General features: G+C 69.3%; 53 protein-coding genes, 1 tRNA gene and 1 pseudogene (2 of these 55 cut by a window edge). 12 read left to right on the top strand and 43 right to left on the bottom strand.

The window, feature by feature from the left end; translation table 11 throughout:
- The 3 genes in view from DWB77_RS24880 to DWB77_RS24870 are tightly spaced (at most 1 nt apart) and all read left to right on the top strand, a layout consistent with a single transcriptional unit that may run on beyond the window.
- Window positions 1-167, top strand: the 3' end of a protein-coding gene (locus tag DWB77_RS24880; RefSeq protein WP_120723350.1) for an ABC transporter permease. Its footprint begins 3,067 nt before the window's first position; 167 of the gene's 3,234 nt are visible here — the last part of the coding sequence; its start codon lies beyond the left edge, outside the window; it ends in the stop codon at window positions 165-167.
- Window position 168: 1 nt separating this feature from the next.
- Window positions 169-2,886, top strand: coding sequence for an FtsX-like permease family protein (locus DWB77_RS24875; protein WP_120723349.1), 2,718 nt, complete (start codon window positions 169-171; stop codon window positions 2,884-2,886).
- Window positions 2,883-3,842: an ABC transporter ATP-binding protein gene (locus DWB77_RS24870; protein WP_120723348.1), complete on the top strand. Its 960-nt coding sequence runs from the start codon at window positions 2,883-2,885 to the stop codon at window positions 3,840-3,842. Before DWB77_RS24875 ends, DWB77_RS24870 begins: the two co-directional genes overlap by 4 nt.
- A gap of 270 nt (window positions 3,843-4,112) precedes the next feature.
- Here the strand turns inward: DWB77_RS24870 and DWB77_RS24865 are convergent, their stop codons facing one another.
- The 7 genes from DWB77_RS24865 to DWB77_RS24835 all read right to left on the bottom strand — a co-directional run bounded on the left by DWB77_RS24865 (window position 4,113) and on the right by DWB77_RS24835 (window position 13,193).
- On the bottom strand, window positions 4,113-4,898 hold the full coding sequence (locus DWB77_RS24865) for a hypothetical protein (protein ID WP_428985148.1): 786 nt from the start codon (window positions 4,896-4,898) through the stop codon (window positions 4,113-4,115).
- Between the two features lie 82 nt (window positions 4,899-4,980).
- Complete coding sequence (locus DWB77_RS24860; protein ID WP_120723347.1) at window positions 4,981-5,430, bottom strand: acyl-CoA thioesterase; 450 nt, start codon at window positions 5,428-5,430, stop codon at window positions 4,981-4,983.
- A 6-nt stretch (window positions 5,431-5,436) separates the two neighbouring features.
- Entirely contained in the window at window positions 5,437-7,101 is a 1,665-nt protein-coding gene (ettA, locus tag DWB77_RS24855; RefSeq protein WP_120723346.1) for an energy-dependent translational throttle protein EttA, read from the bottom strand.
- Window positions 7,102-7,358: 257 nt separating this feature from the next.
- Entirely contained in the window at window positions 7,359-8,765 is a 1,407-nt protein-coding gene (locus tag DWB77_RS24850) for an LAETG motif-containing sortase-dependent surface protein (protein ID WP_120723345.1), read from the bottom strand.
- Window positions 8,766-9,109: 344 nt separating this feature from the next.
- The gene (locus tag DWB77_RS24845) at window positions 9,110-9,667 is read right to left on the bottom strand and encodes a single-stranded DNA-binding protein (RefSeq protein WP_120728210.1); all 558 of its coding nucleotides are present in this window, start codon (window positions 9,665-9,667) and stop codon (window positions 9,110-9,112) included.
- A gap of 203 nt (window positions 9,668-9,870) precedes the next feature.
- Window positions 9,871-11,589, bottom strand: coding sequence for a GTPase (locus DWB77_RS24840; RefSeq protein WP_120723344.1), 1,719 nt, complete (start codon window positions 11,587-11,589; stop codon window positions 9,871-9,873).
- Entirely contained in the window at window positions 11,586-13,193 is a 1,608-nt protein-coding gene (locus DWB77_RS24835) for a dynamin family protein (protein ID WP_120728208.1), read from the bottom strand. Before DWB77_RS24835 ends, DWB77_RS24840 begins: the two co-directional genes overlap by 4 nt.
- 367 nt (window positions 13,194-13,560) lie before the next feature.
- Here DWB77_RS24835 and DWB77_RS24830 point away from each other — a divergent pair.
- A tRNA-Arg gene (locus DWB77_RS24830) sits at window positions 13,561-13,633 on the top strand.
- Between the two features lie 202 nt (window positions 13,634-13,835).
- On the opposite strand, the gene DWB77_RS24825 is transcribed toward DWB77_RS24830, so the two are convergent.
- The 17 genes from DWB77_RS24825 to DWB77_RS24745 all read right to left on the bottom strand — a co-directional run bounded on the left by DWB77_RS24825 (window position 13,836) and on the right by DWB77_RS24745 (window position 27,675).
- Window positions 13,836-15,218 (bottom strand): tyrosine-type recombinase/integrase, encoded by a 1,383-nt coding sequence (locus DWB77_RS24825; RefSeq protein WP_120723343.1) that lies wholly within the window; start codon window positions 15,216-15,218, stop codon window positions 13,836-13,838.
- Window positions 15,218-15,418: a helix-turn-helix transcriptional regulator gene (locus DWB77_RS24820; protein WP_120728206.1), complete on the bottom strand. Its 201-nt coding sequence runs from the start codon at window positions 15,416-15,418 to the stop codon at window positions 15,218-15,220. Before DWB77_RS24820 ends, DWB77_RS24825 begins: the two co-directional genes overlap by 1 nt.
- 169 nt (window positions 15,419-15,587) lie before the next feature.
- On the bottom strand, window positions 15,588-16,847 hold the full coding sequence (locus DWB77_RS24815; RefSeq protein WP_120723342.1) for a DUF3631 domain-containing protein: 1,260 nt from the start codon (window positions 16,845-16,847) through the stop codon (window positions 15,588-15,590).
- Window positions 16,844-17,209: a hypothetical protein gene (locus tag DWB77_RS24810; RefSeq protein WP_162952283.1), complete on the bottom strand. Its 366-nt coding sequence runs from the start codon at window positions 17,207-17,209 to the stop codon at window positions 16,844-16,846. The genes DWB77_RS24815 and DWB77_RS24810 overlap by 4 nt, the downstream gene beginning before the upstream one ends.
- Window positions 17,206-18,126, bottom strand: a complete 921-nt coding sequence (locus DWB77_RS24805) for a bifunctional DNA primase/polymerase (RefSeq protein ID WP_120723340.1) — start codon at window positions 18,124-18,126, stop codon at window positions 17,206-17,208. The genes DWB77_RS24810 and DWB77_RS24805 overlap by 4 nt, the downstream gene beginning before the upstream one ends.
- 86 nt (window positions 18,127-18,212) lie before the next feature.
- Window positions 18,213-19,499 (bottom strand): DNA cytosine methyltransferase, encoded by a 1,287-nt coding sequence (locus tag DWB77_RS24800; protein WP_120723339.1) that lies wholly within the window; start codon window positions 19,497-19,499, stop codon window positions 18,213-18,215.
- Between the two features lie 87 nt (window positions 19,500-19,586).
- Window positions 19,587-20,042, bottom strand: coding sequence for a single-stranded DNA-binding protein (gene ssb, locus DWB77_RS24795; protein ID WP_120723338.1), 456 nt, complete (start codon window positions 20,040-20,042; stop codon window positions 19,587-19,589).
- Between the two features lie 10 nt (window positions 20,043-20,052).
- Window positions 20,053-20,538: a hypothetical protein gene (locus DWB77_RS24790; RefSeq protein ID WP_120723337.1), complete on the bottom strand. Its 486-nt coding sequence runs from the start codon at window positions 20,536-20,538 to the stop codon at window positions 20,053-20,055.
- Window positions 20,539-20,560: 22 nt separating this feature from the next.
- Window positions 20,561-20,752 carry a hypothetical protein gene (locus DWB77_RS24785; RefSeq protein ID WP_120723336.1) on the bottom strand — a complete coding sequence of 64 codons (192 nt, stop codon included), beginning with the start codon at window positions 20,750-20,752 and terminating at the stop codon, window positions 20,561-20,563.
- Window positions 20,753-20,964: 212 nt separating this feature from the next.
- Entirely contained in the window at window positions 20,965-23,100 is a 2,136-nt protein-coding gene (locus DWB77_RS24780; protein WP_120723335.1) for a hypothetical protein, read from the bottom strand.
- Window position 23,101: 1 nt separating this feature from the next.
- Complete coding sequence (locus DWB77_RS24775) at window positions 23,102-24,718, bottom strand: hypothetical protein (protein ID WP_120723334.1); 1,617 nt, start codon at window positions 24,716-24,718, stop codon at window positions 23,102-23,104.
- 88 nt (window positions 24,719-24,806) lie between these two features.
- The gene (locus tag DWB77_RS24770; RefSeq protein WP_162952610.1) at window positions 24,807-25,130 is read right to left on the bottom strand and encodes a hypothetical protein; all 324 of its coding nucleotides are present in this window, start codon (window positions 25,128-25,130) and stop codon (window positions 24,807-24,809) included.
- Between the two features lie 26 nt (window positions 25,131-25,156).
- Window positions 25,157-25,546, bottom strand: a complete 390-nt coding sequence (locus DWB77_RS24765; RefSeq protein ID WP_120723332.1) for an RRQRL motif-containing zinc-binding protein — start codon at window positions 25,544-25,546, stop codon at window positions 25,157-25,159.
- A complete protein-coding gene (locus DWB77_RS24760; protein WP_120723331.1) occupies window positions 25,546-26,553 on the bottom strand; it encodes a DUF2637 domain-containing protein in 1,008 nt (335 codons plus the stop codon). Before DWB77_RS24760 ends, DWB77_RS24765 begins: the two co-directional genes overlap by 1 nt.
- A complete protein-coding gene (locus tag DWB77_RS24755; RefSeq protein WP_120723330.1) occupies window positions 26,550-27,083 on the bottom strand; it encodes a hypothetical protein in 534 nt (177 codons plus the stop codon). The genes DWB77_RS24760 and DWB77_RS24755 overlap by 4 nt, the downstream gene beginning before the upstream one ends.
- The gene (locus DWB77_RS24750; RefSeq protein ID WP_162952609.1) at window positions 27,080-27,412 is read right to left on the bottom strand and encodes a hypothetical protein; all 333 of its coding nucleotides are present in this window, start codon (window positions 27,410-27,412) and stop codon (window positions 27,080-27,082) included. The genes DWB77_RS24755 and DWB77_RS24750 overlap by 4 nt, the downstream gene beginning before the upstream one ends.
- Window positions 27,409-27,675, bottom strand: a complete 267-nt coding sequence (locus tag DWB77_RS24745; RefSeq protein WP_120723328.1) for a DUF6284 family protein — start codon at window positions 27,673-27,675, stop codon at window positions 27,409-27,411. The genes DWB77_RS24750 and DWB77_RS24745 overlap by 4 nt, the downstream gene beginning before the upstream one ends.
- An 879-nt stretch (window positions 27,676-28,554) precedes the next feature.
- Between DWB77_RS24745 and DWB77_RS24740 the strand changes: the two genes are divergently transcribed.
- A complete protein-coding gene (locus tag DWB77_RS24740) occupies window positions 28,555-29,325 on the top strand; it encodes a helix-turn-helix domain-containing protein (RefSeq protein WP_120723327.1) in 771 nt (256 codons plus the stop codon).
- Window positions 29,322-29,795, top strand: a complete 474-nt coding sequence (locus DWB77_RS24735) for an NUDIX hydrolase (protein WP_120723326.1) — start codon at window positions 29,322-29,324, stop codon at window positions 29,793-29,795. The genes DWB77_RS24740 and DWB77_RS24735 overlap by 4 nt, the downstream gene beginning before the upstream one ends.
- On the opposite strand, the gene DWB77_RS24730 is transcribed toward DWB77_RS24735, so the two are convergent.
- The 14 genes and pseudogenes from DWB77_RS24730 to DWB77_RS24665 all read right to left on the bottom strand — a co-directional run bounded on the left by DWB77_RS24730 (window position 29,783) and on the right by DWB77_RS24665 (window position 43,556).
- Entirely contained in the window at window positions 29,783-30,352 is a 570-nt protein-coding gene (locus DWB77_RS24730) for an HD domain-containing protein (protein ID WP_174248616.1), read from the bottom strand. The two genes, DWB77_RS24735 and DWB77_RS24730, sit on opposite strands and share 13 nt — an antisense overlap.
- 11 nt (window positions 30,353-30,363) lie before the next feature.
- A complete protein-coding gene (locus DWB77_RS24725; protein ID WP_120723324.1) occupies window positions 30,364-30,810 on the bottom strand; it encodes a GntR family transcriptional regulator in 447 nt (148 codons plus the stop codon).
- A gap of 144 nt (window positions 30,811-30,954) precedes the next feature.
- Entirely contained in the window at window positions 30,955-34,746 is a 3,792-nt protein-coding gene (locus DWB77_RS24720) for an NACHT domain-containing protein (protein ID WP_120728204.1), read from the bottom strand.
- A gap of 418 nt (window positions 34,747-35,164) precedes the next feature.
- Window positions 35,165-35,370: pseudogene (locus DWB77_RS38995) on the bottom strand (MFS transporter); the annotation flags it as partial.
- A 41-nt stretch (window positions 35,371-35,411) separates the two neighbouring features.
- Window positions 35,412-35,723: an EthD family reductase gene (locus DWB77_RS24710; protein WP_120723323.1), complete on the bottom strand. Its 312-nt coding sequence runs from the start codon at window positions 35,721-35,723 to the stop codon at window positions 35,412-35,414.
- A 217-nt stretch (window positions 35,724-35,940) separates the two neighbouring features.
- On the bottom strand, window positions 35,941-36,381 hold the full coding sequence (locus tag DWB77_RS24705; protein WP_246033627.1) for a nuclear transport factor 2 family protein: 441 nt from the start codon (window positions 36,379-36,381) through the stop codon (window positions 35,941-35,943).
- Between the two features lie 226 nt (window positions 36,382-36,607).
- Window positions 36,608-37,837, bottom strand: a complete 1,230-nt coding sequence (locus tag DWB77_RS24700; protein ID WP_216826868.1) for a 3-deoxy-7-phosphoheptulonate synthase — start codon at window positions 37,835-37,837, stop codon at window positions 36,608-36,610.
- 130 nt (window positions 37,838-37,967) lie between these two features.
- Window positions 37,968-38,624, bottom strand: coding sequence for a flavodoxin family protein (locus tag DWB77_RS24695; protein WP_120723321.1), 657 nt, complete (start codon window positions 38,622-38,624; stop codon window positions 37,968-37,970).
- Between the two features lie 42 nt (window positions 38,625-38,666).
- Window positions 38,667-39,713 carry a hypothetical protein gene (locus DWB77_RS24690; RefSeq protein ID WP_162952608.1) on the bottom strand — a complete coding sequence of 349 codons (1,047 nt, stop codon included), beginning with the start codon at window positions 39,711-39,713 and terminating at the stop codon, window positions 38,667-38,669.
- A 217-nt stretch (window positions 39,714-39,930) separates the two neighbouring features.
- Window positions 39,931-40,407 (bottom strand): hypothetical protein, encoded by a 477-nt coding sequence (locus DWB77_RS24685; RefSeq protein WP_120723319.1) that lies wholly within the window; start codon window positions 40,405-40,407, stop codon window positions 39,931-39,933.
- Window positions 40,397-40,789: a carboxymuconolactone decarboxylase family protein gene (locus DWB77_RS24680; protein ID WP_120723318.1), complete on the bottom strand. Its 393-nt coding sequence runs from the start codon at window positions 40,787-40,789 to the stop codon at window positions 40,397-40,399. The genes DWB77_RS24685 and DWB77_RS24680 overlap by 11 nt, the downstream gene beginning before the upstream one ends.
- Before the next feature lie 70 nt (window positions 40,790-40,859).
- Window positions 40,860-41,372, bottom strand: coding sequence for an aromatic-ring-hydroxylating dioxygenase subunit beta (locus DWB77_RS24675; RefSeq protein ID WP_120723317.1), 513 nt, complete (start codon window positions 41,370-41,372; stop codon window positions 40,860-40,862).
- Window positions 41,369-42,688 carry an aromatic ring-hydroxylating oxygenase subunit alpha gene (locus tag DWB77_RS24670; RefSeq protein WP_216826867.1) on the bottom strand — a complete coding sequence of 440 codons (1,320 nt, stop codon included), beginning with the start codon at window positions 42,686-42,688 and terminating at the stop codon, window positions 41,369-41,371. Before DWB77_RS24670 ends, DWB77_RS24675 begins: the two co-directional genes overlap by 4 nt.
- Window positions 42,689-43,175: 487 nt before the next feature.
- Window positions 43,176-43,556, bottom strand: a complete 381-nt coding sequence (locus tag DWB77_RS24665) for a response regulator transcription factor (protein WP_120723315.1) — start codon at window positions 43,554-43,556, stop codon at window positions 43,176-43,178.
- A gap of 667 nt (window positions 43,557-44,223) precedes the next feature.
- Here DWB77_RS24665 and DWB77_RS24660 point away from each other — a divergent pair.
- The 4 genes from DWB77_RS24660 to DWB77_RS24645 all read left to right on the top strand — a co-directional run bounded on the left by DWB77_RS24660 (window position 44,224) and on the right by DWB77_RS24645 (window position 47,656).
- Window positions 44,224-45,522 carry a lysine N(6)-hydroxylase/L-ornithine N(5)-oxygenase family protein gene (locus tag DWB77_RS24660; RefSeq protein WP_120723314.1) on the top strand — a complete coding sequence of 433 codons (1,299 nt, stop codon included), beginning with the start codon at window positions 44,224-44,226 and terminating at the stop codon, window positions 45,520-45,522.
- Between the two features lie 61 nt (window positions 45,523-45,583).
- Window positions 45,584-46,240, top strand: coding sequence for an FMN-binding negative transcriptional regulator (locus DWB77_RS24655; RefSeq protein ID WP_120723313.1), 657 nt, complete (start codon window positions 45,584-45,586; stop codon window positions 46,238-46,240).
- A gap of 4 nt (window positions 46,241-46,244) precedes the next feature.
- Window positions 46,245-47,396: an N-methyl-L-tryptophan oxidase gene (gene solA, locus DWB77_RS24650; protein ID WP_120723312.1), complete on the top strand. Its 1,152-nt coding sequence runs from the start codon at window positions 46,245-46,247 to the stop codon at window positions 47,394-47,396.
- Between the two features lie 74 nt (window positions 47,397-47,470).
- Window positions 47,471-47,656, top strand: coding sequence for a 2-hydroxymuconate tautomerase (locus tag DWB77_RS24645; protein ID WP_120723311.1), 186 nt, complete (start codon window positions 47,471-47,473; stop codon window positions 47,654-47,656).
- A gap of 106 nt (window positions 47,657-47,762) precedes the next feature.
- Here the strand turns inward: DWB77_RS24645 and DWB77_RS24640 are convergent, their stop codons facing one another.
- The 4 genes from DWB77_RS24640 to qcrB all read right to left on the bottom strand — a co-directional run bounded on the left by DWB77_RS24640 (window position 47,763) and on the right by qcrB (window position 52,788).
- Window positions 47,763-49,871, bottom strand: coding sequence for a nuclease-related domain-containing DEAD/DEAH box helicase (locus DWB77_RS24640; protein WP_120723310.1), 2,109 nt, complete (start codon window positions 49,869-49,871; stop codon window positions 47,763-47,765).
- Window positions 49,872-49,976: 105 nt separating this feature from the next.
- Entirely contained in the window at window positions 49,977-50,648 is a 672-nt protein-coding gene (locus DWB77_RS24635; protein WP_120723309.1) for a TetR/AcrR family transcriptional regulator, read from the bottom strand.
- A gap of 77 nt (window positions 50,649-50,725) precedes the next feature.
- Window positions 50,726-51,145 carry a hypothetical protein gene (locus DWB77_RS24630; RefSeq protein WP_120723308.1) on the bottom strand — a complete coding sequence of 140 codons (420 nt, stop codon included), beginning with the start codon at window positions 51,143-51,145 and terminating at the stop codon, window positions 50,726-50,728.
- Between the two features lie 77 nt (window positions 51,146-51,222).
- Complete coding sequence (qcrB, locus tag DWB77_RS24625) at window positions 51,223-52,788, bottom strand: cytochrome bc1 complex cytochrome b subunit (RefSeq protein WP_120723307.1); 1,566 nt, start codon at window positions 52,786-52,788, stop codon at window positions 51,223-51,225.
- A 232-nt stretch (window positions 52,789-53,020) separates the two neighbouring features.
- Between qcrB and tsaD the strand changes: the two genes are divergently transcribed.
- The gene (gene tsaD / locus DWB77_RS24620; RefSeq protein WP_120723306.1) at window positions 53,021-54,082 is read left to right on the top strand and encodes a tRNA (adenosine(37)-N6)-threonylcarbamoyltransferase complex transferase subunit TsaD; all 1,062 of its coding nucleotides are present in this window, start codon (window positions 53,021-53,023) and stop codon (window positions 54,080-54,082) included.
- Window positions 54,083-54,212: 130 nt separating this feature from the next.
- A complete protein-coding gene (locus DWB77_RS24615; RefSeq protein WP_120723305.1) occupies window positions 54,213-55,484 on the top strand; it encodes an aminotransferase class I/II-fold pyridoxal phosphate-dependent enzyme in 1,272 nt (423 codons plus the stop codon).
- Between the two features lie 79 nt (window positions 55,485-55,563).
- Here DWB77_RS24615 and DWB77_RS24610 read toward each other — a convergent pair whose 3' ends face one another.
- Window positions 55,564-56,116: the 3' portion of an ABC transporter permease gene (locus DWB77_RS24610; protein ID WP_120728200.1), read on the bottom strand. Its footprint extends 305 nt past the window's final position; 553 of the gene's 858 nt are visible here — the last part of the coding sequence; the start codon falls outside the window, past its right edge — the gene reads right to left on this strand; its stop codon occupies window positions 55,564-55,566.

Here is a 56,116-nt window from a genome sequence, read left to right as displayed (position 1 = left end):
CCGACCAGGCCGCCCAGCCGGTGCCCGCCGTTCTGGTCGAACTGCCCGCCGGGCGGGTGGCGTTGCTGCTCGCGGGGGTGGCCGCGGTGCCGGTCCTGATCGTCGCGGCGATCGCCCTTCGCCGCACCGACCCCGCCGTCACACTCCGCACCCAGGGGGGCAACTGACATGACCGGCAAGGCCCTCGCACCCTGGGTGCGGACCCGGCTGCGGACCGCGCCGGGCGCCGCGGCCGCGCTCGCCCTCCTGGTTTTGGTCACCGCATGGCTGGCCGCCGCCTACCCGCGGGGCGTCGACGCGTACGAGGACAAGGGGCTGCGCGAGACCGTGGCCTCGGCCGCCCCGGGCCGCACCGCCCTGCAATTCGCCGCGGGCGCGCCCGGCATGGCGTTGCGCGACGAGCAGCGAGCCGCGCTGGTCTCCCCCCAGGAGATGGAGCGGCGCTTCGAGGCGGTCGTGGGGAGCGTGCCCACCCCGCTCACCACGGACCGCTCCCAGTCCACGTACGGGCTGCGGACCACGCAGAAGCTGGCGTCCGAGGAACCCTTCCTGGCCCGTCCCTCCGGGCTTGCGCCGCGGTTCACCGTGGCCACCCCCTCGGATCTGGCCGCGCACGCCCGTGTGGTGTCGGGCCGGCTGCCCGAGGGCCGCGCGGACCAGAAGTCGGCCGGAGCCGAGGTCGCCGTCACCTCCGCCACCGCCAACGCCCTCCACATCACGGCGGGTTCGGTGCTGCACGTGGACGGCCTGGGCCGGCCACCGCTCGCCCTGAAGGTGACCGGCGTCGTGGAGCCGCTGCTGCCGGAGGCCGGGTACTGGTCGGTCGCGCCGGTGCTGCGTACCCCGCAGCTGCTGCCCGCCAACGACGATCCCGATCCGCCGCGGTTCTGGCACGGCGGGCTGCTGCTCGCCCCGGGCGCCGCCCCGGCCCTGCTCGCCACCGACAGCAAGCCCGAGATGTACGTCCAACTCGCCCCCGGCACACACCATCTGAATGCCCGTCAGTTCGACGGTCTGAAGTCGGCGGTGGCGGCGCTCCAGAACGGCCCCGGGCTTTCGAGGGTGCGGGACGTCTTCGCCGTCTCGGCGACCGTCTACACCGAGCTGGACCGGGTGCTCCTGTCGTACGCCACGGTGCGCGACTCGATCAGCCCGGTGGTGGCGGTCGCCGGCTTCGGCACGGCGACGGTCGCCGCCGTGGTGCTGCTGATGGCGGGCGGGCTCGCCGCGTCCCGCCGCACCGCGGAACTCGCCCTGCTGCGGGCCCGCGGCGGCGCGCTGCGCCAGCTCGCCGGGCGGCTGTGCGCCGAGAGCGCGGTGGTGGTGGTTCCGGCCGCCGCCCTCGGCCTGCTCGGGGCCGTGCTCGCCGTGCCCGGCGGCCGGTTGTGGCCCGCGCTCGCCGCCGCCTGCGCGGTCGCGGCGCTCGGCTGCCTCGCCCTGCCGGTACGGGCCGCGCTGACCCACCGCGCGGTCGGCTCGGCGGCCGAACGCACCGATCTGGTACGGGAGAAGCCCTCCGCACGGCGCACAGTGGCCGAGCTGACGCTGCTGGTCCTCGCGGTGGGCGCGGTCTTCGCGCTGCGCCGCCGGGGCACCTCCGGCGCCTCCGCCGACTCCCTGGTCAGCGCGGCCCCGGTGCTCGTCGGGGTGATCGCCGCGCTGGTCCTGATCCGGCTCTACCCGCTGCCGCTGCGCTGGGCGGCCCGGCCCGCGGCCCGGCGGCGCGGCACGGTCGGCTTCCTGTCCCTGGCCCGCGCGGGACGCGCCTCGGGCGGTGGCGTACTGCCCCTGCTCGCCCTGCTCACGGCGCTGACCACGGCCGCGTTCGGCGGCTCGGTCCTGGCCGGCTCGGACGACGCGCGCGACCGGGCGGCGCTGTACGCCACGGGCACCGACGCCCGGATCGACAGCGACCTCTCCCTGCCCAAGGACCTGGCGGACCGGGTCGCCAAGGTGGCAGGCGTGCGGGGCGTGTCCCCCGTACACATCGAGTACGCGGTGACGCTGCCCGACGGCGACAAGGCGGCGGTCGCCTCCGTGGACCCCGCCTCCTACGCCCGGCTCACCGCGGGCACCGCCCTCGGCATCGACGCCGACCGGCTCGAGGCCCCGCCGGGCGCACCCGGCAAGACCGTACTGCCCGCCATCGCCTCGCCCTCCGTCGCCCAGCGCCTGGGCAAGGAGCCGGTCGCGCTGCGCGTGGCGGGCTATGACGTACGGGTCCGGGTGACCGCCGCACAGGACGCCTCCGCGGCCGTACCGGGGAGCGACTACCTGCTCCTCGACACCGCGGGCCTCGGCGCGAAGGAGCCGACGACGCTGCTCGTCGGCGGCACCTCCATCGACGCCGCGGCGCTGCGCAAGAGCGCCGAGAACGCCCACACCGGCGTACGGCTGCGCTCCGAGGCGCGCCGCGAGTACGCGAGTTCACCCCTCCAGACCGGCGCCGGACGCATCTACGCGGCGGCCGTCGCCGCGGGCGCGGGCCTCGCCGTCCTCGCCCTGCTCCTCTCCCTGCTGCGCGGCGCCCCCGAACGCTCCGCGCTGCTGGCCCGGCTGCGCACCATGGGCCTGTCGCGTCGGCAGGGCCGCGCGCTGCTCGTCCTGGAGGCGCTGCCGCCCGCCTTCCTCGCGGCGGCCGGCGGAGCGCTCACCGGCTGGGCCTCGATCGCGCTGCTCGCGCCCGGCATCGACCTCGCGGGCCTGGCCCTGGCCACCACGGGCGGCCTGGCACCGGTCGGCTCCGAACTGCGCGCCGACCCGATGTCGCTGCTGCTGCCCGCCGGATGCGTGGTGCTGCTCGCGGCGGGCGTGGCCGCGGCGCAGGCCTGGTGGAGCGGACGCCGTGGATCCATCACCGAACTCAGGGCAGGAGACGCTCGATGACCACCTCTCTCGAAGACCTGGAGCGCCGGGCCACGGCCCACCGGGATCGCCCCGCCTACGGCCATGACGCACTGATCGCCTGCGACCGCCTCGTACGCGTCTTCACCACCGACGGCGTCGAGGTCCAGGCCCTCCAGGGGCTCGATCTCCTGGTCACCGAGGGCGAGTTGATGGCCCTGGTCGGCGCGTCGGGCAGCGGCAAGTCGACACTGATGAACATCCTGGCGGGCCTGGACGTGCCGACGGCGGGGGCCGCGCGGGTGGCGGGCCGCGACCTGCTCGCCATGGACGCCAAGGCCCGTCTCGGCTACCGCCGCGACGTGGTGGGCTTCGTCTGGCAGCAGACCGCCCGCAATCTGCTGCCCTACCTCACGGCGGTGCAGAACGTGGCGCTGCCCATGCAGTTGGGCAGCCGCGAGCCCAAGCGCAAGAAGGCCGAGCGGGCCGACTCACTGCTCACCCTGCTCGACGTCGCCCACTGCCGCGACCGCAGGCCGCACCAGCTGTCCGGCGGCGAGCAGCAGCGCGTCGCGATCGCGGTGGCCCTGGCCAACAGTCCTTCGGTGCTGCTCGCCGACGAGCCCACGGGCGAGCTGGACTCGGCGACCGGCGAGCAGATCTTCGCGGCGTTCCGCACGGCCAACGAGGAGCTGGGCACGACGATCGTGATAGTCACCCACGACCAGGCGGTGGCGAGCGAGGTCCGCCGCACGGTCGCCATCCGCGACGGCCGCACCTCGACGGAGGTCCTGCGCCGCACCCAGGTGGACGCGACGACCGGCGAGGAAGCCCTGGTCACCCGCGAATACGCCATGCTCGACCGAGCCGGCCGCCTCCAACTACCCGCCGAATACACCCGCGCCCTGAACATGGAACACCGAGTGGCCCTGGCCCTGAAACCCGACCACATCCAAATCCACCCAGACACCCAACACCCCCAAGAGCCAACCCCCTAGGAGCCAACCCCCTAGGGGCGCGAGGAACGGCGCGAGAAGCGACCACGACCCGCAGACGACGGGGGTTTGGGGGCGCGAGGAACGGCGCGAGAAGCGACCACGACCCGCGGTCGACAGGGGGTTTTGGGGGCGCGGGGAACGGCGCGAGAAGCGACCAAGGTCCGCAGACGAACGGGGGGTTTTAGGGGCGCGGGGAACTGCGCAAGAAACGACCACGACCCGCAGACGAAAGCGGGCCTATCAGGGGCGCGGGGAACTGCGCGAGAACCGTCAACTACCCGCAGACAACAGCGGGTTGAAGGGGCGCGGGGAACTGCGCAAAACCAGCAACGCCCCGCACACAACCCGCCCCAGCACCCCGCAGGGGCTACGCAGGCATGACCCCCAACCCCCCACCCCACCCCGCCGCAACACAACAGACCCGTACGGCGTACGCAGCCGCAACCACGGCCCGGAGGCAAACAACGCCACCGCCTCGGGAACAGGCGACCCCCCCGACACAAGCACCCGCACCGGCCGCAAAAACCCGAGCGCCTGCGCCGCATGCACGGCCCGAAGGGGAAGCTCGGTCGTCCCGAGCGTCCGGGACCAGATCTCGTGCCCGATCCGCTCCCGCTCCCCCCGCGTACGCGCCCCCGCGGGCAACGCCTCGTCCCGCCCCCGGAATTCCGCGACGGCCGCCGCGACGACCTCCCGCATCCGCTCGGGTTCGGGCAGCCCCGGCACCGGCTCCCAGCCGCCGCGCGGCGGAAGGACCCCGGCCCAAGGCGGACCGGTGACCGCCGCCGGAACCCGCGCCGTGGCGGCCGACTCGTCGATGGATTCGAGGAGTTCACCGGCGGAGACGGTCACGTCCAGAGCGAGGGCGTCGTCGCCGAGCCGCGCCGTACGGATCGCGAGGACCTCGAAGGACGGCGGCCGGCCGAAGACGCCGAGCGCCCCGCCGCCCGCCTGGAGGCGAACCGCGGCGGCCCGGTCGTAGTGGATCAGGCGCCCCAGAAACGCGCCGAGATCCGCCGCTTCCCCGCCGTCCTCGAACCGCAACACGAGACTCACGCCGCCTCCCCGAGGCCCGCGCCCCACGGCACGACACACACGTCGGCCGCCTCCCCGAGGCCCGCGCCCCACCGCACACCGCTCACGCCGCCGCCCGCTCCTGCCCGGCGCGCGAGCCGTCGTCGAGGTACTCCCGCAGGAAGGACTTCTCCTCGGCGGTGATCCGCCGGGGCCGCCCCTCGGCGAGGTCGTAGGGCACCACGACGGTGGAGGCCCGGACGTACACGAGGCCCCCTTCGCCCGGCTCCTTGACCTCGTAGGCGATGGTCAGTGACGCCGCCCCGATCCTGGTCACCCACGACTCGATGATGACCGGCTCGTGCCGGTGCACCAGGGGCCGCTTGTAGTCGATCTCGTGGCGGGCCACGACGGACCCGCCCTTGAACGAGGGCGACCCGTCGCCCGGCGCCAGCCGGAACATGAAGTCGATGCGGGCTTCCTCCAGGTACCGGACGAAGACCGCGTTGTTGACGTGCCCGAAGGCATCCATGTCCGACCAGCGGAGCGGGCAGCGGTAGATGTGGCGGGTCACGGACGATCAGCCCCGGGTGAGCTTCTTGTACGTGGCGCGGTGCGGGCGAGCCGCGTCCGCACCCAGACGCTCGACCTTGTTCTTCTCGTACGACTCGAAGTTGCCCTCGAACCAGTACCACTTGGAGTCACCCTCGTAGGCGAGGATGTGGGTGGCGACCCGGTCCAGGAACCAGCGGTCGTGGGAGATCACGACGGCGGCACCGGGGAACTCCAGGAGCGCGTTCTCCAGCGAGGAGAGCGTCTCGACGTCGAGGTCGTTGGTGGGCTCGTCGAGGAGCAGCAGGTTGCCGCCCTCCTTGAGCGTGAGCGCCAGGTTGAGGCGGTTGCGCTCACCACCGGACAGCACGCCCGCGGGCTTCTGCTGGTCCGGGCCCTTGAAGCCGAAGGCGCTGACGTAGGCGCGGGACGGCATCTCGACCTGGCCGACGTTGATGTAGTCGAGCTCGTCGGAGACGACGGCCCACAGCGTCTTCTTGGGGTCGATGTTGGCGCGGCTCTGGTCGACGTAGCTGATCTTGACGGTCTCGCCGACCTTGATCGAGCCGTTGTCCGGCGTCTCCAGGCCCTGGATCATCTTGAAGAGCGTGGTCTTGCCGGCGCCGTTGGGACCGATGACGCCGACGATGCCGTTGCGCGGCAGCGTGAAGCTCAGGTCGTCGATGAGGACCTTGTCGCCGAAGGCCTTCGAGAGGTTCTCGACCTCGACGACGATGGAGCCCAGACGCGGACCCGGCGGGATCTGGATCTCTTCGAAGTCCAGCTTCCGCATCTTGTCGGCCTCGGCGGCCATTTCCTCGTAACGGGCCAGACGCGCCTTGGACTTGGTCTGACGCCCCTTGGCGTTGGACCGCACCCACTCCAGCTCTTCCTTGAGCCGCTTCTGGCGCTTCTCGTCCTTGCGGCCCTCGACCTTGAGGCGGGCCGACTTCTTGTCGAGGTACGTGGAGTAGTTGCCCTCGTACGGGATCGCGCGGCCGCGGTCGAGTTCGAGGATCCACTCGGCGACGTTGTTCAGGAAGTACCGGTCGTGGGTCACGGCCACCACGGCGCCCGCGTACTTCGAGAGGTGCTGCTCCAGCCAGTTCACCGACTCGGCGTCGAGGTGGTTGGTGGGCTCGTCGAGCAGCAGCAGGTCCGGGGCCTCGATGAGCAGCTTGCAGAGCGCCACACGGCGCTTCTCGCCACCGGAGAGGTTGACGACGGGCCAGTCGCCGGGCGGGCAGCCCAGGGCGTCCATGGCCTGCTCGAGCTGGGCGTCGAGGTCCCAGGCGTTGGCGTGGTCGAGGTCCTCCTGGAGCTTGCCCATCTCCTCGAGGAGCGCGTCCGAGTAGTCGGTCGCCATGAGCTCGGCGACCTCGTTGAACCGCTTCAGCTTGCCCATGATCTCGGCGGCGCCGTCCTGCACGTTCTCCAGGACGGTCTTCGACTCGTCGAGCTGGGGCTCCTGCATGAGGATGCCGACGCTGTACCCGGGCGAGAGGAAGGCATCGCCGTTGGAGGGCTGCTCGAGCCCCGCCATGATCTTGAGAACGGTGGACTTACCGGCACCGTTAGGACCGACCACACCGATCTTCGCGCCCGGCAGGAAGCTCAGCGTGACGTCGTCAAGGATCACCTTGTCGCCGTGCGCCTTGCGCGTCTTGCGCATGGTGTAGATGTACTCAGCCAAGAGAAACCGTCCGGCAGTGTGAATCGGGCTGTGGGCAGATACACCCCATCTTGCCTGAAGGCCACCCCCCGGGGGAAACGGGTATGGCCTCCCAGGCCCTCCCGCGGCGCTCCGGTGCTGGTCGCGTGCCGGGTCGCGGGCGGCTCGCGTACCGGTTCGGCGTGAACGGGCGCCGGCCCCGGTACGCGGGTGCGTACCGGGGCCGGCGTCTGTCACTCACTGCTCACGGTGAGCTCACTCAGCGGTGCCGGGCCCGGTCAGCGGCCCGCCGTGTTCTTCTTGCGGAGGAAGAAGACCGTGCCGCCGCCGAGCAGCACCAGCACGATCGCCGCGCCGGCGATCATCGGAGTGGCGCTGGAGCTGCCGGTCTCGGCGAGGTCGGTGCCGCCCTTGATCCCGGTCGAGCTGCCACCTGCCGAGGCGGGGCTGGGCTTCGAGGACGGGGTGGGGGTGCCCGCACCGGCGGTCTTGCAGTCGAGGGTGCCGGAGAAGTGCCGGCCCGCGATGGTGAAGTCGTACTTCGCGTCCTCCGCGACCGGGAACAACACGGTCTTCGAGGCCCCGGCGGGGACCGTGGCGACCGTCCTGCCGCCGACGGTCACCGGGTACGGCTTGTCGCCCTTGTTGGTGACGGTGATGTCCACGCCGCCCTTGGCGCAGTCCTTCTTGACCGTCACGGCCGGGATGGCGCCCTGCTTGGCCCAGGTCACCTTGGCCTCGGCGTTGACCGTCGAGTCGCTGGAGCCGGCCAGGATCTGCGTCTGGCTCTTGGAGTCACTGGCGAAGGCGCGGCCGACCGGCACCTGGGTGGTGGCCGAGAGACGCAGCGCGCCGTCTCCCTGCTGGGCACCCACCGGGGCGTCGAAGAAGAGCTGGCTGTTGTTGACGGCCGAGTTCGCGGCCTTACCGGTCTTGTCCACGACCTTGACGCCGGCGGCCTTGAGCTCCTCGGACGGGGTGACCGTGACCTTGTCGGCGTTGGTGTGCACGGTGACCGGACCGAGCTTCTGACCGGCCTTGCCCGCCACCGAAGCGCCGTCCAGGGTCAGCGAGGCCTTGGGCTCCTCGGCGGCCTGCGCACTGGTGTACAGCCACTCGGACAGCTTCTCGCCGGCTTCGTCCTTGACCGTGACCTTGGCGTTGTCCGAGTAGCGCCAGATGGCGACCTGGGTGGCCGCGGCGGCCTCCGCGTTGTTGAGCTTGCCCTCGATGCCCGCGGCCTGGGCCAGCCCGGCGAGGTCGTTCTTCTGTGGGTAGGAGTGCTCCAGGATCCAACGGATCTTGCCGGCGTTGGCGTTGTTCGCCAGCGAGGTGCCGCTCCACGGCGTCTCGCGGTACTTCGCCTCGCGCTGTGTGGGGTTGTGGATGTCGATGCAGTACGTGCGGAGCGTGCCGCCGCCGTCGACGTTCATCCGGAACAGACCGGCCGAGACGTTCTTCTCGCCGTCGTCGTCCTGGACGACCGCGTCGGCGTACGAGCCGGGCTCCAGGCCCTGGATGGTGGCGGTCGCGCCGCCCAGGCCCTGCTGGTCGGGCGTGTCCGCGAACGCCCCGCCCGCCCCGGCTATCGCACCCGCGGCGACAAGTCCGGTGACGGCTGCGGCGGTGGCGAGGCGCAGAGCACCCCGCTTGCGGGCGCACGGCCCGTGAACGGCTGAAAACACAGAATTCCCCTTCGGGCGAGGCGCTTTCGCATGTGGTGCGCGTGCACCCGTGGTGCGCGTGGGGAAGTGCCTCGCCGGCAGACTCAAGTGCCCCGTGAGTACGCGGGAATCCTAGGGATACGGAAGTCGACGATCCGTGGTGATGCCATCAGATAACCATTCCGATTCGGAATCGTTATCCCGAAACACGTGTACGGGCTGGGCTTATCGACAAATCCCCGGGACAGAGGGGGAGTTTCAGGACTCGAGCCGTGCTCGCCCAACCGCCGCCCCCTGCCCCCTCTCCCGCCCCCTCCCCGCCGCTCTCCCCCAAGTGCCGTCTCCTCTACGCCCATCGGAGCCGGTTATACGCCCATCGGCGCCGCCTTTTCGGCCGTGCCGGTGGCCGATTCCCATACCACCGCCGGGGAGCCCGTGGCCGAAACAGCGCCGGCCGCGTCGCTCGGAGCCGGTGCGGACGCGGGTGGCGACGCCGTGTTCCAGTTCGGCGCCGGCCCCTCCTTCCCCTGGGCTCCGGCCCGTTCCACCGGGGTCGCCTCCCCCTTGAACACCCGCCGGAACGCGGTGGTCCCCCGCGACATGTCGTGCCCGATCGCCACCGCGTCGACGTCCGCCGAGAACCGGCGCGGCCCGTCCGGCCGTTCCTCGTCCCGGACCTTCAACCGGCCGTGCACCACGACCGGTTCCCCGATGGCGACCGAGCCGGTCAGGTTCATTCCGAGGGCTCGCGCCGCCCACACCGTGTAGAAGCTGGTGGCCCCGTCTACCCAGGCCTGCTTCTCCCGGTCGAAGCGGCGCGCGGTCACCGCGAGCCGGAACCGCGCGACCCCTCCCGTCGCGCTCTCCCGCCACTCCACCTGCGTGGCCACATTGCCGACCAGCGTCACCATCGTCTCGTTCACCGACATCAACCCCCGTACTCCGTATGCCTCTTGACCCTTCGGCGGCGCAGGACCTCCGGCCCCGTCGGCCCGGAGCGCGGCAGAGAAAAGCCCCGCCCGGTCCAGCCGTCGATCGAACCCTTGCGCTGTCGATCTCCATGCTGGACCGGACGGGGAGTACGTGCCGGGGCCTGTGGATCACCGTCCCGTTGTGGAAAACCCGTTCACCCTTGCGTGAGCACCCCGGCCCCCACCACCGCCGCGTACTGCTCGCGCACCTCGCGGTACCGCAGCAGTTCGGCCGCGACCGGGTCCAGGACCCTGGCCCTGCCGCAGGCCGCCGCCGCCTCGCGGAGTCTGCGTTCGGCCTCCTGCCCGTAGCGCCGCCCGGGGCCGCGTGCCGCCACCGCGCACGCCCACTCGATCAGCGGGCCGCCCACGATGCCGCCCAGCATCACGAGCGCGGGGACGATCAGTCCGGGGGTGAGCACCCCGACGATCTGGCCCACCAGCCACAGCCCGCCCACGACCTGGACGGCCGTCATGACCATCTGGGCCAGCACGGCGGCCGGCCACCACGGAGGCCGGGGCGAGGTGCCCCGCTCCCGTTCCTCCCGTACCGCGAGCTCGTCCAGCGCCTCGGGAAGCCCTTCGGCGCCCCGTACCGCCGCCTCACGCACGGCCTGCGCCCAGGGCGCGGGCAGCCCGGCCGCGGCCTCCCCGGCGACCGTGCGGACCGCCTGCTCCACGTGCTGGCGGGCGGTGACCTGCTCCTCGGCCTTGGTGCCGGAGCGGGGCCGCTGCACGGCGGGGACGCGGATCCGGTCGTACCAGCGCCACAGCCGCAGCCACGGTGTGCCGCAGGCGCGCTGGGCGTTGCGCCGCCACTCGCGTTCGGCGGCCTCCCCGGCGGCCGAGGCGCCGACCGCCGTGGCGAGGCGGTCACCGAAGTCCCTGCGGGCCCGTTCGCCGAGCCCGGGGTGGCCGTCGGCCACGTACAGCGGACGCAGGTCGGCGGCGGCCGCGTCCACGTCGGCGGCGAGGCGGCGGGCGGCGGCGCCGCGCTCCCGCACGAACCGGCCGAGCTGTTCGCGGAGTTCACCCACGCCCTGGCCGGTCAGTGCGGACAGGGCCAGCACCGAGGCGCCGGGTTCGCCGTGTTCGCCGAGCGCCATGCCGTCCTCGTCGAGGAGCCGGCGCAGATCGTCGAGCACCTGGTCGGCGGCGTCTCCGGGCAGCCGGTCCACCTGGTTGAGCACGACGAAGCTGACCTCGGCGTGCCCGGCCAGGGGCCGCAGATAGCGCTCGTGGAGTACGGCGTCGGCGTACTTCTCGGGGTCCACGACCCACACGATCGCGTCGACCAGGGCGAGCACCCGGTCGGCGGCGTGCCGGTGCGAGACGACCGCCGAGTCCAGGTCGGGCAGGTCGACCAGGACCAGGCCCTCCAGGTCGCCGCCCGCGCCGTCGAGGGGCCTGCGGCGCAGCCGGCCGGGGATGCCGAGCCGGTCGAGCAGCCCGGCGGCGCCGTCGGTCCAACTGCACGCGATGGGGGAACCGGTGGTCGGGCGGCGCAGCCCGGTGTCCGAAATCTGGCTCCTGGCAAGGGAGTTGAAGAGCGTGGACTTGCCGCTTCCGGTGGCGCCCGCGATGGCGACGACGGTGTGCCGCGCGGACAGGCGCTGGCGCGCGGACGCCTCGTCGAGCACCCGGCCGGCCTCGGCGAGCGCCTCGGCGTCGAGCCGGGTGCGGGAGAGGCCGACCAGTTCGCGCAGCGCGTCAAGGCGTCCCCGTACCGCGCCGATGTACGGGCCGCCGATGGGCTCGAACGCGACGTCCTGTGCCTCCTCGCCCTCCAGGGCGGTGGTCGTCATCTCGCCGGGCTCGGCGGCGCGCCGTGCGATCAGCCCGTCGGCCCAGCGGTCCTCGGCCTCCTGCGTCATGCCGCTTTCCTCTCCTTCTGCACCACGGACAGTGCGGCGATCAGCCCGGCCTGCGGCTCGGGCGTCACCTCCAGGGCGTCCAGCGGCGCGAGCCGCCGTTCGCGTTCGGCGCCGAGCACCTGGTCGATGTAGGTGGCGACGAGTTCGCCGCCCTTGTCGCGCAGCCGCAGCGCGCCGTGGGCGCCGATCCGCTCGGCGAGCCGCTCGCCCGCCCGGCGGGCCCGGCGCCCGCCGAGCAGCGCGGCGGCCAGCAGCGCGGCCACGGTCTCGGGGTCGGGCGCGAGCGAGCGCTCCATCTCCCGCACCTCCTCCTCGGCCAGCTCCTCCAGGACCCGCCGCCAGCGCCGTACGGCGAGCCCGATGCGGTCCTCGGGGTCCTCGTGGCGTACGCCCTCGGCGAATACCTGCGCCGCCGGTTCGCGCGCCCAGGCGTCCCTGACCCGCTCGTCGGCGGCGGCGGCCGCGCACCGCAACAGTTCGGCGAGGCTCTCCACGAGCGCGTCGAGGAGTTCACCCGCCGAGGCGCCGCCGCCCGGGTGGGCGCGCCAGCGGGTGAGCGCGTCCCCGGCGAGCACCTCGCCGGCCCGCAGGCGCCGCCGCACCCGGTCGCCCTCCTGGGCGTACGCGTCCTCGACGGCGGCGGTGAGGCGTACCGCGGCGGCGTACTGCGCGGCGACCGCCGAAGCCAGTTCCGGCATCCGCGCGTTGAGCGACTCGATCGCGCCGGACGCGGTCCGGGCGACGGCCTGCTGGCGGGCGGCCGGGTCCTGGCTGCGGTGGGTGAGCCAGGTGCGCAGGGCGGCGACGGCGGTGGAGGGCAGCAGCCCGTGCGAGGCGCCCGCGGACTCGGGCAGTTCGGGCACGGTGAACCGGGGCACGTCCCCGAGCCCGGCCCGGGTCAGCAACGCCCCGTACTGCCGCGACACTTCGGCCAGCACCTGGTGCGGCACCCGGTCGAGCACGGTGACCAGCGTCGCGTCGTACTCCTTGGCGGTACGCAGCAGATGCCAGGGCACCGCGTCGGCGTACCGGGATGCGGTGGTGACCATGACCCAGACGTCGGCGGCGCAGATCAGTTCGGCGGCCAGGATGCGGTTGCTGACCACCAGCGAGTCGATGTCCGGGGCGTCGAGGAGGGCGAGTCCGCGCGGCAGCGTGGTGGCGGTCTCGACCCGGACGGCCCCCTCGTCGTCCCCGCCGGACAGGTCGACGCCCTCGGCGTCCTCGTGCTGTTGCGGCAGCCATACGCGGGTGAGTTCGGGCAGCACCCGGGGGCCGGAGAACCACTCGCGGTCGTCGGGGTGGCACACGAGTACGGGCGTACGCGTGGTGGGGCGCAGCACTCCGGCCTCGCTGACCCGGCGCCCCACAAGGGAGTTGACGAGCGTGGACTTGCCGGCGCCGGTGGATCCGCCGATGACGGCGAGCAGCGGGGCCTGCGGATCTCGCAGTCGGGGCAGCAGATAGTCGTCGAGCTGTGCGAGCAGCTCGCTGCGCGTCTGCCGGGCGCGTGGCGCGCCCGGCAGGGGCAGGGGGAGGCGCACGGCGGCGACACTGTCGCGCAGGGCGGAGAGTGCGTCGATGAGCTGAGGCCGTACGTCCAAGGTCACCACATGCGAAGAATGCCCAATTTTGGCGGCTTTTTGAAGCGTATGGCTACTTCCGCGCGCGTCCATAGGCCACCGAGACGCGCCGAACGGACAGATGGGGCACATGGGACGAGTGGGACGCAGGCATAACGAGTGCACAACACCCTGCGCCGCGAGCGTCAAAAGCGCTGCACGATTCGCACCTGCCTGCGATTATCGGTTCGCTTCACCGAACCTCCACATCGTGCCACGCAGGTGAAGCAACCGGGACGAGGTGACAGGAGCCCTATCCTTGTCCCCGGCAAGGTCATCGGCCCGGGACCCGTCCCGGACCCAAGCCCTCGCCGCCGCGGCCTCCGGGCCACCCGAGGCCCCATTTCCGGCCCCCGTAGCTCAGTGGATAGAGCAGGCGCCTTCTAAGCGCTTGGCCGCAGGTTCGAGTCCTGCCGGGGGCGCTCCCGCGCCAATGCTGTTCGGCCCTCCTTCGGGAGGGCCTTTTTGCTGGTCAGGGCAGCGTACCGATCGGACGGTAGGAGTCGCGTGAGCGCCGTACCCGACCCTGATGGGCTCCGGGCGGGTACGGCGCTGTACGGCTGTCACCGAGTTTCTGCGGGTGGCCACGGAGAATACGCGGAGAAGTTTCCCGCGACCTGATCTCTACTCCGGTACGTCGGGGAGATCCCCTTGTGCCTCCATCCGGCGCTTGAGGTCCGGGAGCTGCCCCTCGATGCAGCCCGCGTAGAAGGACAGCAGGACCGCCACGCTGTTCCCCGCCCAGTAGGCGACCTGCGCCGGCGGGATGCCGTCGTTGAGCCACTTCGTCAGGCGGGTATGCCTGATGTCGTAGATCCGCCGCCCCATCGGCGACTGGCACTCCCGCTCGGTCAACTCGGCCTTGCGAGCCGTGCCCCAGGCTCGGCGAGCGACGGACCCGGCGAGGATCCCACCGAATTCTCCCTGGAACAGCCGGTCACCGGGCTTAAGGCTCTCTTCCGTGATGTGCTCCCGGAGGATCTTCGTCAGCGCCGGCGGGCCCGGCACGACTCGCGTGGCGTCCTCGGCGCGCCCCTTCAACCCACGCTCTTCGTGGACTTCTCCGTCGTCGGTCCAGTTGCTCCCGACCTCCGGTTGCGCCGTGTGGAACAGCAGATCGCACCACTGATCCTCCGCGTCCACCGGAGGCAGGGTGACGTCCTCCACGTACATCGCCACGGCCTCTTCCGGTCGCGGGCCGGTGTAGTACAGGGTGCTGAAGTACGCATGCAGCCGCCGGCCGCCGCGCGTCCGGCGCCGGATCCGAGCCAGGATCCGGGCCATTCTCTGGGGATGGATCAGGGACCGCCGGTCCACCGCATTGGAGGTCTTGGGGGTCGCCCCCCGCCCCTTCGGTAGAGGGTTCGTGCGGAGGATCTTGTGTTTGATCGCGTACTCCATCGCGACGTTCAGGATCCGGCGGTTGCGCTTGACGGAGCTAGCCGCTGCTCGCTTGCCGTTGAGTAACGTGTCGACCGAGAGCAGAACCGTGTCGACCTTGACCGGGTCCTCCCAAGTCGCCATGGACGGGGCGTTGCGCTCCACCCACTTCAAGATGTTGGCAACCTCCAGTGACGCCTCCTCCCGACGACGCGTGTTGAACGCGTACTCACGAAGCGCCGTGCGGAGTTCCATCGGCGTGCAGGCGGAGGGCTGAGCGCGCAGGAGCGCAACGGTTGTGGCAGTCAGCGCCTTTGCCGTGTTCTTTCGAGTGTTTCCAGCGGTCCGGTGCCATTGCGCGTCCGCGAACTGGACAGCGAAGTCGTACCAGTTGACCGAACTTGCACCCGTCTGTTGGGAGACAGGAAGCCCCGTCTCCCGGTTGAACGCCTCGCCCTTACGTGCGGCGGTAACGAGTTCCGAGCGGAAGCTGTCCGCCAACGCCACGTTGCCGAACGGTGCGCGGAACTCCTCCCCGTCCAGCGTCCAGCGCACCGTGTATGTGGTGACCTTGGCGCCCTTGTAAACCGCGGTCTTCCAGAACTTGACCTTGTATGTCGTCTCCATCAAGCAGCGTCCTCGTGAGCGTCGAGCCACTTGTCCAGATCGCTCCGACGCACGCGCAGGTCGCCGTTCGGAAGCTTGATGCACCGGGGGGCGCGGTGCTTCTGTCGCCAGTCGTAGAAGGTCGAGCGCGAGACGTTCAGTTCGTCGCAGACTTCCGGGAGCGTGAGCATCTTGCGAGCGTTGCCGCTATGTGCGGACATGCTGGCCTCCATGGGGGGCGGGGTCGACCCGCCTTGCCTTCCGGGGATCCGCAACATCCGCCACGCCGCAACATTGCTGGTCAGCGGCCTAAATCTGTGGCGGATAGCGGATGTGTGGCGGATAGATGCCGCCGCGCGGGCGCGCGGCGGCATCACGGTTGAGCTGAGGTCAGCCGACGATCCGCATCAGGGGCGGCGCGTCGTCGGCGGCGGGCGTATCCGCCACACGACACGTATCCGCCACAGATTCACCCCCCGTGACCTGGGATGTTGCGGCGTGGCGGATGTTGCGGATTTCCTCGGACCGGGAGCAGTAGCGGCTCCAGGCGTCCGCAAGGTCTTCCGCGTAGTAGCCCTTGGGGGTCGTGCTGCCGACCCGGATGCCCCGGGGCTTGATCCGGGTGTCGTCGGGCTTCACGTACTGGCTCAAGAGCCTAGACAGTCCACGGGCCGTGAGGGGCTTGGTGCTCTGTCCGTCCTCGCTCATGTCGGACCACGGCGCATCGTCCAGGGAGAGCAGGACTTCGAGGATGGCCGCGGTCGGCATCCGGTCCACGCCGCAGAACACGCGGTCGCGCAAGTCGGTCAACAGCTTCACCCCAAGCGAGGCTTCATCACCTTCGCTCGCGGCTTTGACGAGGGCGAGGCACGCGGCGCGGCCCCGGTCGGGCCAGTGCCCGCCGGCCGCGTCGGCGACCGCCAGGAGGGGCTCCCACACGTCGGCGGGCCGGTCGGTGACGCCTTCGGGCATCTCCGGCCAGGCTTCGGCGACTTGCTTTTGCAGGGTTGCGGTCCATTCCGCGAGCCGGTCACGCAGCGCGTGGCCTTCCTTCTCGTGGATGCGGCGCCGGTAGGGCTCGCACTTCTCGTTGGGCGCCTTCTTGCGCATGCGGATGATGACCGAGCGCGTGAGGATCGTGTCCGGGAGCGAGCCGAGTCCGGCCATGGCCACGGCGCAGAACGAAGGGAAGAACCCTGCCTTCTGGTCGTTTCCGTCGCCGATGCAGCGCAGTGACTTCGCGCCGCGCCGGTAGCCAGAGTTGAGGAACCCGCGGACCTCTTCGTTCCCACCCGCCTTGGGGCCGAAAACGGTGTCGATCTCGTCGAAGAGGAGCGTGGGCGTTCCCTCGTCGGCAGACACGAGCCGGAACAGGGCATTGGCTGAGGCGTTGACGGTGGTCGCGGCGCGCGGGGTGAGGGTTTCCACGATTTCCAACGCGCGGGACTTGCCCGACCCGGGTTCCGGGGAAAGGAAGGCGAGGCGGGCGGTGCCGTCCAGCGCGTCCATGAGGTGCGCGTGCGCGTCCCACAACGTGACGGCGGTGTAGGCGTGTTCAGTGGGGAAGACGTTGAAGCGGCGGTGGAACGCTTCGACCTCATCGAGCAGGGCGGCCCCGTCGATGGGCGCGGCCGGCGTGGTGTCGTTCATGCGGCGGTCCGCCTTTCCGAGGTGTCGCGCAGGGAGCACACGGTGCGGTGGCGGGCGTGGTCCTCGATCAGCGCTCGAACTCCCTGCGCGCCGTGTGCAGTGCGGTCGCGTCCGCACGCGCAGGTGGAACGCGCAGCGGGGGTGTGGCGGAAGGGCATCTTCACATCGAGGACGTCGCCTGCCCACGCCGTGGCCGCGGGGCTGGCGTCCTGCTCGGTGAGGACGGTGAAGGGAAGGACTGAAAGGACGCCTTCGGCGTCGTCCTTCGGCCGCACGCTCGGTCCGGGCGCGGGAGCGGTGGCGGCGGGCTCGCGGCCGGTCGTGGCCGGGAGAGGCAATCCAGGGGAGCAGGGGGTGGTCATGCCGCCTCCCTGGGGGTGCCGTGGGTGAGGATCCAGTCCATGGCGCTGCGGATCGTGGTGGCGCACTCGGCAGCCGGCAGTCCCGTGGACTCCCCCGCCGCCTGGATTGCCTCTTCCACGGTGGCCCGGCTGATGTTCCCCCAGGCCACAAACCGCGCCACCTTGCACGCGCTCTTGTGCAAAGTGCTGTTGCGCGAGTGGTCACCCGCCGCACGGATGACCGCGCACTCGCGCTCCAGAGCGGTCCGCGCGGCCTTCGTTCCGTCGCACACCTGCGTCATGACGGTATGGGGGCCGGGCTTGGCCCGCTCGCGCAACTCGTCTGCCAGCCAGGCGGGCAGCGGGGCGACGGGCGATTCGTCAGTGACGGTGTAGTCGCCGTGGGTGGTGGCACTGCCGGGGGCGACGACGTAGCCGCCCCAGCCGCGGGTGTCGACGTGGCGCCCCAGCCGGTTCACCGAGCAGCCCAGCCGGACCCCTTCAGGGGCGGTGAAGTACAGGTGGTGGCCCCCGCTGGGGGTCCGCACCTGGTAGGTGGCAGGCAGGGTCTGACCGGCGCGCTCGCAGAGCGCCAAAAGGCTTTCGGCGCCGCCAGGCGCTCCTTCTTGCTCTTCCGCCTTGAGCATGTCGAGGTCGACGACCAGAAGCCCAGCCGGGCCGGTCGCGATCCCGATGTTGTACGGCTGCGTTGTCCACGCGGCCGTGATCAGGTCCGGGTCGGTGGTGGCGCGCTGTTCGGGCTTGCGGTGCCCGTCGGCGCACCGTCCGGTGCCGGGGCAGGATCGCTCGGCGTGCCCGGCGGGCCGTTTGTCGCCGGGGCGGAGCGGGAAGACCGGCCAGCCGCGGCGGGCCGTTTCCAGGGCCCAGGCGAGGAGTGCGAGATTGCACTCTCGCGGATTGGGGGTGGGTTGCGTCATGCTGGATGCCTCCAACAGGTCTGTTGTGGACTGGTTGGCAAGGGCGGCCCGTGACTTTGGCGAGACGGGGGCCGCCCTTGGCGTGTCTAGGCGATGTCCAGGGCGAGTTGGGACATGGCGGGTTCGCCCGCGACGGGCGTGAGGGTGGCGAGCAGGGCGCGGTAGGCGAGTGCGGCTTGGTGGATGACGACGCCGTTACCGAGGATTTTGAGCTGGTCGGCGCGCGACAGGCCCAGGTCCGGGCCGGTGACCCAGCCAGGGGCGGCGCCCATCATCCATTCCACGAAGGCAGGCGAAAGGCGCCGGTTGCCCTTGGTACCCGCCTCGGTCGGCTCGGGCGCGGGGCGCCCCAAAACCGCCTCCCACCGGCGGATGGCGGGGCCGTAGTCGGTGCCGTTCGTGGCCACCCACTGCCGGTCGTCGGCCAGGTCACGGGCCAGGTACTCGATGGACGGGCGCGAGCTCGCACCCAGCGAGACGGACTGGTTGCGGCCGTAGCGGCGGGCGGTCGGGGTCGGCAGCAGGTTGACGACCACCTCGTTCAGGGGCCGGGAGTTGGTGTCCAGGAGGTTGGAGGCGCCCGACTTCCAGTCGCGTGCCGCGGGCGTGGGCAGCAGCGTGACGGCGGTGCGCAGGTTCATGCCGCCCCGGCGTTTGGGGGAGGTGCCGGGGCCGCCCGTGCCGTCGGCGGCGGCCGGGGTGGGCAGCAGGGTCATGCGGCCGTCGGGGGCAGCAAGAACACCACTTCGTCCTCCAGCGTGGGCCCGTGCCCGCCGGCCTTGCGTTTGTCCGGGTGCTGCGGGCCGCCGTTGCGCCCCAACTGTGAGGTGGGGGTCTTCAGCAGCGGGATAGGCGACCGCGAACCAGCGGTCGCGGCGGTGGCAGGCGCCGACTTCGGGATCTCCAGCGCGTAGGCACATCCACCGTGCGTCATACCCGAGCGCGGCCAGGTCCGCGGCAACGACGTCGAGTCCCCGGCTGCGCAGGGCGGCGACGTTTTCCAAGAAGACGAGTCGGGGTCGTAGGTAGCGAATGGCTCCGTGGGCGATGGTTTTCCACAGTCCTGAGCGGTCACCGGCGATCCCTCCGCGAGGTCCGGCATTGGAGATGTCCTGGCAGGGAAACCCGGCGGTCAGCGCCGCCGGACGTCCCATCGAGGCCGACAGCGCGGCCCAGTCGACGGTCGTGATGTCACCCAGGTTGCGGGTGCGAGGCAGGCGGGCGGCCAGCAGCCGGGAGGCCGCTGGGTCCTTCTCGCCGACCACGGCCGTGGGAAGGCCCGTGACGGCTTCCACGGCCAGGTCCAGCGCACTGGAGCCGGTGCACAAGCTGACATTGCCGCCCTCGATCGGCAGGACATGGTGTTGGGTCATGCGGGAGTGCCTCCAACAGGTCTGTTGTGGACTGGTTGGCAAGGGCGGCCCGTGACTTTGGCGAGACGGGGGCCGCCCTTGGCGCAGCTAGAAGGGGGGTTCGTCGCTCTCCTGCTTGGCGCCCGACGCGGCGGTGTTCCACGCGTCGTCACCCACGGCGGGGGCGCTCTGCGCGGGGCGCTTGGCGTTGATGGTCACGGTGGTGAACCGGATGCTCGCGCCGATCTCGTCGACTTCCAGCACGAGCATCGACCGCTTCTCGCCCTGGTCCGTCGTCCAGTCGTGCTGACGGATCCGGCCGTTGGCCACGACCCGCGATCCCTTGGCCAGCGACTCCGCCGCATGTTCGGCGAGCTGGCGCCAGGCGGCGCAGCGGAAGAACGTGGCGGTGCCGTCCGTCCACTTCCCCGACTCTTTGTCGTACGTGCGCGGGGTGGCGGCGATGGTGAACTTCGCGAGCGCCGCACCGGACGGCGTGAACTTCAGTTCCGGGTCGGCGGTCAGGTTGCCGATCACGGTGATCGGGGTCTCTCCAAACGACATCGCATGCTCCTCAGTGGTGGTTGATGGTGCCGTTGGCGCGGCCGAACAGGCCGGTCGCGGTGATGTTCTGCGTGATCTGCGTGGGTCCCGTACCGCGGCGCCTGGCGCCGCCGATCAGGGCGGGGACGCCGATGACGGCGGCGACAAGGAAGGCGCCGGCCGCCCACAGAGCGTGGCTCATGGCGATCAGTCCCGGGGCTGCGTAGGAAAGCCCGATCCCGCCCGCGGCGATACCGAAGCCGACGGTGGGGGCGAGCAGGGCGGTGGTCTTGGCCCACGCCGGAACCGGTTGCGATGCAGCCGGGGCGGGCGGCGGGGTGTGCGCGGGGGGCTGGACGTAGGCGAGGGCGCGCTGCCCGCCGGGCAGGGTCACGAGCTGCACCCCGGGCGGAATCTCGCCCGGCAGCATCACCGCCCGCGCGGGGCCGGGCTGGTAGGCGAGCGGGTCGGGGTTCAGCGCGGCGGTGGTGATCTCGTACGCACGGTCATAGGGCACAAGGTGCTCCCTTCAACAGCGATCAAGCCGCGTGGTTGAGGGCGGTGACGACGGCTTCGCACATCGAGCGGATGGGTCCGGCGGCGCCGGTGGCGGCGGTGAAGAACCCGAACAGGAACAGCACGACCGCGGCGAACGGGCCGACCGTGCGGTCGCGCAGGAACACGAAGGTGAGTACGCCGAAGAGGGCGACGGCGGACAGGGTGACGATCACGAACGGCCTCCCAGGGAATGGCCGGCGGGCGGCACGTGAACCGGGGTGCTGCCCGCCGATGGCTTGTCGTGTTGCTTGTCGTCTGGCTTGTCGCTTGTCTTGTCGTCTCGCTTGTCTTGTCGCTTGTCGCCTCCCAGGTCACAAGCCGTTTCCGGCCCCCGCGACAACCCCACTGGTGGGGTTCGTGCTGGGCGGGAGACAAGCGACAAGCGCTAGCTCTGGATGGGGGGTTCGGGGGCGTGGTCGCGGTGGACGTAGCGGGCTTTGGTGCCCTCGCCGACGCGTACCGCGGTGCCGTCCTCGGTCCATGCCTTGAGCCAGCCGACGACGGTCTGCCGGGTCGTGCCGTGCTCATCGGCGAGTGCGCGGGCGATGGCAGAGGCTCCCGTACCGTCCGGCCCGGCGGCGAACAGGGCCGCGAGCGCGGCCCGCTGGGCGGGACTGTCCTGGTCCGCCTCGCCGCGCAGCGCGGACAGATTCAGCCCCGACGCGGCCGGGGATGCGGACGGGTCGGGTGCGGTGGCGAACTGGGCGTCGATCTCCTCGCGGAAGCGCCGCAACAGCTCATCCTCGCGCGCCGCCCCGGCTTGTCCGGGCTCCCGGACGCCGCGCAGCGCGGACAGGTTCAGCCCACCCCCCTCGCCGCCCGGCTCCGCAGTCGGATCGGACAGGATTCCGGCGTCGGCGGGCAGGGACCGCATCCACGCAGTGCGCTCCGCATCCCAGCGCCGGGCATACGCAGCGCCTGCCGCCCTCGCGGACACGTCATCCAGGCGCGGGTGGCGGTCGGAGGTGGCCACGGTGATATCGCGGATCTGGGAGGGCTTGATCCGCCATGCCTTGAACAGCGCGCCCGGTGACTCGGGGGTACCCATGAAGCCGGCGCCCTTGAAGGGGGCCTGGTCCACGCGCAGCCCGCGGCGCCCGGGGAACATCTTGGAGAGGTCCATGCCCTCGGTCTCACCACCGGTCAGTGCGACGCGGACCTTGGCCTCGCGGCGGATAAGGAGGTTGCCCAGCACGCTGCCAGTCGCCCCGAGCGCGGTGATGACGGTACGGCCGCCCATGGCACGCTGCATCCGGATGAACTCGAAGATCTTCTTCGCGAGTTCCTTCAACTGCCGGTCGGTGCTGACCAGGATTTCCGCGCCTTCGTCGATGACCAGCATGATCTGAGGAATTTTCGCGCTGACCGGCAGAAGGTCGGTGTCCTCGCGGGCCATGAGGTCCTGGTAGGCGCGCTTGCGGTGCAGCCCGATCGCGATGGCCGCGTTGAGCATCAGCATCGCTTCCTCATACGTCCCCGCCAGCCAGTCGATACCGGGCCGGACCGGCTTCCCGTCCTGGCCGGTCAACTCCCCGTTCAGGGCGGGCAGCACCCAGGGCAGGCCCGCGGATCCGGCGTTCAGGTCGATGACGAACGTCAGCATGTCCTCGGCGCGGGCGAACCCGCCGAGGATGGTGTGGAGCATGTTCGTCTTGCCCGACCCTGTGGGCCCGACCACCAGCGCACACTGCTCGCGCAGGTAGGCGCGGACTTCTTCGCCGTTGGTGCGAAAGCCCCACGGGATGCCGGTGTGGACGGAGAGGGGGCTGTAGTCGTCGGGGTAGGTGCGCGGTTCCGCGAGGACGTTCACGGTGGTCACGTCCAAAATCGCGCGGCCCTGGTGAATGCCCGGTCCCAGGGCTGCGGTGCAGCCGTGAGGCAGCTTGGCATCCGCCGACAACTGCGGGCCGTGCTGGGCGATGCGGTCGTAGGTGACGCCGCCCTGGGGTTCGAGGTCGAGGGAGTAGCCGTTTGCGGACTCCCACAACTCGACCGCCAGCACCCGCACGGTAACGCTGCAAATCCGCTGGATCCGCTCCACCCACTCAGCGGCGATGGCCCGGCGCTCCGCCGACAGTTCGAGCGCGACCTGCCGACCAGCAGCGGCGATGGCTTCGTCCTCGCGGGCTTCCTCATACAGGGCGACGGACCGGGTTCCGGCTCCGATGCCCACCCCGATCGTGGCAAGCGATCCCAGCGCAGCCCATGACAGCGGACCGGACGTCATGGCCCACGTGGTCCAGCCCGCCCCGACCAGCCAGGCGGATGCTTTGAAGGCGAGGGTGCGGCCGGCGTTGCGGACCTTGAGCCCGGCGACGGTGTGGCCGAGCGCGCCGGCCGCGCCGACCGCGAGGGCCCAGGCGGGCGGCATGCCGGTTGCGGCGCCGGTGGTGGCGACGGCGAGGGCTCCGGTGGTGGCGGACAGGGCGCCGGTCACGGGTCCGTGACTGGCACTCCAGTCCAGCACCGGGCCACTGTTCGCCTGCTTCCTCTTCTTGTTCACGGCAGTGGTGGCGCTCATGTCAGACGTTCCAGCCCTTCTCGGCTTCGGGCCCGTTGCGGGGGTCCTCGTGGCGGGCAATGTCCTGCTCGTGGACGCGCCGGAACGTCGGGCCGAGTTCCTCGGCCGCCGCGATCGCGGCCATGAACGCCTGGTAGATGTCGCTCAGTCCGTCCGCGACTTCCTTCTCCAGCGGGAACTCACTGTCAGCGCGTTCGGACAGGATCTGCATCACGTGCGCGATCATGCTGATCGACTGCGGAAGTTGCTCGATCATCGCCAGGATTTCCATGCAGCCCTCGGGCTGGTACAGATGCGCGGCCGCCTGCATCTCGGTCGCGTGCTCCTCGAAGTTGAACCCGGACATGTGCTTCGCCTCCCCGGCGTTCGTGACTGTCTCGGACGTGCTCTCGGGAACTACGTGGGCAGGCCGCTCGACCCGCTCAGCGAGCCCGTCAGTGGTGTCTTCGGCCGCGGCCTCATCGGCCGCGGCTTCGGCATCGGCAAGCTCTTCGCGGATCACCTGGTCCCGCTCGGCCCGCTGGTCGCGTGCCGTGCCGGCCAGCCGCCGGTACAGGCGGCGCCCCGGGTGCATCAGCCAGGGAATACCGAGCTTCCGGCCGAGCGGGGTGGTCAGACACCCCAACAAGCCCAGGGGCAGGGCCAGCAGGGCCGCGAGGACGCGGCGCCCGTGGAAGCGGGCAGCCGAACGGCGCAGTGCTTTGCGGGCCGCCTGCCGCGCCGGGGCCTTGCGGACAGCGGAGCGCTGACCAGCCACGGCCCGAGCGGCGCGGGTGTCGCGGCGGGCCCGCTGTTTGGCGACCGCCGCATCCCGGGCCGCACGCACCTTACGGCCCGCACCACCCAGCATCCGGCCCCCTAAACCGCCAGCCCGCGCACGGGACTTGTTCGCCGCGGCGCGGCCGTTGCTCCCGCCTGACGGGCGGATGCCCGGCTTCGTGGCGTCGCGGCGGGCATCGGCGACCGCGCGGCGAGCCGCAGTGGTCTGCCCCCGCCGCTCACCCCGCGAACCACCGGCCGCAGCCCGCGCGGAACGCAGAGCCTTGACCTGGGACGCCTTGCCCAGCGCGCCACCGGCCGCGCCGCGGCCAGAGGACTTGAGTCCGGCGGGCTTGTTCAGGGAGGCCGGGGCGCGGTGCTTGCGCGCCCCGAGACCGCCCAGCCCCCTACTGCCAGAGTGCCCGCCCTTTTGCTGCGGAACGCGGCCGGACCCGCCCGCCGCACGACGGGTGCCCGAAGCGGAGCCGCGGCCAGCGGTGTTGACGCCGCCAGAGCGGCTACGTGCCGCAGTCGCGCGTCCCGCGGATCGGGCCGCAGCACGGCGGGCGGCCTGCTTGGGGCGGGGGTTGCGGCTGCGGTAGGTAGCGATGGTGCCAAGCACGGCCGCGCCGGTCGCAGCGACCGCCGCGGCGATCGGGCCACCAGCGAGCCCGGCGGCGGCGACCATGCTCACGGTCGTGTTCGCCCCGGACAGGGCGAGCGGCACCACGGGCCAGCCGCCCGGGGTGTGCTCGATGTCCGTCGCGGTGTTGTCGGAGAGTTCGGGAGCTGGTGCGGGGCCGGGCGGGGTGTCGGGAGCGGCGGGGGCCACTACCGGTTCGGTACTCAAGTCGGTCATGCTGAACGCACTCCTTCGCGGGAGTAAGCAGGACCCGGACGCCGCCGGCCAAAGCTTGCGTCCGGGTCCTGGCAGCGGAACATGCAGGTCAGGGCCGGTAGTTCAGTTCGTGACTGGGGTGGGATGCCGCGGCTTCCTGCCAGCGGCGCCGCTCAACCGGATCGACGTGGGTGACACGGACCTTGTAGGTGCAGCCATCGGCCGTGCAGCGGTAGACGGTGGTGGTGAACCGGGACGTCACGGCCTCTACCAGGCTTCCGACGCCGAAACCCACGGCCAGACCGCACGGCAGAGCGAGCAGCATCGGAACGCTGTAGGCGTTCATCAGGCGCAGTTCGACCAGCGCGGCGGCGGCCAGCATGACGCCGGTCGTGGCAACGCGAATGATGGTGTGTTTGGCGGTGCTGTGCACGATCACTCCTTCAATCGACGGGGAGTTCAGAAGGTGCGCGGGCGGTCGGCGTCGGCGCAGAGCACGCACATGCCGAGCGAGACAGGGATGCAGTAGTCGTAGACCACGCCGCACGCGGGGCAGGTACGGCGGGCGAGCATCGCCAGCGCGAGAGCGCCCCACTTGCGCGACGTCATCGGCCGGACCGGCTTCGCCTGGTCGACGCGGTAGAGGAACGCCACACTCACCCCCGCCCTCCGACGGCGGGACGTGCGCATGAGCTGGGCCGCGACTTCCTGCCCGCCGGGCCGCAGCCCCCGGGCCCGGAGCTGCCGGCGGGTAGCGTAGCCGTCCGGGGCGAACTTCCACGGGAAGGTCGGTATGCCGTAGCGGGCTCCGGACGGGTCGTAGCAGCGCGCGTACGCGGCGGTGCCCATCAGCGGCTCGCGATCGCGAGTTCAGCGCCGCCGGTGCTGGGGTCGCGGTGTTCGGCGTAGCGGGTGGAGACCCAGCCGACCGACCAGCCGCACAGCTCCGCCGCCTGCCGCACCGGCAGGGATGCCTCGTAGGCCGCAGTCACGATCCGGCGGGCTTCATCCTCTTCTAGCTTGGTCTGCGCGGGACCGCGTTCAAGCAGTTCATCGCGTTCACGGGCCGCGCGCTCCTGACGTTCACGCCGTTCACGCTCCGCCTTCTCAGCCCGCTCCCGCCGTTCGGCTTCGGCCCGCTCACGCGCCTGCCGTTCACGGCCCAGACGCTCATGTTCACGCTGTTCACGCTCGCGTTCAAGGCGTTCACGGCTCTCCCGCTCAGCCGCTTCCCTGCGCTCGCGCTCTTCGCGTTCCTCGCGTCGCTCACGCTCTTCCCGCTCGCCCTGTTCACGGGCCAGGCGGGCCTCGTGGTCGCGGCGTTCACGCTCCTGCGCGGCGGCGTACTCGCGTGCCTCGCGGGCTTCGGCGCGGGCCTGGTCGGCCCGCTCCCGCGCCTTCTGCTCGGCCCGGTCGCGCTCGGCCTGACGCTCAGCTTGCAGAGCAGCTTGAGCCGCGGCGAGAGCGCGCCGGTAGGCGAGGCTGGTCTCCGCAGTGACGATCAAAAGGAGCGGCGCCACGGAGTGGACCGCCACTCCCACCAGGTCTTTCCTCAACGCGGAGTCCCCGATGTTCAGGGCCCACGTCATGAGGCCGGTCATCCAGCGCAGCAGGACCGGCCACGTGCCCCCGTGCCCACCAAGCCGGGCCAGGACGTCATCGAGCTTGACCACGATGACCACCGCCGCATCGACCACCAGCGGCAGAATCGGCGCGGTCCACGCCCACTTCGGGGCGGTGTGGTCGGCCATCAACGGCGTGACCGTGAGGATCGAATAGAGCATCGCCCCGCACACGATCAACCACGTGCCGCCCGACAGTGCCCGCTCCGCTGAACGCGTCTGAACACTGTTCACGCCGCACCCCTCACCGGCACCGCCACGGGCGGGAACGCCCGGCGGCAACCGTAAGAAGCCGCGTCATAGACGAACGCCTCGCAGCGCCACCTGAACGCGGACGCGGGGCGCTCACCGCACGGCTTCCACACCGCATCCGGAGAGACGCCGTGGGTGGCGGTATCAGCGTGGGCGTCTCGGAGCCTGCGGTAGACGGTGTGAGGCTCGCCGAAGTGCAGCAGGACCGTGAGCGTGTCCCCATTCTTCGGACCCTGCACCAACTCCGCCCTCGCACAGCGCAGTTCGCGGCTCAGCAGCAGGAGCTGCTCCTGCGCCGCGGCCGACTCGCGCACGGCCTCGATCAGGAGCACGCCCAGCTCCTGGCCGGTCGTCTCCGCGCGCTCAGAACGGTCGGTGGCCTCGCTCAGCTCCAGCGCGTGCCGATCGGATGCCGCGGCAGCGTCCGCCTTCGCCAGGCGGGCGCGCTCGAACGCGGCGTGCGCGTCGGCTTCGAGGAGCGCGAGGCGCTTGCGGGTGACGATGCGAATCATGCCGCCACCTCCGTCTCGCACAGACCGGCCGGGGTCGGGCCGTAGGCGACCAGGCTGAGGGTGCAGGCCCCGTAAGGGCCCTCCGCCCGCAGGTTCATCGTGCTGTCGTCCACACCCTGCGTGCCGAAGCGCACCGCGTCCGGACGGATGGCCAGGGCGGCCCGCCACTGCTCAAACGCTCCCAGGTCGTCGTGGAAGGCCAGTTCCACCCGGTCCGGGAAGAGCGTGGAGACGTGCACGTCTGCGGCCGGAAGCTCCGGGAATTCGTCCACGAGGAACCGCAGCGTCTTCAGCGGCGCCCGCATATCGTCCACAGTCGAGGCCTTCATGCCGCCTCCCCCGCCCGGACAGCGCTCGTGCGGTTGGCGACCTCTGCCCGTGCGGCGAGCACCTTATTTGCGGCCCTGCGCAGCCGGCGCTGCCCGAGCCGCGTGACCGGCCGATCCAGGAGTGCGATCTGCACGTCCAGCAGTTCCTGTTCAGCGAGAATCAGCGGCTCCTCGCGGACGATCGCGTCCAGCTCCGCGTCCGTGGGCTCAATGTCCGGATCGAACGCGATTACAGCGTCCTGAACTGTGACAATGTGGTTCATGGGTCGTGTCTCCCTAGCAGTAGGTACGGCCCGAACAGCGCCCCCGGAGTAGCCGCTCCGGGGGCGCGCACCGTTGAAGTCGGATGGACCCGGCTCCCCTCTGCCCCGCCCGTACGACCACACGGGCCGGACGGGCGGAGGAGGCAACCGGCGCGGCACCATCGGCCGCGAAGCGGTAGAAGATGACCGGTTGTTCGCGGCGCTCGTTCGCGCTCACGAACCAGGAGATGGAACGGCGCTCCCGTGCCGGTCGGCCACGGCAGCGCCCACAGATGTCGTTGGTTCACGCCGGCTCCCTGAGAGAGGGCGGATACGGCTTTGCCGGTAGTCCGTGCTGCGGAATACCGGCCCCGAGCCGGGAAGTCGGGTGCGTCATCGTCACTGCTCTGACGCCAGCAGGCGGCCCGCACCGTTCGGTGCGATTGGCGTGCCGCCGACGACTTCACCCGGTCATCACGGGGGCGGTCTCACTCTTGCCGCCACGTGCGTTGGGGCCCCGCTGTACTTCCCCACACCCGAACCCGGGTGGCGCCTGCCAGGCACGTAGGGGGAGAGCCACGTTCATCCCGGCGGTTTGCCCCCGGACCCTCGCCCTAGGCACCTGCCGTGACCGCCGCTCTCGCGTCAGCCCCGCACGATCACTGTTCAGTTCTCAAGGAACACCCGATGAGGAACATGTGTTACGTGTCCCTCATCATGCAGAGACGGATTCGCCCCGTCAAGCCCTTCGGCTCTTCGGTTCTGCGAGCCCCTCGCGGTTGATGTGCTTCCAGCTTGTCCTCAGCGGCGGAGACGATCGACCCCGCACCTGTACGACCCGAGCACGACTTGGCTACCTTGAAGTCGTCCCAAGTCGTCCCAACTGATTGGGAGTTCGCCGTGGCCAACGAGCGGCTTCGTGGCGCGATCGTCGAAAGCGGCATGACCCTGGATCAAGTGGGCGCCCGATTAGGGGTGTCAGCCAAGACAGTTGAGCGCTGGATCGGCGATCCGAAGCGCAAGCCCTACCGGCGCTTCCAGTACGCCGCTGCCTCCCTGCTGCAATGTGAGGTGTCGTACCTGTGGCCGGAGGAACGGACATCAGCAGAGGTCACCGAGGCGGGAAACGCTGAGCTGGTCAAGCTGTACCCGCACAGGTCGGTTGTGCCGAACCGGCTATGGCCACAGCTTTACGCACAATCGCGCGAGCACTTCGACGTACTCGTCTACTCGGGCTTCTGGCTCACCGAGGACCCCGCGTTCCACGCAGTCGTCAAGGAAAAGTCAGCGGCCGGCGTCCGCATCCGCTTCATGCTCGGGGACCCCGACAGCCCCGCCGTGGCCGTGCGAGGTGAAGATGAGGGGATCGGCCCGGCCATGGCCAGCAAGATTCGTAACGCCCTCATCAACTACGGCTCACTGTTCGGGCTCCCGGGAGTCGAGTTCCGGCTGCACAACACAACGCTCTACAACTCGATCTACCGCGCTGATGGGGAGATGCTGGCCAACGGCCATCTTTACGGGGTCGGGGCGTACATGGCTCCAGTGCTACATCTCCAACGCGTGCCAGGCGGCGAACTGTTCGATGCATACGCTGAGAGCGTCGAACGGGTCTGGGAGTCCGCCAAGCCCATCACTTCACCCGCCAATTGCGGAGGACTGCACGCATGAGCCGAACCGACTATTTTCGTGACCCCGACGCCCCCAAGGCCAACTCCGTGGTGCCGTCAGTCACAGCAGTCGTCCGCGACGCCGACGGACGGCTTCTGATCATCCACAAGACGGACAACGACCTGTGGGCACTCCCAGGGGGCGGCCACGACATCGGGGAGAGCATCAGTGACACGGTCATTCGTGAGGTGCTGGAAGAGACCGGCATAACGGTCGAGGTCGACGGTGTCGTAGGGCTCTACACCAACCCTGAACACGTCTTGGCATACGACGACGGAGAGGTACGGCAACAGTTCTCGATCTGCTTCCGAGCCCACCCGACCGGCGGGAATCTGCGCACCAGCAGCGAGTCGAAAGAGGTCCGCTGGGTTGACCCAGCGGACCTCGATGACCTAAACATCCATCCCTCGATGCGGCTGCGCATCCGGCATGGTCTGGACGACTCCCGCCGGCAGCCTTACATCGGCTGATGTGCGGCAGCCACCGCGGCTAGGCGGTCCTCCACTCGGTCGGCGGCGGCGTAGATCTCCGGCGCCGCCCGTTGAATGAAGCGCCCGACGATGGTGTCAGGGCCGTAGCGCTGCACGATCTCACCAACCCGACTGGTCGGCGTGGTCTGCGACCCGTCCGGCGTGGTCGTCATGTCGCAGTACAGCAGCGCGTCTACCAGGCCCGGGCGCTCCAGCTCGAACTCGTTCTCAAGCTCTTGCCGGAGCCCTCGCTCCTCAGCTTCAAGAAGTGCGCAGGAGTGGTGGGCTACGAGGCTCACGACCCGCTCGTCCGCTCCTTCCTGATCCCGAAGGAATCGCGCCCCGTCCAGCGGGTGAAAACCGGTGGTCGCGATGCTCCGCGAATACCCGATGTCATGCAGCACTGCCGCAGCTTCAAGCAACCCGGCATCGTCCCCCAGGATCGGGCTCAGCGAGCGAGCACACTTAGCGACCCCAAGGGAGTGCGCCCACCTTCGAGGCAGCGGTTCGGCCAGCAGCGATTCGGAGGTTGCGTAAGCCCACTCATTAAGTCCCATGGGTGCCAAGGCTACGACCGGCCGGGGGCCGGCGGGAGGGCGCGTACTGTGCGCCCCTTGCCGTGCACGGTAGCGAGCAAGCCGGTTCCCTCCATGTTGGCGAGCACGCGGCGCACCGCCGTACGCGATACGTCGAAGCGCTCGCAGAGCATTGCTTCGGACGGATACGTGTCGCCGATCGCGAGAGAGTCCTCACTGATCAAGTCGGCCATCCGCTCAGCGAGAGACCTACGGTCCCCCTCTCGGGCGACACGCCAGCCGATCCCGGGCGCCGACTCAAGAGCCCCTTCCGCTTCTAGCACCTTGAGTGCACGACGGATCGTGTTGCGGGCGACACCGTACGAGCGCATGAGGTCAGCCTCAGATGGCAGAGGACCGGTGAGCTCCCCCTCTGCGATCCCCTTCCGCAGCGCCTTCGAGATGACCAGGTAGGTTCCGCGCGGGCTGGCCTCCTGCACTTGGATTCCTCTCGTATCGCCTCGTTATCCCCTGCCAAGGGTCCCACGCTCCCTCCCAACTGTGGGAGGTCCCACTCGCACCCCTAGTTCACGGATTCAGCACTAGCGCTGCCCTCTGATGCCTTCTAACCAAAGACTAAACGGTCACTCATCGAACCAATTACCAACTTCTGCAATTTCCATTACCGGATGAAACCGGCGACGCGTATCCGGAACAGAATGCGCCACCGAGACGAGGCTCGCGGGCAATTCCCATGAATTTTTAATGACTAGCGCACGGGTTTCGCGCGTATCCGGCAACCGCACGTCATGAAACCCGTAATCCACGGGATCACTCGCAATCCCCCGACGCACAGCGGCACAGATAGAGCGAATACTATTCGTCAAATCGAAGTTTCCGGTGATAATTTCCCTTACCAGTTGGTCCATAAATACAGACCCCGCTAGGCGGTCTCGTGTTCTGGAGCCCAAGAACCTGGCCAGCATCAATGCGCGATTCGAAGAGGATAGGCGACTGAGCAACAGGGCTGAACTCCGCCAACTCAAATCAACCAGAGCAGCTTCGTCCAGAGAGACTGAGGATCGAGAATACTTAGCGTAACTTCGCGAATTTCGACAAGCGCGAAGAACGGTCAGGTAGTCTTCATCTTCCAATTCCTGAATGGCACGGTTGAAAGTCCCAATGAGGTGCACCAGAGCTTCTGGATGTACCCATGAGAAAGCCGCAAGAATCCACATCCCCCGATCAATCGAATCCTCCGCTTGTTCATACTGCGCCTCCCACCAATCCACTTGGCGAGCCCGTCGACGAGCGTTGCGCAGCCTGTCCACCAACGGGCGATTGTCATCGAATAGTGACCGGGATCCGGCTCCCCTCTCAGTAGGGTCCTTGGTCGACACCGCCAGATTGGCAAGCGAGCACTCACGGAAAGTCTTGCCAAACGCTCTCCGCATCTCGACAAATAGCCCCCTCCAAAAATCAAAGTCGATCGTGGGACTGTCCTTTAGCGCGAATACGTGCCGCAAAAGAGGTTGGTAGCGGGCTTCCTTATAAGCGTCTGGAGATTTACCTCCGAACATGTCGCTTACTATGTGGGGGAGATACTCCGGAGAGAGGTACTCCGGGCGTCGCATCAAGTGCGCGTAGTACATGACATCGCATACCCGCAGAATGGCACTCCCATTCGCAGCGAATTGAACAGCTAGCCTACCTGCTCCTGTGCCATTAAGAATTGCCCTGGTTACTCTGTGTCGCTCATCAGGAGAGAGTTCTTCCCAGCTACCGCCTCCTTGCACATATGCGGCCATACCAAAGTCAACGCTAGGAGCATCCATTTTCTCGAGGACGTTCTCGAAGCGCTCAAATCCAATGGCCCTGAAAACCCCGAGAGAATTACCAATGGCGCACCAATCGACTAGCTCCTGGGGTCCTTTCCCTGCAACTTCTTTCAGCCAAAGATCGACAAGGAGTGGATTGTCAGGCTGCCGACGCAGAATTGCACAGACCGCCTCGCGCGACTCTAACGGAATATCCGAGTTCAGCACCGGCCAAAGGCAGTCGATAAGGATCTCGTAACCAGCCGAAGGTGAAAATTCGACAGATACATCAGCGCCATATCCTGCGCTCCGTGAACTCAACTCCTTGGAAGCTGCCCACCGAATCCCAGCCTTATCAAATACCGTTTCCAGGATTCGCTTCATCGATGCTGCGGACTGGGTGAATACCCAGTCCTGCAACAGGCAAAGGGCGAGCGTCCTTGGGTACGCCGCGTCCATGGGATGGCTATCCTCAATTAGGCGAGCAGTCCGGTCAGCCAAATCAAGGAGCTCACCCTTCGAGAAACACCCCGCAAAGAACCGTGTCACGTTCATCCAGTACGGATTTGGCGCTATCCCGTCAAATCGGTCTGGCTTTGTTCCCGACTGGTTTCTAGTGGCGGGGGCATACGGGGCGGTTTCATAAAGGTATTTGGCCGCGAAATACTCACGCAAAGGCTGCACTTCAAACTCGTAAGTGCCTTCTACCCGCGAAACGAGCGCCACCACTCGTTCAACGACGCCCGTCAGAAGCGAATCGATGAGGTCCGCTACCCTACGCTGCATCGACGGGCTACTCGCCGTCTCCCTCTGGAGGAAGGCTGTAAGAACACCACGCAGCTCTTCGGTGCTCAGTCGGCCAGTGGCTCCATCTACCTCGGCACGCGCGTGCAGGTAGTAGCCCAAGTAACGATGAATGTTGACCAGAAGTTCTCGATTCTCGCGAACAGTCCTATCTTTTTCTGCTTCCCTGTTCAGGAAGACGTCAATGTAGGCATCGTATAGCTCGGTTCTCTTATCCGGGAGTGTCGAACCTCTTAGGTGAGTAAGACTCAGAAGAATCGACAGCTGCATCGTATTCTTCGCCAACTCCGCCATGTGCGGCGCCTGGAGCTTTTGCCGCAATACACTGAGCAGCATGTCCAGGTCAGAAGGCTCCAGATTACGGGCCTTGGCCCACTTTTCCGTATACCGCATGGCAAGATTCGGTCGAATCGCAGCCAGCGTCAGATAATAGAACTTTGAGTCATCAAATGTGGGCGACCCCGCCACAGCTGTAGGCCGGCTAGTGATTACGAGCTTCAGGTCTGGGCAGCGTGCCTCGAGGCGTGTGGCGGCCGCAGTGACCTCATCCACCACGCGTTGCCTATCATCCAAATCCGCCACTTCGTCGAGGGCATCGAGAATCACCAATGTGGCGGCACCCTCGATAACAAAGAGCAGATCAGATACGTCGAATGGGACTCCCCCAGAATAGCGTTCGACGTGAGCAGCAAGAGCGCTTTCCAGAGATCGGTTACGCCCATGTTCCGTGCTTTCACCCGGCGCCCAGGGGTCAATGCCTTTTAACCATGTTGCTAGGTCCCGTAGCTCCATCTTGAATGGCATCATCAGAGGGCTAGCGGCATCTTGCAGCGGTAGGCTGGCCACCGAATCAGATCGCAGAATACGACACCTCTGAACCTGGGAGATGTATTGGGCGAAAGTAGACTTCCCCTGGCCCGGGGCTCCCTCCAGTACAATCCGCGATGCGGACTGGCCGAAACTATGACTCAAGATCAGACTGGCTGCACCAACCGAATGCCTTGCCATCACACCTGATCCGGACCTCATCTCGACCAGCTCAGATGAGTCTACGTAATAAGGCTCCTCTAGGATGATGGAATCATCTTCAGGATGGCGCGACCTCAGTGCAGAAGCGACAGCACGTTGATAGTGGTCAAGTCGGGCCTTGGCAATCTTTTCACGGCCAATCCGAGGCACTGCGGGAACATCAATGAACAGATCAAATAGCGGACTCGGAGACAAGTCGGCTTGCTTAAAACGAACCTTGGAATCGCGTTCGCTTTGATCGGCGAAATACGCGGTCAGCGCATTTGAACGTCTTTTTTGATCCTGTCCGCTACCTGTAGCCTCCCAAAGAACCCTGATCATATCCGTACCGGACAGGAGGCTGGGATATGTCAATTTGAGATTGTAGCTTCCATCAAGGCGCCGATCAAGGTCGTCTCTCCACCAACACGATGAAGGAATGGGCATCACTTTGTCCAAATGCGCCTGGACCTTATCCATACGGCCGACATCAAGATGTGAGGTGCCAGGCATGTTCGTCATCAAGACGAACGATGAAGCGCCTCGCGAAGCGAGCTTCTTTACCTTATGGACTTCACCGTCGATTGCGTCGATGACCCATTTCAATGGGTTCTTGATTCCATGAGGGTTGCGCGCATACTTGACTTGGAATACGACCCTTCCGCCTGCATCGGGTGCGGTCGCATCTCTGCCCCCGTCGGGCATTCCCACCGGGTAGCACTGAACGCCGGGATATTCCAGCAGAAGTAGTGCCTGGCATAGCATCTGGAAGCGTTCGTCGAGCAGAGACTCGTAGTTATAGTCCATGTAAGCCTCCTACCAAGCCAGGTGATGCCCCATCATATCGACTGCGGCAGCAGGACTACAGGCACTTGAGAACAGAGCGGAGAGGCCGAAACGGCGCGGCCCCCGCTCGTGAGATCGGCCGCCTACGAGGACCCGGTACCGTCAACCCGGGCGCCGCGAACTCTGGGGCCTGTGACGCATGGGCAGGGGTGTCGTCAGTTATAAGTGGGATGCGATCCTCCGGTGAATGAGCGGAGGAGGTCGTGCTTCAGAACACCTTGGTGTCAGCAAACGACCTGGTCGGAGGCCTAAGGTCACTGTAGCGCAGCAGCCCCTTCTAAGCGCTTGGCCGCAGGTTCGAGTCCTGCCGGGGGCGCCACTGGCCACCTTCAGCGCCTCGCGGCGGGCCTCCGCCACGGAGCGCGCCGCGAGGGCCGGGGAGTACGGCGTACGCGACGCCATGACCCACGACGACGAGCCGAGCAGGGCGGGGCCCTGGAGATCCCCGCCGATGGCGGGCGGGGCGACGTCGCCGATGGAGAAGTCGACGAGCGGCAGCGCGGTGCCGAGCAGCACGGTGAACAGCCCGAGCGGGCTCAACTCGGGTTCCGTACAGGCGTGTTCGCGCTGTCGGACAGGGCTCAGCCCGCACCCCCGACACGCGTCCCGGAGCGTGTCGGCGCGCCTCAGTCGATGGTGTCCCGCACCGGATAGTGCAGGACGACCGCACCGCCGGTGGCGTAGTTGGCGGCATCCGCGGCCACCCGTTGGCCGTGCTCCGTCGCCCGGGCCGCGGCCATGGCGGCGGCGTCGGCGAAGTCGCCTTCGAAGATCGCGAAATACGGCGCTTCTCCCTCCAGCGCCGCCACGTCGAAGCTGTAGCGCCACGCGAGCAGACCGGGCCAACTCGCGATCAGCGGGAGGTGGTTGTTCACGTAGTAGTCGCGGAAGTGGTCGGGGTCGACGGGCGGGGGATACAGGACCACCAGTTTATGCATGACGACCTCCGTCCAGGCCGGGGTCGACGGTCGTGACGAGGTGGGTGACGAGGGTGACGAGGGTGAAGGTGCCCTCAGGAAAACGTGGCATGGACACATTGTTGCGGCGGCCGCGGCCCGGCGGGCGGCTTTTCGTGATCTTCAGCCGACAAGAGACGATGTCGGACGGCGCGCGGGGGAAGCCGATCCCCCGCGCGGAGGGCGAGTTGACGCTCCGTCACCCCGCGGTCGGCGCCGGGGCGAGCCCGTCCGCGACGAGCCCCTTGACCACGGCCTGCGCGAGCGCCTGCGCCGCCGACTGCGGGCGCACCATCGCGGTGAACTCCTTGATCAGGCCCTCCCCGTCGAAGTGCAGCAGGTCGATGCCGTGGATCTCCTGGCCGCCGACGGCGGTCCGGAAGACCAGAACGGCGGACTCGGCCTCGCTCCCGTCCGCGGTGGTCTCGCCGTATCCGGCGTACGACCCGTCGTAGCGGAAGTCCTCGAGCGTCCGCACGAACACGCCGAACACGCCCATGACCGTGTCCCGGCCCTCGATGGGCTCGTACTTCATGGAGCTGTAGAAGCGGATGTCCGGCGTGAGCAGCTCCTCCAGGCCGGCCAGGTCGCCCTTCTCCATGGCGATGCGGAAGCGTTCGAGGGTGGTGCTCGCGGACATGACAGCTCCTTGTTCATGGCTCATGGCTCACCACTCATGGCTGGTGCCTCACCACTCGTGGCTGGTGCCTCACCACTCGTGGCTGGTGCCTCACCACTCGTAGGTCGTGGCTCACCACTCGTAGCGCGTGGTTGTGGATGTGACTGGGCAAACACGCCCTCAAGGCCCTGGGCCCAATGGCCCAGGACCTGTCAGGCATCCGGATCGCCGCCCGGTGGCCCCTGGTTCAGCGACGCCAGACCGACACGACCGCCACGGCCTGGTCGATGGTGAGGCGCGGGTCGCAGAGGGTGGTGTAGCTCAGGGGGTCGAGGAGGTCGTCGAGGCATGACTCGTCCGCCACACATTCGCGGACGTTCTCCGGCGTGGCTTCCAGATGCAGCCCGCCTGCGACCACCTGCTCCGCCGCGGCGACCTCCTGGAAGAGCTCCACTTCGCGCTTGACGCTGGTCAGCAGGCGGGTCTTGCGGTCCAGCGGGCCGCGCTGGGTGTTGCCGTGCATCGGATCGCTCAGCCAGATGACCGGGTGCCCGGCCTCGCGGACGGCGGCCATCAACGCCGGCAGCCGTTCCTCGACCCGCTCGGCACCCATCCGGGAGATGAGCGTCAGCCGGCCGGGCGTACGGTCCGGGTCCAGAACCGAGCAGAGCTGAACCAGCTCGTCGGGTGTCATCGTCGGGCCCACCTTGCAGGCCACCGGATTCTGGACCCGGGCCAGCAGCTGCACATGGGCACCGTCCAGCTGGCGGGTGCGGTCCCCGATCCACGGCCAGTGCGTCGAGGACAGGAGCAGGCCTCGCGGGCCACCGCGCAACAACGGCAGCTCGTAGTCCAGCACGAGGGCCTCGTGACTGGTCCACACGGGTGCCGCGGCCGGCAGACCCCAGCCGCCGCCGAGTCGGCGCAGGAATTCCGTTGCGGTGTGAGCGGCCCGGTAGCCGGTGAGCAGACGCGCCGGGTCCGGCTGGCGCAGCTGCGGATCGGGCTGCGGGTCGTTGACCAAGTGGCCGCGGAACGCCGGGAGTTCGAGCTCTCCGTGGCGCTCCAGGTCGGAGGAGCGGGGCTTGGCGAACTGCCCCGCGATCCGGCCCACCCGCACCACGGACAGGCCGGTGCGGGCTTGCATCGCGCCGGCGAGCGCGTCGAGCATGCCGGCCTTGCGGCTGAGCACCTCGGGAACGCAGTCCGCGGGGTCCTCGGCGCAGTCGCCCGCCTGAAGGATCTGTAGTCCGCCGGCCGCGACCTCGGCGAGGAGCAGCCGCAGATGGCTCACCTCGTCCCAGGTCACCAGGCCGGGTAGGTCACTGAGTGTGCTGCCGAGCCGTTCAGCCAGACCGTGGTCCTTCCACCGCGGTTGCTGCTGGGCCGGCAGAGTGCGGAGCCATTGACTCTCGGGCTCCGGATCCGCGGTGAGATCGGTTTCGACTAACGGTCTGAGGGTGAGAGGCGTGGTCACGAGTTTGATCCCCCGAATTGGAAGCCAGTCGCTCCAGATGGGTGGGTAAGGGGCCGCGCACTAGCTCGATAAGAGTGGTCCGGTCAGGCGGGCGGACAGACGGTGGTCGTCCCTGGCGCGCCGAGTCCGTTCACGCTCCCGGACGGGACGCGACCGGGTCGCCGCACCGCGGACGAGGCGGTGACTGAAGCAACGGCAGCACCGTGCGGCTGGGAGCCGGCGAACTCTTGGCTTCGAGGCTCATGCCGAGTTGGCGCCCCAGGGCCACACAGAGGTCGTGGGCCGCGGTGCCGGCCAGCTCCTGGTGATCGTTCTGGCTGACGCACACCGACGCCACGTTCTTGTTCTTCAGGCGCAGGTACCACGGGAACAGCGCGCCCAGTGCGGGCTCGGTCAGCATCGTCCGCGAATGCACGATCGTCGCCACCGTCATGTTGCCGAAGGGGCGGTTCGCGGCGTTCATGAAGCTCTTCAGACGTTCCTGGAAGATCTTCAGCACCGCGGGGACGTTCCCCCCGTACACCGGCATGGCGAGCAGCATCGCGTCCGCGCCCTCGGCCAGATCGACGACCCGCTGGAAGTCGTCTTCGAGCGTGCACCGGCCCACACTGGGATCGAGGCACGTGTCTTCGGCCTCGCACATCTCGATGCGGTGGTCGATCAGCCGGATCGGCTGGATCACCGCGTCCTTGGCCTCCTGGACGAGGCCGGTGACCGCCGCCTCGAGCAACGCGTCGGTCACCGACGGGAGACGCTTCTGCGTGCAGGACAACGCAATGATCTTCATCTGAAGAAACCTTCCCTTGCCCGCTCGACGCCGTTCATCGCCCTACCGCCGCTCGGTCACGAAGTGGAACGCCTTGCCGTTGATGGAAATGGTCTTGAACATTCCCGCCCCTTCCTGGGCAGCTCCACCCGACACGACGTACGGCATGTGCCACTGGTACTGCACCAAAGTGCCCTTGGCCGGAAGGAAGTCCGACCCGTCGAGCCGCGAGACATCGCCGTAATTGTTGACGGCGAATCGGCGGGGGTGCGTGCCGATCCACGGGAAGAGAGCCGCGCCGGCCTTGGTGAAGTCCTCCAGCGTCTCCAGCTGCGCGACGGTCTTCTCCGTCTCCAGCGCCTTCTCGTTGTAGTAGTCGCGAATCTCGTTGCCACTACTGCGGTCGACCACATCGCGCGGCACGAACAGGAACATGAGGTGGTTTCCGAGGGGCAGGCTCGCGGCGTACGAGGCGTTCTTCATCACGAGAAGGTTCTCGCTGGCCCTCTTCTGGAACTCCGCCTTGGCCGCCTCGAGGAACGTTCCGATCCGCATGGCCGGCTCGACGGTCTCGCGGACCGTCCAGGGCATGACGCGGACCGTGTCGTTCTCATCGACGGACGGCTTCCTGACCGGGAGGTACTCGTCCAGGTCGGCGGTGTGCACTTGCAGCTCCGCCAGCTGCTCCGCGATGCGGAACCGGTCCTCGCCCGCCTTCATGGTGCTCATCAACGCCTGGTGGAATTGGAAGCACCGGTAGCCGTCCTGCAACGACATGGGGAAGGCCGTGAAAATCCCCTGGACGCCGGGGTTCGACTTGTACGTGACGGACATCAGAAGGAATCCGTCGTAAAAATTGGGGTACTCGTCGACCACGAGCGCCTGGAAGGATTCCACCGGGAATTCTTCCGGGCTCTCGAACTCCCGCTCGATCAGATGACACTTCGTGAAGAACGGGTTCCCCTCGAAGAAGTGACCGACCGCGCCTCGAAAATCTTCGAGCGAAAAAGGCCGCTCGACGCTGTACGTCGAGAGCGCCGGGTAGAACTGCGCCGCGTTGAGGGGGCGCGGGAAGGACATCAGGTTCAGGCGGATTATTTTGTCGGTCATCGACAAAGGCATGCCTAATCACTCCGATAGACGAGTCGAGAAGTGCTGGAAGACGTTTCGGTCGGGGGTCCGGCAACGTCGCGAAAAAAGTGTCCGAGTCGGCGGCATCGCTGAACACCCCTCAGGCCGACCGGCGGGAAACCGTGCTGCCGCCGGTTCTATCAGCGGCTCGTCCGCGGGGCGGTGACCCGGCCGCGTCCTCCCCTGGAGCGCGCGGTTACTCCGCGCGCCAGGTGCACCCGTCGCCCGCCTGCTCGCACGACACCTTGACGTCCGGCTCGACGTAGCGGGTGGCGATGGCGGTGTTGAGGTCCTGGCAGTACCCGCACGGTGACTTGAACGTCAGGACGACGCCGTCGCGGGCGGCCTTCTTGCGGTACCGGAGGATTCCGCAGTCGACGTTGCGCAGGACGGTGCCCGTGGGCTCGACCTCGGTGGACACGTCCGAGTCGTACAGCATCAGCTGGCGTTGCAGCCGGGTCATGAAGTGATCGGTGGCCGACACCCCGTCGGGCCGCTGTGCCCGCAGCAGTTCCGCGGTGATGCGGGAGTTCGCCTCGACCCAGCCGGCCAGGCCTTCCTCGCCGTGCTCTCCGAGGACGAACTCCTCCGCGGCCGCCTGGGCCTCGAAGTACCGCTGGCGCCAGAGGTCGACCTTCTCGTCCGGGTCGAGAGAAATCGCTTCACTTGTCATCGTCCGCGTCCTTCCCGGAGGCGTTGTCCAGCTCGGCGAAGACCTCCTGGGCGACGCGCAGTCCGTTGTTGGCCACCGGCCAGCCGCCGTAGTAGGCGAGCTGGATGATGACCTCGACGACCTTCTCGCGCGACATCCCGAGGTTCAGGGCGGCACCGATGTGGCCCCGCAGCTCCCAGTCGGTCCGCGCCAGCGCGACCGCGGTCAGCGCGACCAGTTCGCGCTCCTCGACGCTCAGGTGCGGGCGGGCCCAGATCTCGCCGAACAGGTGGTCGACGGTTATCTCCAAGAACTCCGGGTACGAACCGGGGCGCGGTTCACGGCCGAAGACCTCCTTGAAGATGGCTTCGCCCCGCTCATGCCGGGCAGACGGCTGATTCATCGGTCAAGTCCTCCATAGTGGGGGGCAGTACGGCTGTGGAGCGCGCCAACTGGCGGGTGTCATCGGCCCGTTACAGGACGATGCTGAGCTTTCCGTGCTCGTACAACGTCTCGTGGTCGAGCACCACGACCCGCTTGCGGATCCGGAACGACTCGCCGTCGGGGACGAGTTCGAACCGGTACTTGCCGACGTAGGCGTCGGAGCGCCCGTGCCCGTAGCGGTAGGCGACGACATTGGCCGCGACCTCGAGGTAGCTGCCCTGATCAGCGAGGATTTCCACGTTGCTGATCATGCGGTTCGTGCGCGACCTGGGGTCCTCGCACCACACCTCGCCGTTGAGGAGCTGCTCGATGCGCTGGCGGAGCCGGGCGGGGTTGTCGTCGATGAGCCCGAGCGCGTCGGCCGACTCGCCGCGCATGTCGGTGGCCGGCACCACATAGCGGATGTCGTCGGTCAGCATCTCGTCGTACCACTCGATCAGACGCCACTCGTCGAGCAACCGGGCCTCACGGAAGAGGAACTGGCTCACCCGGTGCCACAGCCTCACCTGGGCTGCCTCGTCGACTATCACTTCACTGGTCACAGCTGTTCCGCCCCTTCCAGCTCGGCCTGGTGAGCGGCCTCGAAGTGGCCGTCGTCGCCGTGCATCAGCCGGTCCCACTGCCGCCAGAACTCGCGGGCGGGAAGCTCGTCGGTCGTCTCCGGGATCTCTTTGTTCATGCCGCGCGACAGATCCGAGTAGCGCACCGTGCGGTTGCCGTAGCCGCGCTGGCACGACTCGACGATCTCGATGTCGTCGGGGGTGGCGAAGCCGGCGGGGCCGAGGAACGTCAGGTAGTGGCTCTTACGGAGCTCCCGGATCTCCGGGTCCTCGTCCTTGGGGGCCAGGGCGACCGAGGTGATGGCCATCCGGTCGGCGCCGATCGGGTCGATCTTGCGGATCGTGATCGCGATCGCGTCGATGATCAACAGGTTGGGGAAGATCAGCAGCGCGCGGTTGGTGCCGGTGATCCGCTCCGCGTGTTCGGCGCCGAACCGCTCGACGAACCGCGCGGCGGTCGCCTCGATGCTCGGCCGGACCTCCTCGGGGAACATCGGCGTCCAGTGGGCCAGCGGGCGGGCCGCGGCCGGCGGCAGCTCGTTGGCTCCGTGGCCGAGACCCAGGGAGCGGCCGAAGCCGCCTCGGCGTCGCGGAGGAACCGACCCGAGCGACTGCATGTAGCTGACGTAGCGCTTGTGCAGTGCGCGGAAGTGGTAGATGTCGACGCTGTTCTCCATCATGAGCTTCCAGTTGGCCTGGGCCCCGTGGAGTTGCGCGCCTTGGATCACCTCCATCCCGACCTCGGACTGGTCGTCGATCAGATCGAGGTACTCCGTGGCGCCGGCCAGGTACTCGGTCAGCGTGCGCGGCTGCTCCGGGTCGAACGTGACGAAGACAAACCCGCGGTAACTGTCACTGCGGTGCTGCGCCAGACCGAAGTCCGCCTTGCGGAAGCCCGGCCCGTACCCGTCGGGAATCGGGACCCCGACCAGGTCGCCCTGGTTGGAGAAGGTCCAGTCGTGGTAGGGGCACCGGAACGACTTGGCCTGCCCGGCGGGCTGCGAGCAGATCAGCGCCCCGCGGTGCGTGCAGCTGTTGGCGAACACCCGGACCTGGCCGTCGGATCCGCGTGACATGACCACCGGGCGGCCGCCGACGTCGCGAGACACGTAGGAGCCCGGCTCGGGCACCTCCGACTCGTGCCCGAGGTACAACCAGCAGCGATCGAAGATCTTGGCCATCTCCTGCGCGGCCACGTCGTCATCGGTGTAGGCGCGGCGATCCACCCGGAACGAGAGACGCTCCAGATCATCGACGACGATCGGGTCGTCCACCGGCGGTTGCAGTTCGATCGTCACTGCTCCCTCTTTCGCTGTAGTTTCTGGACGGTTCTGACGACCAGCTCGGCCGTGCGTGCGGCATCGTCGCCGCACTCCGGCCGCGCGGGGCACATCCGGACCCCGACGCGTCTCTGGCCGAATGCGCCAGTGCGGGGATTTTGAGAACCCGACCAGCGGGGGCCGTTCACGACTCCGCGGCCCTCCTGCGTGGTGGGTTGCGACCACGGGAAGGTTGGCAGACCGTCAAGTGGCCCGTACATAGGTCTTATTACCCATCGCGGGTTGTCGCTGGTTGTCGCATGCTTCGACCGCCGACAGCCCCATGAGCACGGTCTTTTTTCTCCCCGGGCCGGCGGCCGATCCCGGGGACAGGCCCGGGATCAGCGCGACGGAAGACAGCGGAAACAGGAGGCGGTCAAGGACGCAGGGGCAGGGCGTTTTCGGACGGTGAGTGGTGTACCTGGCTCTGCGCGAAGTAAGCGCGGTGACGGCTGGGCCGCCGCCGTCATGCCGCCCGGTGGTGCCGAACCGCGTAGACCGCGGCCTGGGTCCGATCGGACACGTTGAGCCGGGCGAAGATCGCTTGCATGTGGTTCTTGACGGTCTTCTCCGTGATGCCGAGCGCCCGAGCGATGTGACGGTTCGTCATGCCGTCGGTCAGCAGGGAGAGAACCTCGAGTTGGCGCGGTGTCAGGGCGCTGGAGGGGGACTGGTCGTCGGCCGCTTCACGGCCGTGATCGGTCGCCACCCTCCCCTGCGGAGCGCGGGCGGCCCGAGCCTCCGCTCGTCGCGCACGCGGGTGTAGCGCCGTCGAGTCCTGGGCGACGGACATATCCGTCTGGTGGTTGGTCATAGGGAGTGTGCGGTCGCTCTTCTGCACAGCCATCCGTGTCTCCTAGCCCCCGTATTCGAATGGACATACCCGCACCCGGGTCGACTCCGACAGGAGGCCCCCAGGCCCGGCAGTAACCCCATCGACTGTATCGAAGATCGAACTGGGGAACGGGCGATAGCTGTCAAGAATTTTTACCAACTTGCCGCTTCAAGCGCGCAGTTGGGCCGAAGAGCGGCGCCCGGTCGATGCCGTTCTGTCCACCTCGGATCCACACTTTGTCTGCCGTGACACGACCACCCATCGACAGGAACTGAACCACATGGTGGCAGCGCCGAAGGAGGGTTTTGCCATGTCAGCGGCATGGTCGGACCGGCCGGGCCGAGAGCCCGGAGGGCCATCTACTCCCCCGGCTGTAGCGGGAGTTGAGAAAAAGACGTAGACGCCGTGTGAACGCGCTGGACGCCCTTGGATATCTGACGCGTAGTCAATCTCTTTGGCTGATAACCGACCTGAAGCGTGCTCAAACAATGCGCAGGCGCGTTCGAATCGGCCAAAGCCGATCGCGATCGGGCCATCGCCCCCATCGCCACTTGTTTGGGCGGGGAACCCCGATCAAGGATGAATCCGGCCCCTCCCGCCCCGGCCGCATCACGGCCCACGGGGGCAGCGCACATGCCGGTAGGCAAACCGTTCTCCATTTCGCCAGAGGAGCCCCACCATGCCGGAAGCGGTGCTCGACCTGATCGGCGTCGGATTCGGACCGTCGAACCTGGCGGTCGCTCTCGCACTGGACGAAGCGGAAGCGGCGCCCGGGTGCGACGCGTTGTTCCTGGAGCGCCAGTCGGACTTCGGCTGGCACACCGGAATGCTGCTGGACGAGGCGACGATGCAGGTCTCGTTCCTCAAAGACCTGGTCACCATGCGGAACCCGGCCAGCCCGCACAGCTACCTGTGCTACCTGCGGGACCGGGGCCGGCTCGCCGCGTTCATCAACCAGAAGTCGTTGTTCCCCCTGCGCACCGAGTTCCACGACTACCTCGCGTGGTGCGCCGAGCGGGTCGGGCACCTGGTGCGCTACGGCTCCCAGGTGGTCGACATCCGCCCGGTGACCGGCCCGGACGGGACCGTCGACCTGCTCGACGTCGTGGTGCACCGCGACGGGGCCGAGGAGGTGTACCGGACGCGGAACGTGGTGATCGCCGCCGGTCTGAAGCCCTGGCTGCCGGACGGCGTCGAACGGTCCGACCGGGTCTGGCACACCTCGGAACTGCTGCACCGGTTACCGGAGTTCGACTCCCTCGCCCCGCGCAGCCTCACGGTCGTCGGGGCCGGGCAGAGCGCCGCCGAGGCGGTGGCCCACCTGCACGGGAGGTTCCCGGAGGCCGAGGTGCGCTCCGTCTTCGAGCGCTACGGGTACAGCCCCGCGGACGACTCCCCGTTCGCCAACCAGATCTTCGACCCCGACGCCGTCGACGAGTACTACGTGGCGCCCGAGCACGTCCGCCGCCGGCTGATTGACTACCACCGCAACACCAACTACGCGGTCGTCGACCTCGAACTCATCCAGGACCTGTACGCGCGCTCCTACCGGGAGCAGGTGGGGGGCGCCCGGCCGCGGCTGGTCATGATGAACGTCAGCCGGATCGCCTCCCTGTCGCAGGAGGCCGACGCGGTACGGCTGGTGGTGGAGCACCTGCCCACCGGGAAGCTGACCGAGTTCGAGTCGGACGCGGTGGTGTTCGGCACCGGATACCGCCCGGCCGATCCGCTCGCCCTGCTCGGCTCGTTGGCCGACCAGCTCAAGCTGGACGACCAGGCCCGCCCGCACCTCGACCGCGACTACCGGCTCGTCACCACCGACCGGGTCCGTGCCGGGATCTACCTCCAGGGCCCGACGGAGCACACCCACGGCCTGGCCTCGACGCTGCTCTCGGTCACCGCGGTGCGGGCCGGCGAGATCCTCGCGGCGGTCACGGCCGCGGTTCCCGACCAGGTTCTCACCGCCTCCGCCCGATGACCGGGGTCCCGGAGCCTTCCGGGAGGTCGGGCGGGCGCCCAGGAGAAAGGAGACGCACGAGATGTACGTTCCGAAGGTCTACCAGTCCCCGGACACCGAAGCCGTCCGACTGATCCGCGCGTACCCGCTGGCCCTGCTGCTGAGCAACGGACCCGCGGCGCCGTTCGCCACCCACCTGCCCGTGATCTTCCCGCCGGCCGCCGAGCCCGAGGCGATCGAGTCGCTGAGCGGCGTCACGCTCTACGGCCACCTCAACCGGGCCAACCCGCACTGGGAGGCGCTGTACGAGGGGCAGCACGCGACCCTGGTCTTCCAGGGCGCGAACGCCTACGTCTCCGCCGCCGTCTACGAGAAGACCCCGGCCGCCCCCACCTGGAACTTCGCCACCACCCACGTCCACGGCCGCATCCACCCGATGCCCGACCGGCAGGACGCGCTCGACGTGGTGCAGTGGACGGTGGCGGCCTTCGAGGCCGAGCACGGCCTCGGCTGGGACCCGGGCCCCTCGCTCGACTACTTCGACCAGATCGTCGACGGCGTCGGGGCCTTCCGCTTCACCGTCGACTCGGTCGACACCATGCTCAAGCTGAGTCAGGAACAGGCCGACCGCACCAGGGACAAGGTGGCCGCGCACTTCGCCGCCAGGCCCGCAGGGCTCTGCCAGGAGGTCGGCCACCTGATGAGGACCGCCGCCCCGACCGCCACCACCGGAGAGTGAGTCCGTGACCGAAACCGCTGATGTCCTCATAGTCGGCCTGGGTGGGCTCGGCAGTGCCGCCGCCTACCACCTGGCCGCGCGCGGCACCCGGGTGATCGGCATCGACCGGTTCGGGCCCGCGCACGCGCGCGGCGCGAGCCACGGCGAGAGCCGCGGGGTCTGGAAGGCGTACTTCATGGGCGCCGGGTACGTCCCGCTGCTCGACCGCGCCTACGACCTCTGGGACGAGCTCGGCGAGATCCGCGGCGAGACGCTGTTCCACCGCACGGGCGGGATCTGCGTCGGCCCGGCCGGCGGCGCGCTCGTGCCCGCCGCGCTCACCTCGGCGAGGGAGGCGGGCCTGGAGTTCGAGTACCTGGAGAGCGACGAGATCCGTTCGCGCTTCCCGGAGTTCGACCCCGCGCCGGGCGACGTCGCCGTGTGGGACCCGTCCTCGGGTTACGTACGTCCCGAGCAGGTCGTCACCGCCCACCTCGACCTCGCCCGCAAGCACGGCGCCGACCTGCGGTTCGACGAGAAGGTGCTGGACTTCTCGGAGACCGGAAGCGGCGTGCGGGTGCGCACGGAGACCGGCGTGTACGAGGCCGGCCGGCTGGTGGTCGCGGCCGGCGCCTGGGCCCCGCAACTGCTCCCCGAGCTCCAGCCGCACATCAAGGTCCTGCGCAAGGTGATGCTCTGGTTCGACCCGGTCTCGCGGGCCGAGGACTTCTACCCCGGCCGTCAGCCATACTGGATCTGGGAGGGCGAGAACGGCACGGTCGGCTACGGCCACCCCGCCGTCGACGGCCCCTCGGGCGGCGTGAAGGCCGGCATCCACAGCGGCGGCGACCTCGCGGACCCCGACTCCCTCGACCGCCACGTCAGCACGCGGGACGTCGAGGCCGTGCGGGAGTTCCTCGCCAAGCGGATCCCGGCCCTGCCCGGCCGCTACCTGCGCAGCCGCGTCTGCATGTACGACAACTCGCCCGACCTGGGCTTCATCATCGGCCCGTCGGCCCAGAGCGACCGGATCACCGTGGCCGCCGGAACCTCGGGCCACGCCTTCAAGTTCGCGCCCGCGCTCGGCGAGGTGATCGCCCAGCTGGCCACCGAGGGCGCCAGCACCCACGACATCTCACTGTTCGACCCGCGCCGCCTGACCGCCGCGACCGCCTGAGCGACGCGACCGCCCGACTGACGCGGCCCGCGTGAGCGACGCGGCCGATCACCCAACCCCTTGAGGAGAACCACATGCCCATGATCCGCGTGCAGATGTTCCCCGGCCGCACCTCCGAGCAGAAGGAAGCCCTGGTCAAGGAGGTGACCGAGGCGATCGTGCGCACCTGCGACGCCAAGCAGGAGGACGTCTGGGTGATGATCGACGAGGTCCCCCGCGACCACTGGGCACTCGGCGGGACGATGTACTCCCGCCTCTAGGGCCCGAAGGACGTGCCCCGGACACCACCCGCGCCCGTGAACTACCCGTACCGCGCGAGGAGTTCACGGCGCTGGGTGGCGCCCAAGGCCCACCGATTCGCCGCGCTCAGCGCTGAGGCGGGCGGGTCACGCTTCCCAGCCACAGCACGTCGCGGGCCCGGGTCATGGCCACGAAGAGCTGGCTTCGCAGGAGTTCCTCGCGCTCCCGTGCCGTCTCGGGTGCGGGCCCCCCGTCACTCACGCCGTTCGGCGCTCCGTTCGGCAGGGTCGTGTCGTGTTGCGGCAGGTACACGCGCTTGAACTCAAGGCCCTTGGCGCGGCGGTAGGTGCCCAGCTTCACCGCGTCGACCGGGCGGCCGTCGTAGTGCTCCAGCGGACACACCGGTATGTCCGCATGGGAGAGCAACCGCTGGTAGTGGCCGATGGCTCGCATGGACGGGCACAGGACGGCGACATCGGCCAGTGCGGCGTGCGGCAGGGCGCGCAGCGCGTCCAGGAGCATGCGATCGTGGGCGTCCACCGTCGGCTCCGCGACCCGGACCACCTGCCCGTCGTGGTACGTGAGGTCGACGTCACGGCGCCCCGGCGTACGCAGGCCATCGATGTCCTCGAAGGCATCGTCGGCCACCACCGCGAGGGCCGCGTCCAGGATCTGCTTGCTGTTGCGGTAGTTGACGCTCAGCACCTGCGCGCGGTCACCGCGAATCTCGATGTCGGCGTCGGCCAGGCGGAATCCGCCGGGGTAGACCGCTTGCTGGCCATCTCCCACCAGGAGCAGGCCGTTGGGGGCGTCACCGACGAGGGCGTGCAACAGGCGCACGCCGACGAGTGTGAGGTCCTGCACCTCGTCGACGATGACGGCCGCGTAGGGGGACCTGGTTGAGGGACGCCCCGCCTCGGCGAGGGCAAGCGCGAGGACATCGTTGAAGTCGTGCACGCCCCGCTCGACGCGTAAGGACTCGTACGCCTCGTACAGCGCCCACACCGCCTCCCGGTGCGACCGCCGCAGGCTGGTCCTGCGACGACGCCGGGGAACGATCGCGTACTCCTCGAACGTGGTGATGCCGCGCCCCTTGATGACATGGTCGATCTCGTCGCGCCAATAGCCCGGCGCCGGGTCGATCTCGGCAAGGCGACTGCCGCGCCCGACGTGCTTCCAGGCGAGGCTGAAGGCGGTCTCCGCCTTGTCCCCGTGCAACCGCACCGGAACGCCCCGCTCCTGCAAGAACTCCTGCGCCCATGAGTGCAGGCTGCGGAAGACCACCCGATCCGCGACCGCCGGGGCCATGGTCCTGAGGAAGGTGCCCTGGACGCGGGGCAGGTTGTTGGCGTACGTGACGTACAGGATCCGGCCGCTCGTGCGCTTGGCGAGATGAGCCGCGCGGTGCAGTCCGACCACTGTCTTGCCGGTGCCCGCCGGGCCACTGATGCGGGCGGGGCCCGACCAGTTGCGGCGGACCAGTGCGACCTGATCGGGGTGGAGGAAGGTCATCCACTGCTCGATCGGAGCCCGCAACGCGTCCTCCATGGCGGCGTCCCGCAGACCTTCCAAGTCGAACAACCCGTCCGCGTCGCCCTGTTGGCGAACAATCGCCGGTGGATCCTCCTGGATCGTCCGGGTGACCGCTGAACTCTCGTAGTCGGGAAAGACCCGCTCCAGATGGTCGGCGATCGCACGTACCGACTCCGGACGCAGCCTGCGGCGCTCCGCCAACAACACTGGCCCCACCTCGCGTTCGCCCAGCACCCGGATGCGTCCGAGGGCCGCATCCGCTCGCTGCCCCGCGAACACCATCAGCGGCTGGACAGCCACCGGGGAGAGCCCGAGCGACGCCACCGCGCCCTCGGCGGCCTTCGTGACCGCGAGCAGCTTCCGAGCGTGCTCGTCCCGCGACTGACCGCCGGACCGGAGTCCGCCGTCCACGATCTGGGGAGGGGAGCGCCAGTTCTTGACGTCCACGACGAAGACGCCGCCGGGGCCCACCAGCAGCATGTCCACATTGGCCGTACGCGTCCCCGGCCAGCGCCGATCGACGAGCAGCCGCCACCCTCGCTCGGTGAGGATCAACAGCTGTGCCGCGACCCGCCGTTCGCCTTCGCTCGCCGCTTCCCACCGGAGTGCCTGGCGCCGAGCGGCCTGCCACTGCTCCCGCAGCAACCGCTCCTGCCGCCGTGCCTCCTGCGCCCGCCGCGACGCCGACCCACCTGCCGCCATGCTCAGCCCCCCTCGTACCCGAGGTAGTGATCTTAGGATGGCCCCCGCCCGGGGCGGCAGGGCGCACGGCGGCACGGGCCGTGTTCCCGGGTCGCCCTCCCCCGGTCAGGACTCCGGCGGCTCGCCGCCCATTTGCCGGTAGACGCGGTCCGTCTCCGTCGGAGTCAACGGCCTTTCGGGGAGCGGGCGTTGGGCCGTGGAGCGGAAGCCGTCCAGGAGGAGGGCCAGGGGGCGGCGCCAGGAGCCGGGGCGGATCGCCTCCACCGCCGGGAGCGAGGTGCCCAGCGCGCTCAGGGCGAACAGGAGGTCCTCCGGGACCACGTCCGTGCGCAGTTCGCCGGCCTCGGCCGCCCGCCGCATCAGTTCGCTCACGGTCGCGTGGTTGTGCGCGTGGATCGCGTCCAGGGTCGGGACGCCCCGGATGCCCGTGGTCATCAGGTCGCCCACGCCCCGGTCCCGGGCGAGCAGCGCGCACACCCCTTCCAGATACGCGGTGAGCGCGCCCCACGCGTCCTGCGCGAGGCGGGCCTCCTCGCCGGAGGCCATCACCGCCTTCAGGTCCTCGTGGAAGACGGCCTCCACCAGGTCGCCCCGGGTCGGGAAGCGCCGGTAGAGCGTCGCGTTGCCCACCCCCGCGCGCTTGGCGATCTCGTCGAGCGGAACGTTGAGCCCCTGCTCGGCGAAGAGGTCCCGCGCCGCCGCGAGCAGCAGGTCCCGGTTGCGCCGGGCATCGCTCCGCAGCGGCGGGGACTTCTTCTCGTTCTTCGAGGGTGCCATGATTCCGACCCTATATCGGCAGGCGGGGACCCCTCCCCGGTTCCTACCTCGCCCCTCGGCCCCTCAGGGTCGGGGCCCTAGTTCAGCCAGTACCACCAGCTCGGCCGCCACTCCGCGCCCAGCACCCCGCTCCCCTCCGCGCCCAGCACCAGCCGGACCCCCACCGTCCCGGCGGGCCCGTACCGCAGTCGGCTGCGGGCCAGGGCGGCCACGGCCGACAGCCCGTACTTGTCGATCAGCGCGGTCCGGTAGCCCACGCTCGTCTCCTCGTCCAGGAACGCCGCCCTCGCCCGCAGCGGCGTCGCCCTCGGCCCGGCGGCGAGCAGGACGCGTGAGCCCGCGCGCAGTCGCTCCGCGAGCGGTGATCCGGTCGCTGTGAGGATGCCGAGGGCCGGCCCGTCCCGGATCACCCACGGCCGGTCGATCACGGCGCGGGCCCCGTCGGCGTACGCGCCCGCCCCCATGACCCGAGCACGCCCCACCTCGTACGTCGTCATCAACAGCCTTCTCGCGCACGCCAGTTCATCGGCGCGTGCGGGAGCCCTGTGGGCCGTACGCGTCGATGTCCCCCGGTTCACTGCCCGTCCCACTCGTGGCCGGACGCGAGGGCCGCCGCGTACTCGCGTTCCGTCGCCTTGCGGACCTGGCCGCCCCCGCCGAAGTAGGCGCGCGCGAGCCGGGCCCGCAGCGATCTGTCCTCGACGGCGGGGGGTTCGGGCTGTTCGTGGGCGGTGAGGGTGTGCAGGCGCTCGGCGGGGAGCGGTTCGTGGATCTCAACGTACTCGCCGTGCGGCAGCTTCTTGATCCGGCCCGTCTCCCTGCCGTGCAGCACCAGTGCGCGGTCGCGCCGCTGGAGCCCCAGGCACCAGCGGCGGGTGATCTCGAAGACCAGGACCGGGACCGCGAAGAACCCGACGCGCACCGTCCAGGTGATCGCGTTGAGCGAGAGGTGGAGGTGCGTGGCGAACAGGTCGTTGCCGCCACCGACCAGCGTCACCAGATACAGGCTGATCCAGGCGGCGCCCAGCGCGGTGCGCACCGGCGCGTTGCGCGGCCGGTCCAGGAGGTGGTGTTCGCGCCGGTCACGGGTGATCCACCCCTCGACGAAGGGGTAGACGGCGATCGCTCCGAGGATCGTCGGGAAGAGGAGGAAGGGGATCAGGACGCCGAGGGCCAGGGTGTGGCCCCATGCGTTGATCTCCCAGCCGGGCATGACCCGGATCAGGCCCTCGGCGAAGCCCATGTACCAGTCGGGTTGGGCGCCGGTGGAGACCTGGTCGGGGCGGTAGGGGCCGAACGCCCAGATCGGGTTGATCGAGGCGACCGCCGCGACCGCCGCGATGACGCCGAACACCAGGAAGAAGAAGCCGCCCGCCTTCGCCAGGTAGACCGGCATCAGCGGCGCGCCCACCACGTTCCTCTCGGTGCGGCCGGGGCCGGCGAACTGGGTGTGCTTGTGGAAGAAGACCAGGATCAGATGGGCCACGAGCAGGCCGAGCATGATGCCGGGGATGAGCAGGACGTGCAGGCTGTAGAAGCGCGGAACGATGTCCGTGCCCGGGAACTCCCCGCCGAACAGGAACATTTGGAGGTACGTGCCGACCACCGGCACCGAGAGGATCACCCCCTCGATGAAGCGGATCCCGGTGCCCGAGAGCAGGTCGTCGGGGAGCGAGTAGCCGAAGAAGCCGTCCAGCATGCCGAGGAACAACAGGCCGAAGCCGAAGAGCCAGTTGACCTCGCGCGGCTTGCGGAAGGCGCCGGTGAAGAACACCCGCATCATGTGGACGAACATCGCCGCGACGAAGACGAGCGCCGCCCAGTGGTGGATCTGCCGGATCAGCAGCCCGCCGCGCACCTCGAAGCTGATGCGCATCGTGGAGTCGAAGGCCTCGGAGACCCGCTGCCCGTTCAGCGGGACGTACGAGCCGTCGTAGACCACCTCGGTCATGCTCGGCTTGAAGAACAGGGTCAGCCACACGCCGGTCAGGATGATGACGACGAAGCTGTACAGGCAGATCTCGCCCAGCATGAACGACCAGTGGTCCGGAAAGATCTTCCGCAGATTGCTCCTGGCCAGGCGGTGGATGCCCGTCCGCCCGTCCGCCCAGTCGGCGATCCGCTCTCCGCGCCCTGCCATCCCAAACCCCCTCGCTCCGGCCCGCCTTCGCCGCGTGAGCACGGCGCGCACATCGCGACGGCATGGGAGCGTCGATCGCTCCGGTGCCGCCTTCCGCATCATAACCGGGGAGTACTCCCCAGTTATGAGAGGGGGCCCGCCCCCTCCGTCCCCGCCCCCGGCCCGGGCGCCCGCTCTATGCTTCTTGCAAATGGTTCGCAATAGCGACAGGCAAGCAGAAGAGGTGTTCCGCGTGGGGTTTCCGGTGGTGCTGGGGATCGAGTCGTCCTGCGACGAGACCGGGGCCGGTCTCGTGCGGGGAGGGCGACTGCTCGGGCACGCGGTGGCGTCGAGCATGGACGAGCACGCCCGGTACGGCGGAGTGGTACCGGAGATCGCCGCCCGCGCCCATGTCCACTCCTTCACCCCGGTCGTCCAACTCGCCCTGGAACAGGCCGGGTTGAGGGCGCGGGACATCGATGCGGTCGCCGTGACGACCGGCCCCGGACTGTCCGGCGCGCTCCAGGTCGGGCTCGCGGGCGCCAAGGCGCTGGCGTACACCCTGGACGTACCGCTGTACGGGGTGCACCACCTCGCCGGGCACGTGGCCGCCGACACCCTGGAGCACGGCCCGCTGCCGAACCCGTGCATGGTGCTGATCGTGTCCGGCGGGCACACCTCGCTCCTTCTCGTACGGGACCTGGCGCGCGACCCGATCCAGCACCTCGGCGACACCCTGGACGACGCGGCGGGCGAGTGCTTCGACAAGGTCGCCCGCGTCTTCGGGCTGCCCTACCCCGGCGGCCCCGCCATCGACCGGGCGGCCAGGGGCGGTGACGCGGGGGCCGTGCCGTTCCCCCGGCCGCTGACCGGGCCGCGCGACGACCCGTACGCGTTCTCCTTCTCCGGGCTCAAGACGGCCGCCGCCCGCTGGGCCGAACGGCACGCCGGTTCCCCGCTGCCCGTCGCCGACGGCTCGGCGGCCCTCCAGGAGGCCATCGCCGACGTGCTGACCCGCAAGGCGGTGGCCGCCTGCCGGGCGCACGGCGTGGACACCCTCGTCGTGGTGGGCGGGGTCGCCGCGAACTCACGGGTGCGCTCGCTCGCCGAACAGCGCTGCGGCGAGGCCGGGATCACCCTGCGCGTGCCGCCCCTGAAGCTGTGCACGGACAACGGCGCGATGATCGCCGCGGTGGGCGACCTGCTGGTGCGGGCGGGTGCCGAGGCCGCGCCGCTGGACGTCTCGATCGACCCGTCCGCCCCGCTGGAGTACGCGGCCCTGCACCCGGTGGCACGGGCCGCGCGCGTCGCGTGACGGCGTCGGCGGCCTGCCCGGGCCAGGGGGAAGCCGGTCGTCCGGCCCTCAGGGGGCTCTTTGTAAGCTCGACAGGGCGCACCCACCCCATGCCGTCTGACGCACGCGCGGCCCCGCGAGAGGAAACACCATGACCACCGAGTTGAGCACCGACGCCCTGGCCGGGCTGCTCGACCAGGCCCGGCAGGACTACGCGGCCCTTGCGGCCCGCGGCCTCAAGCTCGACCTCACCCGGGGCAAGCCCGCACCCGAGCAGCTCGACCTCTCCGAGGACCTGCTCAGCCTGCCCGGCGGCCGCTACACCTCCGCCGACGGCACGGACGTACGCAACTACGGCGGCCTCCAGGGCCTCGCCGAGCTCCGCGAGATCTTCGCCGAGGTGCTCCAGGTGCCGGCCGGGCAGCTGCTCGCCGCGGGCAACTCCAGCCTGGAGCTCATGCACGACTGCCTGGTGCACGCGATGCTGAGCGTCGTCCCGGGCGCCGAGTCGCACTGGGTCGACCAGGAGCGCCTCGCGTTCCTGTGCCCGGTGCCCGGCTACGACCGGCACTTCGCGCTGTGCGAGCGGTTCGGCATCGAGATGATCCCGGTGCCGATGACCGACGCGGGCCCGGACATGGACGTCGTGGAGCGCCTGGTCGCCGAGGACGCGGGCATCAAGGGCATCTGGTGCGTGCCGAAGTACAGCAACCCCAGCGGTGTCAGCTACAGCGACGAGACGGTGGCCAGGCTCGCCCGGATGGAGACCGCGGCCCCCGACTTCCGGATCTTCTGGGACAACGCGTACGCCGCCCACCACCTCACGGATGAGCCGGTGGAGATCGCCGACCTGCTCGGCGCCTGCGCGAGCGCCGGTCACGCGGACCGCGCCTTCGTCTTCGGCTCCACCTCGAAGATCACGGCCGCCGGTGCGGGCGTCGCCTTCTTCGGCTCCTCGCCCGCCAATGTGCAGTGGCTGCTCGCCAACAACGCCAAGCGCTCGATCGGCCCGGACAAGGTCAACCAGCTGCGCCATGTGCTGTTCCTGCGGGACGCGGACGGCGTACGCGCCCACATGGAGCGCCAGCGCGCCCTGCTCCAGCCGAAGTTCGAGACCGTCCAGCGGATCCTGGAGAGCGAGCTCGGCGGCACGGGCCTGGCGAGCTGGACCGTCCCCAAGGGCGGCTACTTCGTCACCCTCGAAGTGCCCGAGGGCTGCGCGAAGGAGGTCGTGGCGCGGGCCGGTCAGGCGGGCGTCGTGCTGACCCCGGCCGGTGCGACGCACCCGTACGGCGACGACCCTCAGGACGCCACGATCCGTATCGCGCCCAGCTACCCGGGCCTGGCCGAGCTGGAGCAGGCGATCCTCGGCCTGACCGCGTGTGTGCGGCTCGTCGGGTACGAGAAGCTCCTGGCGGCCTGACCGGCCCGTGCCCGACCGGCTGACCGGCCCGGCCGCGCGCCGGCCCGCCCGCGAGGACATCGGTCCGGGGACTCCGGTCCTAGGACACGATGTCCTTGCGGGCGAATCCGCGGAAGGCCAGCGCGAACAGCACCAGGGCGTACGCGACGGAGACCGCCGAGCCCTTGAGCATGCCGCCCCACTCCAGGTGCGGCTGGAGCGCGTCGGCCCAGGCGAACTGCCAGTGCGCTGGCAGGAAGTCCCGCCAGTGGCCGAGCGCGGTCACCGCGTCCAGGACGTTGCCGACGATGGTCAGGCCCACCGCGCCGCCGACCGCGCCCAGCGGCGCGTCCGTGCGGGTGGAGAGCCAGAACGCCAGCGCGGCGGTGACCAGTTGGGACACGAAGACGAAGGCGACGGCGACCGCGATACGCGGTAGGGCCTCGCCCGCGCCGAGTGAGCCGCCGGTGGGGATCCGCAGCGGCCCCCAGCCGTACGCGACGGTGCCCGCCGCCAGCGCCACCAGGGGCAGCAGCACGATCGCGGCCGCGCTGAACCCGAGGGCCACCGCCAGCTTCGACCACAGCAGCCGGGCCCGGGGAACCGGCGCCGCGAGCAGATAGCGCAGCGAGGACCAGCTCGCCTCCGAGGCG

Source organism: Streptomyces hundungensis (assembly GCF_003627815.1).
Taxonomy (GTDB): domain Bacteria; phylum Actinomycetota; class Actinomycetes; order Streptomycetales; family Streptomycetaceae; genus Streptomyces; species Streptomyces hundungensis_A.
This window is presented reverse-complemented; position numbering and strand designations above follow the sequence as displayed.

What these genes read in the sequence shown, in the direction of transcription:
- DWB77_RS24875 (WP_120723349.1), top strand. Translation starts at nt 169, where the DNA reads ATGACCGGCAAGGCCCTCGCACCCTGGGTGCGGACCCGGCTGCGGACC.
- DWB77_RS24870 (WP_120723348.1), top strand. Translation starts at nt 2,883, where the DNA reads ATGACCACCTCTCTCGAAGACCTGGAGCGCCGGGCCACGGCCCACCGG.
- DWB77_RS24840 (WP_120723344.1), bottom strand. Translation starts at nt 11,589, where the DNA reads ATGACGCAGGAGGCCGAGGACCGCTGGGCCGACGGGCTGATCGCACGG.
- DWB77_RS24825 (WP_120723343.1), bottom strand. Translation starts at nt 15,218, where the DNA reads ATGGAGACGACATACAAGGTCAAGTTCTGGAAGACCGCGGTTTACAAG.
- DWB77_RS24820 (WP_120728206.1), bottom strand. Translation starts at nt 15,418, where the DNA reads ATGTCCGCACATAGCGGCAACGCTCGCAAGATGCTCACGCTCCCGGAA.
- DWB77_RS24815 (WP_120723342.1), bottom strand. Translation starts at nt 16,847, where the DNA reads ATGAACGACACCACGCCGGCCGCGCCCATCGACGGGGCCGCCCTGCTC.
- DWB77_RS24810 (WP_162952283.1), bottom strand. Translation starts at nt 17,209, where the DNA reads ATGACCACCCCCTGCTCCCCTGGATTGCCTCTCCCGGCCACGACCGGC.
- DWB77_RS24805 (WP_120723340.1), bottom strand. Translation starts at nt 18,126, where the DNA reads ATGACGCAACCCACCCCCAATCCGCGAGAGTGCAATCTCGCACTCCTC.
- DWB77_RS24800 (WP_120723339.1), bottom strand. Translation starts at nt 19,499, where the DNA reads ATGACCCAACACCATGTCCTGCCGATCGAGGGCGGCAATGTCAGCTTG.
- ssb (WP_120723338.1), bottom strand. Translation starts at nt 20,042, where the DNA reads ATGTCGTTTGGAGAGACCCCGATCACCGTGATCGGCAACCTGACCGCC.
- DWB77_RS24780 (WP_120723335.1), bottom strand. Translation starts at nt 23,100, where the DNA reads ATGAGCGCCACCACTGCCGTGAACAAGAAGAGGAAGCAGGCGAACAGT.
- DWB77_RS24775 (WP_120723334.1), bottom strand. Translation starts at nt 24,718, where the DNA reads ATGACCGACTTGAGTACCGAACCGGTAGTGGCCCCCGCCGCTCCCGAC.
- DWB77_RS24765 (WP_120723332.1), bottom strand. Translation starts at nt 25,546, where the DNA reads ATGGGCACCGCCGCGTACGCGCGCTGCTACGACCCGTCCGGAGCCCGC.
- DWB77_RS24755 (WP_120723330.1), bottom strand. Translation starts at nt 27,083, where the DNA reads ATGATTCGCATCGTCACCCGCAAGCGCCTCGCGCTCCTCGAAGCCGAC.
- DWB77_RS24750 (WP_162952609.1), bottom strand. Translation starts at nt 27,412, where the DNA reads ATGAAGGCCTCGACTGTGGACGATATGCGGGCGCCGCTGAAGACGCTG.
- DWB77_RS24745 (WP_120723328.1), bottom strand. Translation starts at nt 27,675, where the DNA reads ATGAACCACATTGTCACAGTTCAGGACGCTGTAATCGCGTTCGATCCG.
- DWB77_RS24735 (WP_120723326.1), top strand. Translation starts at nt 29,322, where the DNA reads ATGAGCCGAACCGACTATTTTCGTGACCCCGACGCCCCCAAGGCCAAC.
- DWB77_RS24730 (WP_174248616.1), bottom strand. Translation starts at nt 30,352, where the DNA reads ATGGGACTTAATGAGTGGGCTTACGCAACCTCCGAATCGCTGCTGGCC.
- DWB77_RS24720 (WP_120728204.1), bottom strand. Translation starts at nt 34,746, where the DNA reads ATGGACTATAACTACGAGTCTCTGCTCGACGAACGCTTCCAGATGCTA.
- DWB77_RS24710 (WP_120723323.1), bottom strand. Translation starts at nt 35,723, where the DNA reads ATGCATAAACTGGTGGTCCTGTATCCCCCGCCCGTCGACCCCGACCAC.
- DWB77_RS24705 (WP_246033627.1), bottom strand. Translation starts at nt 36,381, where the DNA reads ATGTCCGCGAGCACCACCCTCGAACGCTTCCGCATCGCCATGGAGAAG.
- DWB77_RS24695 (WP_120723321.1), bottom strand. Translation starts at nt 38,624, where the DNA reads ATGAAGATCATTGCGTTGTCCTGCACGCAGAAGCGTCTCCCGTCGGTG.
- DWB77_RS24690 (WP_162952608.1), bottom strand. Translation starts at nt 39,713, where the DNA reads ATGACCGACAAAATAATCCGCCTGAACCTGATGTCCTTCCCGCGCCCC.
- DWB77_RS24685 (WP_120723319.1), bottom strand. Translation starts at nt 40,407, where the DNA reads ATGACAAGTGAAGCGATTTCTCTCGACCCGGACGAGAAGGTCGACCTC.
- DWB77_RS24680 (WP_120723318.1), bottom strand. Translation starts at nt 40,789, where the DNA reads ATGAATCAGCCGTCTGCCCGGCATGAGCGGGGCGAAGCCATCTTCAAG.
- DWB77_RS24665 (WP_120723315.1), bottom strand. Translation starts at nt 43,556, where the DNA reads ATGGCTGTGCAGAAGAGCGACCGCACACTCCCTATGACCAACCACCAG.
- DWB77_RS24660 (WP_120723314.1), top strand. Translation starts at nt 44,224, where the DNA reads ATGCCGGAAGCGGTGCTCGACCTGATCGGCGTCGGATTCGGACCGTCG.
- DWB77_RS24655 (WP_120723313.1), top strand. Translation starts at nt 45,584, where the DNA reads ATGTACGTTCCGAAGGTCTACCAGTCCCCGGACACCGAAGCCGTCCGA.
- DWB77_RS24645 (WP_120723311.1), top strand. Translation starts at nt 47,471, where the DNA reads ATGCCCATGATCCGCGTGCAGATGTTCCCCGGCCGCACCTCCGAGCAG.
- DWB77_RS24640 (WP_120723310.1), bottom strand. Translation starts at nt 49,871, where the DNA reads ATGGCGGCAGGTGGGTCGGCGTCGCGGCGGGCGCAGGAGGCACGGCGG.
- DWB77_RS24635 (WP_120723309.1), bottom strand. Translation starts at nt 50,648, where the DNA reads ATGGCACCCTCGAAGAACGAGAAGAAGTCCCCGCCGCTGCGGAGCGAT.
- DWB77_RS24630 (WP_120723308.1), bottom strand. Translation starts at nt 51,145, where the DNA reads ATGACGACGTACGAGGTGGGGCGTGCTCGGGTCATGGGGGCGGGCGCG.
- qcrB (WP_120723307.1), bottom strand. Translation starts at nt 52,788, where the DNA reads ATGGCAGGGCGCGGAGAGCGGATCGCCGACTGGGCGGACGGGCGGACG.
- DWB77_RS24615 (WP_120723305.1), top strand. Translation starts at nt 54,213, where the DNA reads ATGACCACCGAGTTGAGCACCGACGCCCTGGCCGGGCTGCTCGACCAG.